The 57,671-nt window shown below is 48.4% G+C and carries 60 protein-coding genes and 1 other annotated feature (1 of these 61 cut by a window edge); of the genes, 47 read left to right on the forward strand and 13 right to left on the reverse strand.

Going from position 1 to position 57,671, the window contains the following annotated elements:
- Positions 1-45 precede the first annotated feature (45 nt).
- The 4 genes from dcm to ACFFLE_RS08770 all read left to right on the forward strand — a co-directional run bounded on the left by dcm (position 46) and on the right by ACFFLE_RS08770 (position 4,047).
- A complete protein-coding gene (dcm, locus tag ACFFLE_RS08755; protein WP_380570715.1) occupies positions 46-1,284 on the forward strand; it encodes a DNA (cytosine-5-)-methyltransferase in 1,239 nt (412 codons plus the stop codon).
- A 75-nt stretch (positions 1,285-1,359) separates the two neighbouring features.
- Positions 1,360-2,739 (forward strand): Sau3AI family type II restriction endonuclease, encoded by a 1,380-nt coding sequence (locus tag ACFFLE_RS08760; RefSeq protein ID WP_380570716.1) that lies wholly within the window; start codon positions 1,360-1,362, stop codon positions 2,737-2,739.
- A 117-nt stretch (positions 2,740-2,856) separates the two neighbouring features.
- Positions 2,857-3,279 carry a very short patch repair endonuclease gene (locus ACFFLE_RS08765; RefSeq protein WP_380570717.1) on the forward strand — a complete coding sequence of 141 codons (423 nt, stop codon included), beginning with the start codon at positions 2,857-2,859 and terminating at the stop codon, positions 3,277-3,279.
- A gap of 48 nt (positions 3,280-3,327) precedes the next feature.
- Positions 3,328-4,047 (forward strand): hypothetical protein, encoded by a 720-nt coding sequence (locus ACFFLE_RS08770; RefSeq protein WP_380570718.1) that lies wholly within the window; start codon positions 3,328-3,330, stop codon positions 4,045-4,047.
- A gap of 372 nt (positions 4,048-4,419) precedes the next feature.
- On the opposite strand, the gene ACFFLE_RS08775 is transcribed toward ACFFLE_RS08770, so the two are convergent.
- The 4 genes from ACFFLE_RS08775 to ACFFLE_RS08790 all read right to left on the reverse strand — a co-directional run bounded on the left by ACFFLE_RS08775 (position 4,420) and on the right by ACFFLE_RS08790 (position 8,732).
- Positions 4,420-5,547, reverse strand: coding sequence for a zinc-dependent alcohol dehydrogenase family protein (locus ACFFLE_RS08775; protein ID WP_380570719.1), 1,128 nt, complete (start codon positions 5,545-5,547; stop codon positions 4,420-4,422).
- Positions 5,548-5,570: 23 nt separating this feature from the next.
- On the reverse strand, positions 5,571-6,419 hold the full coding sequence (ahlS, locus tag ACFFLE_RS08780) for an AhlS family quorum-quenching N-acyl homoserine lactonase (RefSeq protein ID WP_380570720.1): 849 nt from the start codon (positions 6,417-6,419) through the stop codon (positions 5,571-5,573).
- Between the two features lie 151 nt (positions 6,420-6,570).
- A complete protein-coding gene (locus ACFFLE_RS08785; protein WP_380570721.1) occupies positions 6,571-7,386 on the reverse strand; it encodes a putative phosphoesterase in 816 nt (271 codons plus the stop codon).
- Between the two features lie 134 nt (positions 7,387-7,520).
- Positions 7,521-8,732: a NupC/NupG family nucleoside CNT transporter gene (locus ACFFLE_RS08790; protein WP_380570722.1), complete on the reverse strand. Its 1,212-nt coding sequence runs from the start codon at positions 8,730-8,732 to the stop codon at positions 7,521-7,523.
- 212 nt (positions 8,733-8,944) lie between these two features.
- On the opposite strand from ACFFLE_RS08790, the gene ACFFLE_RS08795 reads away from it, so the two are divergent.
- The 29 genes from ACFFLE_RS08795 (at position 8,945) to tuf (ending at position 39,335) form a co-directional block, all read left to right on the forward strand.
- Complete coding sequence (locus ACFFLE_RS08795; protein WP_380570723.1) at positions 8,945-9,412, forward strand: CtsR family transcriptional regulator; 468 nt, start codon at positions 8,945-8,947, stop codon at positions 9,410-9,412.
- Positions 9,413-9,416: 4 nt separating this feature from the next.
- The gene (locus tag ACFFLE_RS08800) at positions 9,417-9,935 is read left to right on the forward strand and encodes a UvrB/UvrC motif-containing protein (protein WP_380570724.1); all 519 of its coding nucleotides are present in this window, start codon (positions 9,417-9,419) and stop codon (positions 9,933-9,935) included.
- Positions 9,922-10,953, forward strand: coding sequence for a hypothetical protein (locus tag ACFFLE_RS08805; protein WP_380570725.1), 1,032 nt, complete (start codon positions 9,922-9,924; stop codon positions 10,951-10,953). Before ACFFLE_RS08800 ends, ACFFLE_RS08805 begins: the two co-directional genes overlap by 14 nt.
- Before the next feature lie 3 nt (positions 10,954-10,956).
- Positions 10,957-13,395 carry an ATP-dependent Clp protease ATP-binding subunit gene (locus tag ACFFLE_RS08810; RefSeq protein ID WP_380570726.1) on the forward strand — a complete coding sequence of 813 codons (2,439 nt, stop codon included), beginning with the start codon at positions 10,957-10,959 and terminating at the stop codon, positions 13,393-13,395.
- 148 nt (positions 13,396-13,543) lie between these two features.
- Positions 13,544-14,917 carry a DNA repair protein RadA gene (gene radA, locus ACFFLE_RS08815; protein WP_380570727.1) on the forward strand — a complete coding sequence of 458 codons (1,374 nt, stop codon included), beginning with the start codon at positions 13,544-13,546 and terminating at the stop codon, positions 14,915-14,917.
- Between the two features lie 18 nt (positions 14,918-14,935).
- On the forward strand, positions 14,936-15,991 hold the full coding sequence (locus ACFFLE_RS08820) for a PIN/TRAM domain-containing protein (RefSeq protein ID WP_380570728.1): 1,056 nt from the start codon (positions 14,936-14,938) through the stop codon (positions 15,989-15,991).
- Positions 15,988-16,668 carry a 2-C-methyl-D-erythritol 4-phosphate cytidylyltransferase gene (gene ispD / locus ACFFLE_RS08825; protein ID WP_380570729.1) on the forward strand — a complete coding sequence of 227 codons (681 nt, stop codon included), beginning with the start codon at positions 15,988-15,990 and terminating at the stop codon, positions 16,666-16,668. Before ACFFLE_RS08820 ends, ispD begins: the two co-directional genes overlap by 4 nt.
- Position 16,669: 1 nt before the next feature.
- On the forward strand, positions 16,670-17,161 hold the full coding sequence (gene ispF / locus ACFFLE_RS08830; protein WP_380570730.1) for a 2-C-methyl-D-erythritol 2,4-cyclodiphosphate synthase: 492 nt from the start codon (positions 16,670-16,672) through the stop codon (positions 17,159-17,161).
- The gene (gene gltX, locus ACFFLE_RS08835; RefSeq protein ID WP_380570731.1) at positions 17,154-18,605 is read left to right on the forward strand and encodes a glutamate--tRNA ligase; all 1,452 of its coding nucleotides are present in this window, start codon (positions 17,154-17,156) and stop codon (positions 18,603-18,605) included. Before ispF ends, gltX begins: the two co-directional genes overlap by 8 nt.
- 255 nt (positions 18,606-18,860) lie before the next feature.
- Positions 18,861-19,505, forward strand: a complete 645-nt coding sequence (gene cysE / locus ACFFLE_RS08840) for a serine O-acetyltransferase (protein WP_380570732.1) — start codon at positions 18,861-18,863, stop codon at positions 19,503-19,505.
- Positions 19,489-20,883: a cysteine--tRNA ligase gene (cysS, locus tag ACFFLE_RS08845; RefSeq protein ID WP_380570733.1), complete on the forward strand. Its 1,395-nt coding sequence runs from the start codon at positions 19,489-19,491 to the stop codon at positions 20,881-20,883. Before cysE ends, cysS begins: the two co-directional genes overlap by 17 nt.
- Positions 20,876-21,277 carry a Mini-ribonuclease 3 gene (locus ACFFLE_RS08850; RefSeq protein ID WP_380570734.1) on the forward strand — a complete coding sequence of 134 codons (402 nt, stop codon included), beginning with the start codon at positions 20,876-20,878 and terminating at the stop codon, positions 21,275-21,277. The genes cysS and ACFFLE_RS08850 overlap by 8 nt, the downstream gene beginning before the upstream one ends.
- Positions 21,270-22,007, forward strand: a complete 738-nt coding sequence (rlmB, locus tag ACFFLE_RS08855) for a 23S rRNA (guanosine(2251)-2'-O)-methyltransferase RlmB (protein ID WP_380570736.1) — start codon at positions 21,270-21,272, stop codon at positions 22,005-22,007. The genes ACFFLE_RS08850 and rlmB overlap by 8 nt, the downstream gene beginning before the upstream one ends.
- Position 22,008: 1 nt before the next feature.
- Positions 22,009-22,536, forward strand: a complete 528-nt coding sequence (locus ACFFLE_RS08860; RefSeq protein WP_344703566.1) for an NYN domain-containing protein — start codon at positions 22,009-22,011, stop codon at positions 22,534-22,536.
- 60 nt (positions 22,537-22,596) lie between these two features.
- On the forward strand, positions 22,597-23,229 hold the full coding sequence (locus tag ACFFLE_RS08865) for an RNA polymerase sigma factor (RefSeq protein WP_380570738.1): 633 nt from the start codon (positions 22,597-22,599) through the stop codon (positions 23,227-23,229).
- Positions 23,230-23,269: 40 nt separating this feature from the next.
- The gene (gene rpmG, locus ACFFLE_RS08870) at positions 23,270-23,404 is read left to right on the forward strand and encodes a 50S ribosomal protein L33 (RefSeq protein WP_380570739.1); all 135 of its coding nucleotides are present in this window, start codon (positions 23,270-23,272) and stop codon (positions 23,402-23,404) included.
- A gap of 18 nt (positions 23,405-23,422) precedes the next feature.
- On the forward strand, positions 23,423-23,599 hold the full coding sequence (gene secE / locus ACFFLE_RS08875; protein WP_344703559.1) for a preprotein translocase subunit SecE: 177 nt from the start codon (positions 23,423-23,425) through the stop codon (positions 23,597-23,599).
- 16 nt (positions 23,600-23,615) lie between these two features.
- The gene (gene nusG, locus ACFFLE_RS08880; protein WP_380570740.1) at positions 23,616-24,155 is read left to right on the forward strand and encodes a transcription termination/antitermination protein NusG; all 540 of its coding nucleotides are present in this window, start codon (positions 23,616-23,618) and stop codon (positions 24,153-24,155) included.
- Between the two features lie 140 nt (positions 24,156-24,295).
- Positions 24,296-24,721 (forward strand): 50S ribosomal protein L11, encoded by a 426-nt coding sequence (gene rplK, locus ACFFLE_RS08885; protein ID WP_380570742.1) that lies wholly within the window; start codon positions 24,296-24,298, stop codon positions 24,719-24,721.
- Positions 24,722-24,797: 76 nt separating this feature from the next.
- On the forward strand, positions 24,798-25,490 hold the full coding sequence (rplA, locus tag ACFFLE_RS08890) for a 50S ribosomal protein L1 (protein ID WP_380570744.1): 693 nt from the start codon (positions 24,798-24,800) through the stop codon (positions 25,488-25,490).
- Positions 25,491-25,541: 51 nt separating this feature from the next.
- Positions 25,542-25,688 (forward strand) — a sequence feature (ribosomal protein L10 leader region).
- Positions 25,689-25,718: 30 nt separating this feature from the next.
- Positions 25,719-26,219 carry a 50S ribosomal protein L10 gene (rplJ, locus tag ACFFLE_RS08895; protein ID WP_344703552.1) on the forward strand — a complete coding sequence of 167 codons (501 nt, stop codon included), beginning with the start codon at positions 25,719-25,721 and terminating at the stop codon, positions 26,217-26,219.
- Between the two features lie 27 nt (positions 26,220-26,246).
- Positions 26,247-26,615 carry a 50S ribosomal protein L7/L12 gene (rplL, locus tag ACFFLE_RS08900; RefSeq protein ID WP_344703585.1) on the forward strand — a complete coding sequence of 123 codons (369 nt, stop codon included), beginning with the start codon at positions 26,247-26,249 and terminating at the stop codon, positions 26,613-26,615.
- A gap of 96 nt (positions 26,616-26,711) precedes the next feature.
- Positions 26,712-27,317: a class I SAM-dependent methyltransferase gene (locus ACFFLE_RS08905; RefSeq protein WP_380570745.1), complete on the forward strand. Its 606-nt coding sequence runs from the start codon at positions 26,712-26,714 to the stop codon at positions 27,315-27,317.
- Positions 27,318-27,534: 217 nt separating this feature from the next.
- Complete coding sequence (gene rpoB, locus ACFFLE_RS08910) at positions 27,535-31,071, forward strand: DNA-directed RNA polymerase subunit beta (protein WP_380570746.1); 3,537 nt, start codon at positions 27,535-27,537, stop codon at positions 31,069-31,071.
- A gap of 37 nt (positions 31,072-31,108) precedes the next feature.
- The gene (gene rpoC / locus ACFFLE_RS08915; RefSeq protein WP_380570748.1) at positions 31,109-34,732 is read left to right on the forward strand and encodes a DNA-directed RNA polymerase subunit beta'; all 3,624 of its coding nucleotides are present in this window, start codon (positions 31,109-31,111) and stop codon (positions 34,730-34,732) included.
- A 222-nt stretch (positions 34,733-34,954) separates the two neighbouring features.
- Positions 34,955-35,374, forward strand: coding sequence for a 30S ribosomal protein S12 (gene rpsL, locus ACFFLE_RS08920; protein ID WP_344703545.1), 420 nt, complete (start codon positions 34,955-34,957; stop codon positions 35,372-35,374).
- 40 nt (positions 35,375-35,414) lie between these two features.
- A complete protein-coding gene (gene rpsG / locus ACFFLE_RS08925; protein WP_344703543.1) occupies positions 35,415-35,885 on the forward strand; it encodes a 30S ribosomal protein S7 in 471 nt (156 codons plus the stop codon).
- A gap of 57 nt (positions 35,886-35,942) precedes the next feature.
- Positions 35,943-38,024: an elongation factor G gene (gene fusA, locus ACFFLE_RS08930; protein WP_380570749.1), complete on the forward strand. Its 2,082-nt coding sequence runs from the start codon at positions 35,943-35,945 to the stop codon at positions 38,022-38,024.
- Between the two features lie 123 nt (positions 38,025-38,147).
- The gene (tuf, locus tag ACFFLE_RS08935) at positions 38,148-39,335 is read left to right on the forward strand and encodes an elongation factor Tu (RefSeq protein ID WP_380570751.1); all 1,188 of its coding nucleotides are present in this window, start codon (positions 38,148-38,150) and stop codon (positions 39,333-39,335) included.
- Between the two features lie 88 nt (positions 39,336-39,423).
- On the opposite strand, the gene ACFFLE_RS08940 is transcribed toward tuf, so the two are convergent.
- The 3 genes from ACFFLE_RS08940 to ACFFLE_RS08950 are packed head-to-tail and all read right to left on the reverse strand — an operon-like array spanning position 39,424 to position 42,943.
- Positions 39,424-40,593, reverse strand: a complete 1,170-nt coding sequence (locus ACFFLE_RS08940; protein ID WP_380570753.1) for an amidohydrolase — start codon at positions 40,591-40,593, stop codon at positions 39,424-39,426.
- Complete coding sequence (locus ACFFLE_RS08945; protein ID WP_380570755.1) at positions 40,590-41,780, reverse strand: M20 metallopeptidase family protein; 1,191 nt, start codon at positions 41,778-41,780, stop codon at positions 40,590-40,592. Before ACFFLE_RS08945 ends, ACFFLE_RS08940 begins: the two co-directional genes overlap by 4 nt.
- A complete protein-coding gene (locus ACFFLE_RS08950; protein ID WP_380570756.1) occupies positions 41,765-42,943 on the reverse strand; it encodes an amidohydrolase in 1,179 nt (392 codons plus the stop codon). The genes ACFFLE_RS08945 and ACFFLE_RS08950 overlap by 16 nt, the downstream gene beginning before the upstream one ends.
- A 134-nt stretch (positions 42,944-43,077) precedes the next feature.
- Between ACFFLE_RS08950 and ACFFLE_RS08955 the strand changes: the two genes are divergently transcribed.
- The 5 genes from ACFFLE_RS08955 to ACFFLE_RS08975 all read left to right on the forward strand — a co-directional run bounded on the left by ACFFLE_RS08955 (position 43,078) and on the right by ACFFLE_RS08975 (position 47,406).
- Positions 43,078-44,268, forward strand: a complete 1,191-nt coding sequence (locus tag ACFFLE_RS08955) for a glycine C-acetyltransferase (RefSeq protein ID WP_380570757.1) — start codon at positions 43,078-43,080, stop codon at positions 44,266-44,268.
- Between the two features lie 15 nt (positions 44,269-44,283).
- A complete protein-coding gene (locus ACFFLE_RS08960) occupies positions 44,284-45,225 on the forward strand; it encodes an L-threonine 3-dehydrogenase (protein WP_380570759.1) in 942 nt (313 codons plus the stop codon).
- Positions 45,226-45,270: 45 nt separating this feature from the next.
- Complete coding sequence (locus tag ACFFLE_RS08965; protein WP_380570760.1) at positions 45,271-45,975, forward strand: HAD family hydrolase; 705 nt, start codon at positions 45,271-45,273, stop codon at positions 45,973-45,975.
- Positions 45,976-45,980: 5 nt separating this feature from the next.
- Complete coding sequence (gene tadA, locus ACFFLE_RS08970; RefSeq protein ID WP_380570761.1) at positions 45,981-46,439, forward strand: tRNA adenosine(34) deaminase TadA; 459 nt, start codon at positions 45,981-45,983, stop codon at positions 46,437-46,439.
- A 61-nt stretch (positions 46,440-46,500) separates the two neighbouring features.
- Positions 46,501-47,406, forward strand: a complete 906-nt coding sequence (locus ACFFLE_RS08975) for an HAD family hydrolase (protein WP_380570762.1) — start codon at positions 46,501-46,503, stop codon at positions 47,404-47,406.
- Positions 47,407-47,486: 80 nt separating this feature from the next.
- Here ACFFLE_RS08975 and ACFFLE_RS08980 read toward each other — a convergent pair whose 3' ends face one another.
- The 5 genes from ACFFLE_RS08980 to thiD all read right to left on the reverse strand — a co-directional run bounded on the left by ACFFLE_RS08980 (position 47,487) and on the right by thiD (position 51,418).
- Positions 47,487-48,299 carry an MFS transporter gene (locus ACFFLE_RS08980; protein WP_380570764.1) on the reverse strand — a complete coding sequence of 271 codons (813 nt, stop codon included), beginning with the start codon at positions 48,297-48,299 and terminating at the stop codon, positions 47,487-47,489.
- Between the two features lie 310 nt (positions 48,300-48,609).
- Positions 48,610-49,488, reverse strand: a complete 879-nt coding sequence (folE2, locus tag ACFFLE_RS08985) for a GTP cyclohydrolase FolE2 (protein ID WP_380570765.1) — start codon at positions 49,486-49,488, stop codon at positions 48,610-48,612.
- Between the two features lie 11 nt (positions 49,489-49,499).
- A complete protein-coding gene (gene bshB2, locus ACFFLE_RS08990; RefSeq protein WP_380570766.1) occupies positions 49,500-50,168 on the reverse strand; it encodes a bacillithiol biosynthesis deacetylase BshB2 in 669 nt (222 codons plus the stop codon).
- Between the two features lie 11 nt (positions 50,169-50,179).
- The gene (locus ACFFLE_RS08995; protein WP_380570767.1) at positions 50,180-50,539 is read right to left on the reverse strand and encodes a DUF1806 family protein; all 360 of its coding nucleotides are present in this window, start codon (positions 50,537-50,539) and stop codon (positions 50,180-50,182) included.
- Positions 50,540-50,587: 48 nt separating this feature from the next.
- Positions 50,588-51,418, reverse strand: coding sequence for a bifunctional hydroxymethylpyrimidine kinase/phosphomethylpyrimidine kinase (gene thiD, locus ACFFLE_RS09000; protein WP_380570768.1), 831 nt, complete (start codon positions 51,416-51,418; stop codon positions 50,588-50,590).
- A gap of 117 nt (positions 51,419-51,535) precedes the next feature.
- On the opposite strand from thiD, the gene ACFFLE_RS09005 reads away from it, so the two are divergent.
- The 5 genes from ACFFLE_RS09005 to ACFFLE_RS09025 all read left to right on the forward strand — a co-directional run bounded on the left by ACFFLE_RS09005 (position 51,536) and on the right by ACFFLE_RS09025 (position 54,126).
- Entirely contained in the window at positions 51,536-52,186 is a 651-nt protein-coding gene (locus tag ACFFLE_RS09005) for a uracil-DNA glycosylase (RefSeq protein WP_380570769.1), read from the forward strand.
- Complete coding sequence (locus ACFFLE_RS09010; protein ID WP_380570770.1) at positions 52,186-52,497, forward strand: DUF5327 family protein; 312 nt, start codon at positions 52,186-52,188, stop codon at positions 52,495-52,497. Before ACFFLE_RS09005 ends, ACFFLE_RS09010 begins: the two co-directional genes overlap by 1 nt.
- Positions 52,498-52,522: 25 nt before the next feature.
- Positions 52,523-52,888 carry a DUF423 domain-containing protein gene (locus ACFFLE_RS09015; protein WP_344704256.1) on the forward strand — a complete coding sequence of 122 codons (366 nt, stop codon included), beginning with the start codon at positions 52,523-52,525 and terminating at the stop codon, positions 52,886-52,888.
- Between the two features lie 144 nt (positions 52,889-53,032).
- Complete coding sequence (locus ACFFLE_RS09020) at positions 53,033-53,326, forward strand: GntR family transcriptional regulator (protein WP_380570771.1); 294 nt, start codon at positions 53,033-53,035, stop codon at positions 53,324-53,326.
- Positions 53,327-53,436: 110 nt separating this feature from the next.
- Positions 53,437-54,126, forward strand: coding sequence for a hypothetical protein (locus ACFFLE_RS09025; protein ID WP_380570772.1), 690 nt, complete (start codon positions 53,437-53,439; stop codon positions 54,124-54,126).
- Between the two features lie 202 nt (positions 54,127-54,328).
- On the opposite strand, the gene hemQ is transcribed toward ACFFLE_RS09025, so the two are convergent.
- Positions 54,329-55,075 carry a hydrogen peroxide-dependent heme synthase gene (gene hemQ / locus ACFFLE_RS09030; protein WP_380570773.1) on the reverse strand — a complete coding sequence of 249 codons (747 nt, stop codon included), beginning with the start codon at positions 55,073-55,075 and terminating at the stop codon, positions 54,329-54,331.
- Between the two features lie 134 nt (positions 55,076-55,209).
- On the opposite strand from hemQ, the gene pta reads away from it, so the two are divergent.
- From pta to ACFFLE_RS09050, 4 genes are all read left to right on the forward strand, one after another.
- Positions 55,210-56,196 carry a phosphate acetyltransferase gene (gene pta, locus ACFFLE_RS09035; protein ID WP_380570774.1) on the forward strand — a complete coding sequence of 329 codons (987 nt, stop codon included), beginning with the start codon at positions 55,210-55,212 and terminating at the stop codon, positions 56,194-56,196.
- A complete protein-coding gene (locus ACFFLE_RS09040; protein WP_380570775.1) occupies positions 56,186-57,004 on the forward strand; it encodes a lipoate--protein ligase family protein in 819 nt (272 codons plus the stop codon). Before pta ends, ACFFLE_RS09040 begins: the two co-directional genes overlap by 11 nt.
- Positions 57,005-57,103: 99 nt before the next feature.
- Complete coding sequence (locus ACFFLE_RS09045; protein WP_380570776.1) at positions 57,104-57,313, forward strand: hypothetical protein; 210 nt, start codon at positions 57,104-57,106, stop codon at positions 57,311-57,313.
- Between the two features lie 88 nt (positions 57,314-57,401).
- Positions 57,402-57,671: the 5' portion of an HD domain-containing protein gene (locus tag ACFFLE_RS09050; protein ID WP_380570777.1), read on the forward strand. The gene runs 1,032 nt beyond the window's last position; 270 of the gene's 1,302 nt are visible here — the first part of the coding sequence; the start codon lies at positions 57,402-57,404; its stop codon lies beyond the right edge, outside the window.

The following is a 57,671-nucleotide window of genomic DNA, read 5'->3' on the forward strand; positions in this document are numbered from 1 at the left end:
CTATTATAATATCAGAATAAATCCATATAAAAGGTGGATAATCCATTGGAAAAACTAAAAGTAGTCGAACTGTTTGCTGGTGTAGGTGGTTTTCGGCTAGGACTAGAAAATACTGAATTGAATAGATTTGAAGTGACCTGGGCCAATCAGTGGGAACCGGGCAAGAAAGTGCAGCATGCCTTTGATTGCTATGCCTCCAGGTTTGAAACAGGTAAGCACGTAAATGAAGATATAGCTGAAGTGACTGACAGAGAAATGTCAGAAACAAATGCGGATTTGATTGTGGGAGGCTTCCCTTGCCAAGATTATTCCGTGGCGAGATCTTTGAACGGTGAATTGGGCATCTCAGGCAAAAAAGGTGTGCTTTTCTGGGAGATTACTCGTTTCATACAAAACACCATACCTAAGTATGTATTGTTGGAAAACGTTGATAGACTCCTCAAATCCCCCTCCAAGCAACGGGGAAGAGACTTTGCGGTTATGCTCTCAACCCTACATGAGTTGGGATATGATGTTGAATGGCGTGTAATCAATGCAGCAGAGTACGGTAATGCCCAGAGAAGAAGAAGGATATTCATATTCGCTTATCGTCGTAATATGACTTACGGTAAGGAGATGGCTAAATTAAATGGGGAAGATTTTCTTTATAACAAAGGGATGTTCGCTCGGGCATTTCCTGTAAAAGAGGAACCCTACAAGAACAGAGTGGCTGAAACCGAAATTTCAGGAGACATCGTAGATGTATCGGACAACTTCTCATTTGAATTCCACAATACAGGCATCATGAGGAACGGGGAAATCACAACTATCCACACGATACCTGTGGAAGAGCCTGCAACTCCTTTAAGAGAGATCATAGAAGAAAATTATGATGGGAAATATGTTGTAGATGGAGAAAAATTGGAGAAGTTCAAATATCTCCGTGGCCAGAAGAAAGAAGAGAGAACCGCTAAAAATGGGCATAAATACTTCTATACGGAAGGTGGAATGAGTGAAAGTGATTCACTTGATCTCCCAGGGAGGACAATGCTTACCAGTGAGGGGTCAATAAACAGAAGTACTCATCTGATTAAAATGGATGGGAAATACAGGACACTGACCCCTATAGAAGCAGAGAGGCTGAATGGGTTCCCGGATGGATGGACAGATACGATGCCGGAACGCACAAGATACTTCTGCATGGGTAATGCACTTGTTGTCCCCCTCATAACAAGGATGGGCAATGAAATAGAAAAGATAGATATTGAATACCCTGAAAACATAACACAATTGGAACTTCTGTAAGCCAAAGCATCCGCTTTGGCTATTTTTATTATTCTGATAAAGATATGGTAAAATCAGGATTAAAGGAGGGGTAATATGGCTTTCGAATATGAAACCATAGATGATCTTGTCAGCTATGCACGGGAAGCGGAAGGCGAATACCTTAAAGACATAGACAAGAAGGGGATGCTGGAGAATACAAATGTGAAGGGGAAAGTCGGTACAATCATAGAGGCAAGCTACTTTGGCTATGAGGTGAATTCCAAACCTGAGCCAGACTTTGCAGACGTTGGTGTGGAACTGAAAACCACTGGCCTGAAGAAGTTAAAGAATGGTCAGCTATCTGCCAAGGAACGGATGGTCCTTAACATCATAGATTATAGACATGAAGCAACAGTTGAATTCAATAAATCCAGCTTCTGGAAAAAGAATGCAAAGTTGTTGATATTCTTCTATACATACACACGAGATGAAGAAGGTAAGCCCGATTATCGAAACTTCCAGATAGTGAAGACGGTGCTACATGAGTTTTCTGAGACTGACCTGGAAATAATAAAGCAGGATTTCCAGAATATAAAACAAAAGATTTTAAACGGAGAAGCGCATAGGCTATCTGAAGGGGATACCAACATATTGGGTGCGTGCACCAAGGGGGCCACGGCAAAATCGGTCAGAAAACAACCCTTCTCCCCCATTCCTGCGAAACAGAGGGCCTACTCCCTCAAGCAGGGATATATGACAGCACTGGTAAGAAAATATATTAAGAATGCAAAATTGATTTCATTCACCAGCCCAGATGAATTAAAAGATCAGACATTTGAAGAATTGTTGCATGATAAATTTCGCCCTTATATCGGTAAAACAGCGGACGAAATAGCAGAAGAACTTGACTATCAATTGAGTGAAGCCAAGAATAAGCTTGCTCTGCTGACCAGCCGCATCCTGGGTATCCAAGGCACCGCCTTACATCAGATAGAAGAATTTTCTAAGCTCAACATTAAATTCAAGACGGTCAAAGCCACCAGTAGTGGCATAACTAAAGAAAGTATGTCATTCGGCAATGTGAATTATGAGGAGATACTTGAAGAAAATTGGGAAGAATCCAGTCTTAAAATGGAAATGGAGTCGACTAAATGGCTGCTTGTCGTCTACCAGGAAAATGAGCAGAACCTCCCAGTATTGAAAGGCATAAGACTCTGGCATGTACCAAAAGATTTGTTGGATGCTGAAATCAAGAAGTTCTATAACGAAGTGAAGCATATATTGAATGAAGGATTTGAAGAATGGCGTGTAGGTGGACAAACGAGGAATAATTTTCCTAAATCGGATTTCAATGGCATATGTCATCTGAGGACAAAAGGAACCAATAGGGAAAAGAGTATGGTGACCTTGCCTGATGGCCAATATATACCGGGACATGCCTTCTGGTTCAATAACAGGTTCGTAAGGAGCTTGGTCAAGGATTTGATTACTTGATAAAGATTGTAGATTACGAGATGTAGTGACTGGCCTCATTAAATGGTGTCGTTGATCTAAGAGATTAATGTATGACCATCCGCCAACAACAGTAAGAATCTCTGGAGGTGTGATTTCATGGCTGATAGGATGACTCCTGAGCAAAGAAGCAAGACGATGAGTGCCATAAAAGCAGTATCAAAACTGGAATCGATAGTCGCAAGCGAGTTATGGAAGAAAGGATATCGCTTTAGGCGAAACACGCGTGAAATGTTCGGAACCCCCGATATATCCATAAAAAAATACAAGATAGTAATTTTCATTGACTCCTGCTTTTGGCACCAATGTCCAATACATGGCAATATGCCCAAAAGCAACACAGAATTCTGGAGAAAAAAATTTAAGCGCAATAAAGAAAGGGATGAGGAAGTAAATCAATATTACAGAAATGGTGGATGGAACCTAAAAAGAGTGTGGGAACATGAAGTCAGAGAAGATTTGGATAAAACGGTTGAGGAAATAATTGCATTCATAGAAAATGCAAAAGAACGAAGCAGATGAATATATAGCTATTCATCATATTATCTGAATGAAGGGCGTGACGATGTTATGAAATCAAACTTCATAAATGATAGTAATAATGAGCAGATGGTCGCTAAGTGGTTGGATAAATATTTTTATCCCAAGATGGCCAGGCTTGAAACTGGGCGCTTTAGTTTCATATCTAGGAGAGCCGACGAATTCGAAAGAAAAGAAGAGGAGATACAAAAGAAAGGTATCGATATAGTCTATAAAACCCAAAATGAAAAATTGTTCTGTGTAGACGAGAAAGCACAACTGGACTATTTGAATAAAAAACTGCCGACATTCGCCTTTGAAATAAAATTCAAAAGGAGGAACAACAATTTTTCAGAAGGGTGGTTTATAAGGGAAGATTTAAAGACAACCCATTATCTGTTGGTATATCCAAATAGTTCTGTGATAAAAGATGCCCGACAGTTGGGAAATTTTGAGGATATTACCAATGTTGAATTGTTATTAATAGAAAAAGATAGGCTTTGGAACAAATTGAACTCCTATAAGGTGACAAAAGAAAGTTTAGTGAATGAAAGTGATCAACTGATCAATCAAGAAGAGGTGGGAAAGAAAACACTACAAACTTCCACATCAAAGAACATCTATTTATATAGGACATCTCCTTCCCACAAAGTAGAAGAGCCGATTAATATAGTTATAAAAAGGAAGATATTGGACGAGGTTGCTGATGCAATATGGTTGGTCGATAAGACTGAAATCAAAGAAAGAAAAAAACCCAAATACTATTATTGATATTTATTTTATCAGGATACAAACTGAATTACGAAATTCTAATCTGTCTTATGTATTGATTTAAAATAGTAAAATGACATAATATAGTGGGACTTTATACATAAAAGGCGAGCATGAATCGAAGTGAAAGTGAATTCCAGCTTACTAAACAAGGCTTTTTTGACGGACTCTACTTACGTAGTAACAATCTTCAATTCAATAAAGTAGATTATCATTCGTTAATCAAGCGGATTTATTAATACTAAATAGCAAGTACCTCACCTTCAATGTAATCGATAGCTGACCATTAAAAAATGGCTAGATACCACAGATGAAATTAAAAACTGTGATATCTAGGCGATAGTAGCGTAATTAGAATCTCTATTCTTTTTATTACTCCATTTTAATGACAAGTCTTGCATCTTCACCTTTTTCCAGACGGTCGAATCCTTCATTGATATCTTCCAATGGCAAGGTATCTGACAGTAGATCATCGACTGGGAGTCTTCCCTGCTGATAGAGTTCCATAAATCTCGGAATGTCGCGAAGTGGAACACAGCTGCCTACATAGGAACCTTTTATGGTTCTTTCTTCTGCCGTCAGAGTGACTTGCGGGAATGAGAGGTTATGCTTAGGGTCGGGCAGGCCGGTTGTGACTGTCATGCCGCCGCGTTTGGTTATTTTATAGGCGACTTCCATCGCCGGCACGGCGCCGGCTGTTTCGAATGCATAGTCGACTCCTCCTGAGGTGCTGGTTTTGATATCCTCCACAACATTTTCATCAGAAGAGTCGAATACATGGGTGGCGCCTAATTTTTTGGCGAAATCAAACTTGTTTGGATTGATGTCCAAGACAATGATTTTGCCGGCACCGGCCAGTTTTGCCCCCATGACAGCATTGAGTCCAATGCCTCCAAGTCCGATTACGGCGACCGTGCTTCCCGGTTTTATCTGGGCCGTGTTTATGACTGCGCCAATACCGGTGATTACGGCACACCCGAAAATGGCCACTTCTTCTAAAGGTACCTTCGGATCGACTTTTACAACAGAGTTTGCTGATACAACCGCATGAGTGGCAAAGCCTGAAACACCCAGGTGATGATTCACTTCTCCATCATCGTTGTGGAGTCTTCTGCCCCCATCAAGCATTTCTCCCTTTTCGTTGGAAGCTGCTCCATTTTCGCAAAGGGCAGGCCTCCCTTCCTTACAAGGGAGGCAATAGCCACAGCTTGGTACAAAGGTGCAAACGACATGGTCTCCGACTTCAAGATCTGTTACATCTTCTCCGACCTGCATGATTTCCCCGGCCGCTTCATGGCCCAGTGCCATTGGAGTCGGTCTCGGGCGGCTTCCGTTTATCACGGATAAGTCTGAATGGCATAGACCGACTGCTCCTATTTTAATGAGGATTTCATTTTTTGTAGGTTCATCCAACTCCAGAGTTTCAATTTTTAACGGCTTGCTTTCGGCGTACGGTTTAGACAACCCCATCTCATGCAGAACTGCTGCTTTTATCTTCATGTAATCCTCCTTTAAAAGATTGCTTATTCGTAGTATCCTTCGGTGGATTTTCTGAACCCTTCGAATTGATCACCATCGTGACCGAACCATATCTGAGCGTCTTTCTCTTTTGCCATACGTTTGATCCTCTCAACAGAGCGCGCCCATCCGATGGAATCATATAGGATGCCGGGCGGCTTGATTGGAGATTCCATGCTTTCTTTTGTATAGATGGCATCAGATGCGAGGATAAGCGTACCGAGTTCGCCTGTTTCGACTTCCAAACCGATCATGCCCCAGGCGTGGCCGCTGCCGAAATTCAAGACTTTGACGCCTTTGACGATTTCGAGGTTATCTTCATAAGACTTTATGGTCTTCCATGTCAGGTCATTCTTGATCCAGGCATCGATATCTGCCCAGATATAAGCTCCCTCCTTCTGATTTCTCGCATATGTCTGCATCGTACCGTTCAATTCATCGTCATGTACGATCACTACAGCGTTCGTAAAATATTCTAGGCAACCGGCGTGGTCGAGGTGGAGGTGGGAGGCGACTACATAATCGACTTCTTTAGGGTCTACATTGATCTGCTCGAGCCTGTTTGGGAGATAGCATTCTTCGCTTGCTGAGTAGGGGAAGGCTTTCTGGGTCTGCTCTATCCATCTGCCATCTTTCCCCATGGCGTTCGGGTTACAGGCGGTATCGAAAAGGATTTTTGCTTCGGGATGGTCGATGAAGACAGTGTAGATGGGGAATTCAATCATCTCGTTCGGAGCGTTGGGATTATCGAGCGTGGCTTGATTGGAGTTGGCGATCATCAGATTCTTATCCATCTTTAAGGTTCCATTGTCCAAAACGTACAGTTTGAGTCTGTCTTGATTTACATTTGCCATACATATCACCCCAGTTTCATATAGTACTCCAATTATATTTGTAAACGTTTTCAAATACAACTATTAGTGATTGGAAAACAAAAAGCATCATCCATCTATGTAGATGGATGATGCTTTTCTGCTTATTCGTCATCACGGGCTTTAATCCACCCTACACCTCAATCACCGTCAAAGCATCGGCAACTTCCGTGGCCAAATCGTCCGTCCGCCATTCACGCTGGTAGCCGAGGCATGGGCAGATGTAGTGGATGCCGCCGTCTGTGATCTGGTGGCGGAAGTGGACGTGCCCCATGATGCTGTAGCGTATGGGGAATTCTTTGTAGAGTGGGTCGAAGTCGGATGTGCCGATGAATGCGTTGAAGAAGTCGAATAGGCGGTGGGGTGTAGGGACTACAAACCGTGGATGGGTGACGACGTGCGTCATCAGGATGATGTTGCGGTTGCCGACGCGCTCGAGGTCCTGTTTTGCGGATTGTGCAAATGCTTTTGATACCGCTGGGTCGTCCATCGACCAGTTGGCGCGGATTTTATCCTGCCAGGTGCCGCCGGAGAATTTCCCCGTCGCGATCTTTTCCCGGGAAAACCGTGGATCTGCGTAGGAATAATCATACCAGCCGCTGTTGCCGACGATGGCCCACTGGTCATCTATAATCAGCGGGGCATCTATCATGCTTGTCGGTTCTTCTTTATAGAGCTGATGGATTTCAGGGGTGGATATATGGCCTGCTTCGGGTTGCCAATAATCATGGTTGCCGGGGACGAAGCGGATATCGATTCCTGTCTTGTCCATAAGCGTATAGACGAACTCAAGGGTGATGCGGTAATCGCTGGCGATATCGCCTGCTATGAGCAACAGTTCTATTTGCTGCTTGTGGATTTCCCATGTCAGTACATGTTCAAAATCCTGGATTGTATAGCGGGTCTGCCTACGATCGATATGCAGATCTGCAATGACGCCTATTCTCATATTAATCGCTCCATCAAATTTTTATCTCATAGGCAGTATCAGGTAATTCATCAAGCAAAGTCAACTGAAGGTATCTATAAAAATGAAAAAAACAGGCCATATGGCCTGTTTTTTGTATGCATATAAATTGTCATTTAAGCGAATATGCCGACTACCGCAGCTGTCAGCACACTGACGAGTGACGCCCCGTAGACGAGCTTCAGGCCGAAGGTGGCGACTTTATTGCCGCTTCCGTCATGCAGTCCCTTAACAGAACCTGCAATGATGCCGATACTTGAGAAGTTGGCGAATGATACAAGGAAGACTGAGATCATCGCCTGGGATTTTCTGCTGAAATCGTCTGCAATCGCAGTGTAGTCGAGCATTGCCACGAACTCGTTGGTAATGAGCTTCGTCGCCATCAGGCTACCTGCCTGCTGCGCTTCAGCCCAAGGGATTCCGATGAGGAATGCGAGTGGCATGAAGATGTAGCCGAGTACGTCCTGGAAGGTGATTTCCATGCCCGGGATGAGCAGGAAGACCTGGTTCAGAATCGCAATCAATGCGATATAACCGATCAGCATGGCCGCAACTGTCATGGCAACTTTGGCACCATCCATGATGTAGTCGCCGAGGATCTGGAAGAATGACTTGCCGGCGTCTGGATTGTCATCGACATCGGCCTCGTCTTCAGCGTCGGTTACGTCGTATGGATTAAGGATGTGCACAATCACGTAAGTACCGAACAGGTTAAGGACGATCGCCGTCACGACATACTGTGGATCGAGCATGGTCATGTAGGCGCCGACGATGGATAGTGACACTGAACTCATCGCCTGTGCCGAAAGCGTATAGAGACGGTGTTTCGGCAGGTGCGGCAATTGGTTCTTCAATGAAATGAACACTTCTGATTGTCCAAGGAGCATGGATGCAGCTCCGTTATAGGACTCAAGATACCCCATTCCGGTTATTTTCGTAAGCAGTATACCGAGTCCGCGGATGATGAGCGGCAGAATCTTCGTATACTGCAGGATGCCGATCAGGGCGGAGATGACGATGATCGGAAGGAGGACGTTGAAGAAGAATACGTCAGCGACGCCGCCGTCTTCACCTACCGTCAGATCCCCCATGACGAAGCCGACACCTTCAGCCGCGAATCCGAGTAGGGCGTTGAACCCGTTGGCCAGACCTTCTATGAGGAACTGGCCTGCGCCAGTGGAAAGGAGGACGAATGCAAAAATCAGCTGGACGCCAAGCAGGATGATGATGTTCTTCCATTTTTTGAACGCAAGCTTGCGGTTGCTGCTGACGAGCCAAGCCAGGAAGAATGTAAACAGGATACCGATTATTCCCATTAGAATATTCAATACTTTCACCTCGTAGAGTTATTTTTTAAGCCATTATATTACCGTAGTCTGAATGAATGACTGTATGCGTCTGGAACGATGGATATGTATCCTGGTTAATTATAATGCAAACGTTTACAGAAATAAAGGGCGAATCCATGGAACTTTCCATTTGCTATATTGATTCACAGCCTATATAATCAAAGTCAAAGAAGGTCAAAAGAGGTGATGAAATGCGTAACATGTCAGATATAATTGAACAGTACCTCAAAAAGCTGATAGAGGAGTCCGGCACTGAGGTCGTCGAAATAAAACGTGCGCACATCGCAGAAAAGTTCGATTGTGTGCCTTCGCAGCTGAACTACGTAATAAAGACGCGCTTTACCAACGAGCACGGTTACACGGTTGAGAGTAAAAGGGGTGGCGGCGGGTATATAAGGATCACTAAAGTCGAGACGCATTCCAAAGCGGAATACCTTGCCCATCTGAAGCAGCTGGTCGGGAATCAGCTGTCGCAGCAGAATGCCAAACATATCATCCAGTCGTTGTATGAAAACGAAGTGGTGACGCAAAAAGAGGCGAAGATCATAAGTGCAGTAATGGACCGTGAGACATTGATGCTCGAGCTGCCGTACCGGGATCGTCTGCGTGCGAAGATACTCAAGAGGGTGATGGATGTCATCCTATACAGTGAGGAGTGATGGAATGAAGTGTGAGTCATGCAACGAAAGGGAAGCAAGCATCCATATATCGAAAGGCGATGGACTGGAGAAGAGCGAGCGGTTCCTGTGCGAACAATGTGCCAATGCATCATTCGAGAATGATTTCAGCTATCCGGATGACACCTTCAACATCCAGAAACTGCTCCAATCGCTGTCCCAACAGCCTGCGTTGCATCAGCAGCAGAAAAAACCGCTGCAGTGTGGCACTTGCGGTTCCACGTTGAACAGCATCGTGCAGGCCGGGAAGTTCGGCTGCCCCGATTGCTACCGCACATTCGAGGCGCGCCTGCCGGATATCGTGGCCCGTGTGCAGGCCAATCAGACTGAGCATGTCGGCAAGATGCCGGAGAAGTCGAAGGAATACTTGAAGACGAAGCGCAAGATGGAGCAGCTGAAGGCCAAGCTCCAGACGCTCATCGACACCCAGGAATTCGAAGAAGCGGCCGTCGTCAGGGATGAGATACGCGCTTTGGAAAGGTTGGGTGAAGATGATGGAATATAAAAACATCAGCCCATGGATGCATGACGTCAAAGAGCAGCCGGTTGAAATGTCGACCCGCATCCGTCTGGCGCGCAACATCGATCATATCCCCTACCCCCATATGATGCAGAACAGTAGTGGGATCGAGCAGATCGTGGAGCGCCTGGACGGGGTGCTTGAGGGGTACGACCAGAAGGATATGGCGGACCTCAAGTTTGAGGATAAGGCGCTGCTGGTCGAAAAGCATCTGGTGAGCCCCCTGTTCACCAAGCAGGGAGTGAAGAACTACACCAATGAAGACGAGTCGATCTCCGTCATGGTGAATGAAGAAGACCATCTGCGCATCCAGGCGATGGGGTCAGGCCAACACATGATGGACATCTACCGGAAGGCCAACGATATAGATGACAGGATCGAACATGAGCTGGACTATGCCTTTGATGAACGGTACGGCTACCTGACAGCCTGTCCGACGAATGTCGGCACAGGCCTCCGGGCTTCTGTGATGCTGCATCTCCCGGCGCTCACTTCAAGCAAACGCATCCAGCGCATGGCTGGAAATTTGAGTCGTTTCGGTTTCGTATTAAGGGGAATATATGGAGAAGGTTCGGTGCCGCTCGGCCATATCTATCAGCTGTCAAACCAGTTGACGCTCGGGCAGACGGAGGATGAGATCATCACCACTCTGGACGAACTGAAGCAGAGGATCATCGAAGAGGAGATTGAGATGCGCTCATGGCTTGAAGATGAACATCTCCTGGACGTAAAAGATGCGGTCCACCGCTCGCTCGGCCTTTTGGGACATGCCTATAAGCTGTCTTTGAACGAAGCGGCGAAATGCTTGAGCGACATCAAGTTCGGAATCGACCTCGATCTGATCGAACTCCCACATTTTCATTTCCAGAAATGGATTCAACTCATCCAGCCGGCATTCATCAAAATGCGTCTGAATGATAAAGAAGGCACATACACATCACTTGAGCAGGCTGTTGAAGAAGAGCGTGCAACGATGATGAGATATTTAATAGGAGGGGAATAAAGTATGCTATTTGGACGACTGACAGAACGTGCGCAGAAAGTATTAGCGTACGCACAGGAAGAAGCGATCAACCTCAAACATTCGAACATCGGGACAGAACATCTTCTGCTCGGTCTTGCGAAGGAAAATGAAGGCATTGCGGCAAAAGTGCTCGTCTCCTTCAACATCACAGAAGAAAAGGTCAAAGAAGAAGTATTCAACCTGATCAACGAAGGGACGGAACCATCGTCTTCCATCCATTACACGCCGAGGGCCAAAAAGGTGATCGAGCTATCCATGGATGAAGCGCGGAAACTCCACCATAATTTCGTCGGCACGGAACACCTCCTGCTCGGCCTGATAAGGGAGAGCGAAGGTGTGGCAGCACGCGTGCTGGCCAATCTTGACTTGAACATCACAAAAGCACGGGCGGCCGTCATCAAGATGCTCGGCAATCCGGATGCGTTCCAGCAGAAGGACAATCTGAAGAAAGACCACAATACACCAACGCTCGATTCCCTGGCGCGTGATCTGACACAGATTGCACGTGATGAGATGCTCGATCCGGTGATCGGACGCTCCAAAGAGATCACCCGTGTCATCGAGGTGCTGAGCAGAAGGACGAAGAACAACCCTGTCCTCATCGGTGAAGCGGGTGTCGGTAAGACGGCCATCGCTGAAGGAATGGCGCAGGCCATCGTCAAAAATGAAGTGCCTGAGACGCTGAAGGATAAGCGTGTCATGTCATTGGATATGGGCACGGTCGTTGCGGGTACGAAATACCGCGGTGAATTCGAAGAGCGCATGAAGAAAATGATGGATGAAATCCATAAGGCCGGGAACGTCGTGCTGTTCATCGATGAACTCCATACGTTGATCGGTGCGGGCGGCGCAGAAGGTGCCATCGATGCATCCAATATCCTGAAGCCGGCATTGGCACGCGGTGAGCTGCAGTGCATCGGTGCCACGACGCTTGAAGAGTACCGTAAGCATATCGAAAAAGATGCGGCACTGGAACGTCGTTTCCAACCTGTCCAGGTGGATGAACCGAGTGTTGAAGATGCGATCCTCATCCTTAAAGGACTCAGGGACCGCTACGAAGCGCACCACAGGATCACGATTACAGATGAGGCGCTTGAAGCGGCGGCTATCATGAGTAACCGTTATGTACAGGACAGGTATCTGCCGGATAAGGCGATCGACCTGATCGATGAGGCATCCTCTAAAGTGAGGCTCAGAAGCTACACTTCCCCTCCAGATCTGAAAGATCTTGAAAGCAAGCTCGAAGCCGTCAAGAAAGAGAAGGATTCCGCGGTGCAGAGCCAGGAATTTGAAGCGGCGGCAAGTTATCGGGACAAGCAGAGCAAACTTGAAGCAGAACTCAAAAAGCGTGAGGATGACTGGAAGAAGGAACAGGGCCAGGCTTCTCAATCTGTCGAAAAGGGCGACATCGAGCTGGTCATCAGCGGTATCACCGGCATACCGCTGGCTAAGATCGCAGAAGAGGAGTCGGAGCGCCTGCTGAACTTGGAGAGTATCCTTCACGACCGTGTAATCGGTCAGGAAGATGCAGTGGCCTCCATCTCGAAAGCGGTCAGACGGGCCCGTGCAGGTCTGAAGAATCCTAAGCGTCCGATCGGAAGCTTCATCTTCCTCGGTCCAACGGGTGTCGGTAAGACTGAACTTGCCCGTGCGCTCAGTGAATCGATGTTTGGCGAGGAAGAAGCCATGATCCGCGTCGATATGAGTGAGTACATGGAGAAGCACTCCGTCTCCCGTCTGGTCGGTTCGCCTCCTGGCTACGTCGGCTATGATGATGGTGGACAGCTGACAGAAAAAGTGAGGAGAAAACCTTATTCCCTTGTCTTGTTTGATGAGATCGAAAAGGCGCACCCTGACGTATTCAATATGCTCCTCCAAGTGTTGGATGATGGACGATTGACCGATTCGAACGGCCGCACCGTCGATTTCCGCAACACGATCATCGTCATGACATCAAACGTCGGTGCCCAGGAACTCAAGGACAACAAGTTCGTAGGATTTGGCACGACAGACGATAGCCAGGACTACGATACGATCAGAAGCACGATGATGAAAGAACTGAAAAACACATTCCGTCCGGAATTCATCAACCGTGTGGATGACATCATCGTCTTCCACAGCCTCGAGAAGAAGCACCTCAAGCAGATCGTCTCGCTTATGATCGATCAGCTGAGAGACCGTCTCGGTGGCCAGGATATCCATCTTGAAGTGACGGATTCGGCCAAGGAGAAAATCGCTGACGAAGGCTATGATCCGGAATACGGTGCAAGGCCGCTTGCACGGTCGATACAGCGCCATATTGAAGACCGGCTCAGTGAGTCCCTCCTATCCGGGGAAGAGCTTGAAGGCAAGGTCGTCACAATCGACTATAAAAACGACGAATTCGACGTGAAAACTAAAGACGCAGTGGCAGCAGAATAGATGCATAAAGGCCGGGCGGGCCCACCGCCCGGCCTTTTTCTTCATACTTCCACGCTTAATGGCAGTTCTGATGGCTACTACTTTAAAATTACATGTAATAGTTATACACTATATAATAATAAAATCGAACTACAGGAGAGGCTTATATATGGCGAAAGCGAAAAATGTTTTTGAATGCATGGCCTGCGGACATGAATCGCCGAAGTGGATGGGCAGATGCCCGAATTGCGGTGCCTGGAACCAGATGGAGGAAAAGATCGTCCATAAGGAAACAAAGGGTAGGGGAACTTTCGGCAAGGTGGAAACCGACACCAGACAACGCAGCCAGAAACTCGAACGGGTCAAGAAAAGCCACACCCCGAGGACGAAGACGCAAAGCCCCGAGTTCGACCGGGTGCTCGGCGGGGGGATAGTGAACGGCTCATTGATCCTGATCGGTGGGGACCCGGGGATCGGCAAATCGACCATCCTGCTACAGACGGCCCTGGCTCTATCCGAGAATCACGAAGTGCTGTATGTTTCAGGCGAGGAATCGACGGAACAGATCAAACTCCGGGCAGACCGACTGCTGGAAGCGAGCGACAACCTCAATGTCTACAGCGAAACCAACCTCTACTACATCCATGACGAAATAAAGCGGCTGGATCCCGATTTCCTCATCATCGATTCGATCCAGACCATCTTCAACCCAGACGTGACGAGCGCCCCGGGCAGTGTGGCGCAAGTCAGGGAGTGTACCCAGAGCCTCATGAATATCGCCAAAAGCGGCAATATCGCAACCTTCATCGTCGGACATGTGACGAAAGATGGACAGATTGCGGGACCTAGGCTACTTGAACATATGGTGGATACGGTCCTCTACTTTGAAGGGGATCAGCATCATACCTACAGGATGCTGCGTGCCGTCAAAAACCGCTTCGGGTCGACGAATGAGATGGGCATGTTCGAGATGAAGAACGAAGGGCTCAAAGAAGTGCTCAACCCTTCTGAAATATTCCTTGAAGAGCGTTCCAAGAATGTACCAGGTTCGGCGATCGTGGCTACCATGGAAGGCACACGGGCACTGCTGGTTGAGGTCCAGGCACTCGTGACGCCGACCCATTTCCACAACCCGAGGCGCATGGCGACCGGCGTCGACCATAACCGTCTTTCACTCCTTATGGCGGTACTCGAAAAAAGCGAAGGGCTGCTTATGCAGCAGCATGATGCCTACATCAAAGTGGCCGGCGGCGTCCGTCTCGACGAGCCTGCAGTCGACCTCAGCATCGTCGTCAGCATTGCTTCAAGCTTCAAAGGTGCTTCGATAAGAGGGGACGACTGCTTCATCGGAGAAGTCGGATTGACTGGCGAAGTCAGACGGGTCACCAAGATCGATCAGCGCCTGCAGGAGGCTGCCAAACTCGGCTTTAACCGCGCGGTCATTCCAGCTTCGAATATGAGCGGCCTGAATGTACCGGATGATATAGAAGTCGTGAGTGTGCGTAATCTGAAGGATGCCCTGAAGATGGCGATATCCAAATAAAACAGGAGGTGAATGGTTATGTTGAGGTATCTGCTTTATGTATTGTATGTATTGATTGGAATTTCCCTGGGCGTCTGGCTGATGCCCCTGATATTTGAAATTCTGCCTTGGGACATCCCGCTCATATTGGATAATGTGCTCGTCTTCGGGCTTTCGGGTCTGCTTCTTTTTCTCGTCTTCTTCTCATGGACCCTGCCGAAAGTCGAAAGCCTTATAAGACGAAGCGAGGGCCTCATCCTGAACCGGAGTCTTGCGGAGATTGTGTCCGCCACATTGGGGACGCTTATCGGACTGTTGCTTGCTGTTTTGATATCCTTATTGATAAATGCCATGGACATTCCTATAGTCCGCGATATCGTCCCGTTTGTAGTGGCTGTAATCCTCGGATACCTCGGGTTCCAGATCGGGCTCAAGAAATTCGGTGAGGTGCTTGATTTCCTGCCGGGCAATTTCTCCAAAGCTAAAGAAAAAGAATATAAGAACTCCAAAAAATTCCTTGATACGAGTGCGATCATAGATGGTAGAATAGTGGATGTAGCAAAAACCGGGTTCATAGAAGGTGTGCTTGTCATCCCGCAGTTCGTGCTTGATGAGCTTCAATTGATCGCTGACGCAACCGACCCGATCAAGCGTGACAAGGGACAGCGGGGCTTGGATATGTTGAATGCCCTGCAAAAGCAGAATGCCGCTGATGTTGAAATCAGGGATGTCGAGTACGACAAGCTTGATGTCGACCATCAGCTGATTGAAATCGCAAAAGCTGAAAAAGGTGCCATCATAACAACGGACTACAACCTTAATAAGGTGTGCCAACTCCATCAGATAAAAGTGCTCAATGTCAATGAGCTGTCAGATGCCATCAAAATGGCCGTCATCCAGGGTGATCGGTTCAGCCTGCTTGTATCAAAGACGGGTAAGGAAGAAAACCAGGGCGTCGGGTATCTGGAGGACGGCACAATGGTGGTCGTCGAAGATGGCAAGGCAGATATCAACAAAACCATCACCGTGGAAGTCGTCAGTGTGCTCCAGACCAATTCAGGACGTATCGTGTTTGCAAAGAGAGTGAGGAAATGATGAAATATACAGTAATCATCCCGGCTGCCGGCATGGGAAGCAGGATGAACACGGATTACAACAAGATCTTCATCCCCCTCGGTGAAGTGCCGGTCATACGCATGACCGTGGAAAAATTTGAAGCGGATCCCGACTGCAATGCCATCTATCTGGCCGGCCGCAAGGATGAAATCGGCACCCTTCATGAAATCTTAGCGGGGTGCACAAAAGTCAGGGGCATAATCGAGGGCGGGAAAGAGCGGCAGCACAGCATATACAATGTGCTGGGCGCGATTGAACCGGCAGACTACGTATTCGTCCATGACGGCGCCCGGCCATTTGTCTCAGAAGAGACGCTTACCCATCTGAAGGAAGCGGTGCCGGTCCATAAGGCGGTGATCTGCGGAGTGAGACCGAAAGATACACTGAAGCGCATAGATGGAAGTACCGTCGAGGCGACCATCGACCGTGACCAGGTGGTTGCGGTCCATACCCCTCAGGCATTCGATTACGAACTGTTGATGTCTGCCTACCGGAATGCGTTGGAAAATGAATTGTCGGTCACTGATGATTCCATGATGGTGGAGGCGTTGGGAGTAAGTGTCCACGTCACCCCATCGACATATGATAATATTAAGATAACGACTAGGGAAGATCTGAAAGTGGCACAATCCATCATGAATAAGGGGGAGGGATGACATGTTTAGGATTGGACATGGCTTTGATGTGCATGCATTTGAAGAAGGCCGCCCGCTGATCGTCGGCGGCATTGATATCCCGCATGATCGTGGGCTGAAAGGCCATTCTGATGCAGATGTACTGCTCCACACCGTTGCGGATGCAATACTCGGGGCGCTCGCACTCGGCGATATCGGCAAATTTTTCCCGGATACGGATGAGGAATTCAAGGATATGGACTCAAAAGTGCTGCTTGGCGAAGTGGTGGAAATGATGCACGAAAAAGGATACATCATAGGGAATATCGACGCTGTCATAATGGCGGAAGAACCGAAATTCAGACCCCATATCGATGCTATGCGCGATGTTACCGCGTCTCTTCTTTTGACGTCGGTGGATAACGTCAACATCAAGGCGACGACGACCGAGAAACTCGGATTCACAGGCAGGGGCGAGGGCATCGCTTCTGAGGCTGTAGTATTAATAGAAAAACGGAGGAATGACCATGAGTAAAGTAAGAGTAAGATATGCACCGAGCCCAACGGGATACCTGCATATCGGAAACGCACGATCTGCACTGTTCAACTATCTGTTTGCCCGCCATTACGACGGTGATTTCATCATCCGCATCGAAGATACCGATACGTCGAGGAATATAGTAGGTGGCGAGGAGTCTCAGCTGCATTACCTCAAGTGGCTTGGACTCGAGTGGGATGAGAGCGTCGACCGTGATGGCGGCTACGGCCCATATCGCCAATCGGAACGGCAGCACATCTATCAGCCGATCATCGACCAGCTGCTTAAAGAAAATAAAGCGTACCGTTGCTACATGACTTCAGAGGAGCTTGAGGCAGAACGGGAAGCGCAGATCGCCCGCAGTGAAATGCCACGCTACGGCGGCCAACATGCCAACCTCACACCCGAAGAGGAACAAGCCTTCATCGATGAAGGCAGGGAGCCGAGCATCCGCTTCCGTGTGCCTGCCGACAAGGCATATAAATTCGATGATATCGTCAAAGGTGAAGTGTCCTTCGATTCAAATGGCATCGGCGACTGGGTCATTGTGAAGAAAAATGGCGTACCGACCTATAACTTCGCAGTTGCGGTCGATGATCATATGATGGAAATCTCGCATGTGCTCAGGGGAGATGACCATATCTCCAACACACCGAAGCAACAGATGATCTATGAGGCGATGGGCTGGGAAGAACCGAAATTTGGCCATATGACGCTCATAGTCAATGAAGAGAAAAAGAAATTGTCCAAAAGGGACGGTTCCATCATCCAGTTCATCGAACAATATAAAGAACTTGGCTATCTGCCGGAAGCGCTCTTCAACTTCATCGCCCTGCTCGGATGGACGCCTGAAGGGGAAGAGGAAATATTCTCCAAAGAAGCGTTCATCGAATTGTTCGATGAAACGCGCCTGTCGAAGTCACCTGCTTTCTTCGACAAGCAGAAACTGACTTGGATCAACAACCAGTACATGAAAGAGAAAGACACGGAGACCGTTTTTGATATGGCCTTGCCACATCTTGTGAAGGAAGGGTTACTTGAAGAGAATGCATCTGAAGAGTCGCTGGCCTGGGCCCGCAAACTTGTTGCCCTGTATCAGGAGCAGATGAGTTTTGCAGGAGAGATTACAACGCTGTCGGAACAGTTCTTCAAAGAAGAGATCGAGTTTGACGAGGCAGCGAACGAAGTGATTTCACAGGAGCATATACCTGAGCTGATGGCGGCACTCCACGCCCGTTTCAGTGAGCTTGAAACATTCACTCCTGAAGCGATCAAAGCCGCAATAAAAGATGTCCAGAAATCCACGGGCTATAAAGGCAAGAAGTTTTTCATGCCGATCCGTGTCGCCGTGACCGGCCAGACGCGTGGACCGGAACTGCCGGACGCCATTGCGCTCATCGGTAAGGAAAAGACTCTTACCAGAATTCAGAAGCTGACATAAAATAAGCAAACTTGTTGCACCCTGTGAATCAATACCTTATGATTATTACAACAGAGACCCCGAGTATGGTCATTGAGCGGAAATAAGAGATTATCCGGCTGCTGAAAGGATAACCGCCTATCGATCAGAATTGCCCTCTGTAATGTTGATATGAATATTCAAGTGGCAGTTGAAGCTGCAAACAGAGTGGAACCGTGCATGATGCGCCTCTGTCCATATATGGACAGAGGCCATTTTAATATAGGAGGATGACATATGTTCGGCAGAATGAAAGAAGACATCGATATGGTCATGGAGTTGGATCCGGCAGCAAAGAGCAGATTGGAAGTCTTCTTATCTTATTCAGGTTTACACGCGGTATGGAGCCATCTGTTGGCCCACCGTCTTTATAGAAAGAACGCCACCAGTCTGGCTCGGATCATTTCCCAGATCAGCCGGTTCTTTACAGGCATCGAAATACATCCGGGCGCGGAGATCGGGCGGCGTCTGTTCATCGATCACGGCAGCGGTACGGTGATCGGGGAGACGTGCCGCATCGGCAATGATGTAACGATCTACCAGGGGGTCACGCTCGGCGGCACCGGCAAGGAAGAGAAGAAGCGGCATCCGGACATTGGTGATTTCGTGCTGATCGCCACCGGGGCGAAGGTGCTCGGCAACATCCGCATCGGGGAATGTTCAAAAGTCGGAGCAAATTCGGTAGTGCTGAAAGACATCCCGCCACACTCGACAGTGGTCGGCATTCCGGGCCAGGTCGTCAAACAGAAGGGGGAGAGGGTAAGGCGGGGACAAGTCTTTGAACACAGCAGCCTCCCAGACCCGCTCCAGGAGAAGATATGTGCACTGGAGGAAGAAATAAAAGAATTCAGGAGAGATATTGAAAATGGTAAAGATATTTAATTCGCTCACAAGGCAAAAAGAGACGTTCGAACCGCTCAAAGCAGGCAAGGTCAAGATGTATGTATGCGGCCCGACTGTGTATAACTATATCCATATCGGCAACGCCCGCCCCGCCATCGCATTCGACACCGTCCGCCGCTATCTGGAATACAAAGGGTATGAAGTCAATTACGTCTCCAATTTCACAGATGTTGATGACAAGCTGATCAAGGCGTCCAATGAGCTGAAAGAAGAAGTGCCTGTCATCGCGGAGCGTTTCATAGAAGCGTTCTTTGAGGACACAGGTGCTTTGAACGTCAAGAAAGCCACAGCGCACCCTAGAGTCATGGATCATATGGAGGACATCATAGAATTCATCAAAGTGCTGGTTGATAAAGGGCATGCCTATGAATCGGAGGGGGATGTCTACTTCCATACACGCTCGTTCGAAGATTACGGCAAGCTGTCCCATCAGTCGGTTGATGACCTGAAAGTCGGAGCGCGCATCGACGCGGGTGAAAAGAAAGAAGACCCGCTTGACTTCGTGCTGTGGAAGCAGGCGAAGCCGAATGAAATAAAGTGGGATTCGCCGTGGGGCGAGGGCCGGCCGGGTTGGCATATCGAGTGCAGCGTCATGGCAAGGCGCCATCTGGGTGATACAATCGACATCCATGCAGGCGGCCAAGACCTGACGTTCCCCCACCACGAAAATGAGATTGCCCAAAGTGAATGCATGACCGATGAGACGTTTGCAAACTATTGGATGCATAATGGCTACATCAATATCGACAACGAAAAGATGTCGAAATCCCTCGGCAACTTCATACTGGTCCACGACATCCTGAAAGAAATCGATCCGGATGTGCTGCGCTTCTTCATGATCAGCGTGCATTACCGCAACCCGATAAACTATAACAGGGAACTGGTGCAGGCTGCGGAGAACGGGCTCAGACGCATCCAGTCAAGCTATGCGAAGGCTAAAGAACGTCTGGACAGTGCAGTGGGCAATGAAGGGGACGAAGCGGTGCATGGCATCATAGAACAGAACCTCGAAGTATTCGAAGCGCACATGGATGACGACTTCAATACCGCCAACGCAATCAGCGCCTGGCACGATCTGACATCCGAATTGAATAAATACATGCGCCGCCAGACGACCTGCAAAGAGACGCTCATGCGCTTCATCGAGGCGTTCGACAGCTACAGCGAAGTGCTTGGTGTTGGCTTGGAAGAAGAACAAATATTGCTTGATGAAGACATTGAAGCACTAATAGCAGAACGCAACGAGGCGCGTCAAAGCCGTGACTTCAAACGCGCCGATGAAATCAGGGATGACTTGAAGGCGCAAGGCATCATCCTGGAAGACACCAAGGAAGGTGTGAGGTTCAGGCGTGGATGATCGCAAGCTTGAAACGATGCAACCCTTGTCGCTTGCTTTTGTGGGTGACGCCGTCTATTCCGTCTATGTGAGGAGCCACCTTTTGGCTGCCAGTCCATACTTGAAGCCGGATGCGCTCCATCAGGCGGCCAACCGGATGGTGAATGCCTCCGCGCAGGCACGGGCGCTGGATCATCTCCGGAAGAATGAGTTGACGGAAGCGGAGTGGGACATTGCCAGAAAGGCGCGCAATAAATCAAGTGCCACAAGGGCCAAGAACGCAACCATAAAAGATTACCGCAATGCTTCCGGGCTCGAGGCACTGATCGGGCATCTCCATCTTTCCGGCAATACTAGCCGGATCGATGCGCTTATGGCCATCATATTGGAAATCGGGAGGGACAAAGATGACTAATGGAGTGATTGCAGGACGTCACGCAGTACGGGAAGCCCTGCAGGGAGAAACGGAGATCAATAAGGTTTTCATCCAGGATTCCGTCAATAAAGGACAAATCAAGGATATACTGGATGCCGCTAAGAGAAAGAAGATAGTCGTGCAGACAGTACCGAAGATGAAGCTCGACGGTATGACTGATGAACGGCATCAAGGTGTTGTGGCGATGGGCAGCCCGCACGAATATATGGCGCTTGAGACGCTGCTGGAAAAGGTGGCGGGCAAACGTTCAAACGTGATTATCCTGGATGGTCTGGAGGATCCGCATAACCTCGGGTCGATACTCAGGACATGTGATGCGACCGGTTTTGACGGCGTGATCATACCAAATCGCCGTTCCGTCCAACTTACAGATACCGTCGCAAGGACATCCACCGGGGCAATTGAACATGTGCCGGTCGTAAGGGTGACGAACATCAACCAGACCATCGATACTTTGAAGGACCAGGGGTTCTGGGTCGTCGGCAGTGAAGGCGGAGGCAACATGGATTACAGGGAAATGTCGGCAGATATGAATACCGCCTTGGTGGTCGGGAGCGAAGGCAAGGGGATCAGCAGAAAGACTCTGGAAAAATGCGATTTCATCGTCCAGATCCCTATGACCGGTCATATCACCAGCCTTAATGCATCGGTCTCAGCAGCCTTGCTGATGTATGAAGTGTTCCGTAAACAAGACGCTGGGCGTGAATGACATGAGACGTAAAAAAAGACGCATCCTGATCGTCGATGGCTACAACCTCCTCGGGGCCGACCCGGAACTGCACAAAGAGTCGCTGCAGTCGCTCCAGCTGCCGAGGGAGAAGATATTGGCCGCTCTCGCGGAGTACCAGTCGGTGGTCAATCAGGAAATCATCTGTGTGTTCGATGCCTATGAAGTGCGCTCGAAGGAGAGTGTGCGCGATTTTCATGGCGTCACCGTGGTCTATACAAAAGAGAAGGAGACGGCGGATGAGTACATCGAGCGGTTTGTACACGACCACTACCATCCCCACCTATCGGAGATCAGTGTCGTAACGAGCGACCTGACTGAACAGAATGCGATATTCGCCCTCGGCGCCTACCGGATCTCATCCCGTGAGATGTGGCTGAACTTGGCGGAAGCTGAAAAGAATATCAGTGAAAAAATAGATGCGATTAACGAAAAAATGCCCAGACAGAAACTGGATATCCGGCAGGATGTTCAAGCGAAACTCGAGAAATGGCGGCGCGGACGTTTTTAGCATATTGAATATATTGATGATTCCTCTTATCCTTGAGTAAAGTTCTGGGGGGGATTGGTCATGTATCATATCACTGCATATCAATTTTATATTCGTGAGCGTGGGACGGCCGATGACATGGATCAGCTCGCCTGCCGTGTGGATGCGGGTGACGCTGCCGCTTTTGATATAATGGATGAAAGGATCAGGCCATATGTCAGGCGGCTGACCTATCGCTATACCGAACACTTTCAAGACCGCGAGGATATGGAGCAGGAGATGATGGAAGTTGCGCTCAAACTATGCAGCCGCTATGACCATACCCGCGGCAGATATATGCATTACCTCTACCGGACGCTCCGCTTCGAAATGATGAGCAGGTCGAGTGCGCGCGGACTCAGGCGCTGCCGGGAACGGGCATCCATCGAAAAGATGTATGACGAATCAAAGAGCGGCGAGCGGGAAGCGGATCCGATCAACATGATGGTTAAGGAAGAGCAGCTCCAATATCTGCTGCATAAAAAAGGCATCTGTTCACCTCTGGAGCAGAAAGTCCTGCAACACCTCGACATGGGGCACAGCATCGAAGATGTGTGTCTGGCCTTTGAACTGGACAGGAAGGCGGTGCTCAATACACTGCATCGCATCAGGCGAAAAAAAGAGCTTCTAAGCCATGAGGGGTGGGAAGGAGGGCCATTTGACAACACGGCATGAAATCGGTATAGTGAATTAGAATTGAAATGAGGAAGCTATGATGAAAGTGGCACTAACATGCACTGGATGCGGGTCGCGCAATTATAGGACGACTACCGAGCACAAGGAAAGACTATCCATCAGGAAGTACTGCAAAACGTGCAACCGGCATCAGACTCATAAAAGTTCCATCTGATACAGGAGGAAACAACCGATGGCAAATGATAAGAATTTCCTGCAGAATGTTGTCAGCGAGATGAAGAAGGTAAGCTGGCCGACCGGTCAGGAAACGGTCCGCTATACAGCGGTCGTCATGTTCACAGTGATATTCTTTCTGGCGTTTTTCTACGCGCTGGACCTGGGTATCTCCGCACTCATAGACTTAATGTAACCAAAGGAGAGATACTATGTCTGGAGAAAAGAACTGGTATGCAGTACATACTTATTCCGGATATGAAAATAAAGTGAAGAAGAACCTTGAAGCCCGGCTCGAATCGATGAACATGCAGGATCAGATCTTCCGCGTCATCATCCCTGAAGAGGAAGAGACGACCGTCAAGGACGGCAAGCGCAAAACGGCAATGAAGAAGACGTTCCCGGGATATGTGCTCGTCGAACTCATCATGACTGATGAATCCTGGTACATCGTCCGGAATACTCCAGGGGTTACGGGCTTCGTCGGTTCCCAAGGGGCGGGCAGCAAGCCGAATCCGCTTCTGCCGGAAGAAGTGAAGTTCATCCTGAAACAGATGGGCATGGCTGAACGCACCGTCGATTTCGAAGTTGAAGTCGGCGAGTCCATCAATATAGTCGATGGGCCGTTCAAAAATCAGATGGGCGAAATCCGCTCCATCGATGAAGAGCACTATAAGCTGACTGTACTGGTCGAGATGTTCGGGCGTGAAACCCCGGTCGAAGTGGAATTTGACCAGATCGAGAAATTGTAATAACTCACTTGCTTTTTTAATGGAATAGTGGTATATTATCATGGTCGAAATTTTTTCGGCCATCTTTTTTTATAGATGCGAGTGGGAGGGTGAAAACTGACATCCTGTGACCACATCACGATAACGAGGAGGTGCACATCGTGGCTAAAAAAGTAATCAACATTGTAAAATTGCAGATTCCTGCAGGTAAAGCGAATCCAGCACCACCGGTAGGTCCGGCATTGGGTCAGGCTGGTGTGAACATCATGGGATTCTGTAAGGAATTCAACGCACGTACACAAGAACAGGCGGGTCTCATCATTCCGGTTGAAATTTCCGTATTTGAAGACCGCTCATTCACATTCATCACAAAAACACCACCAGCAGCAGTTCTTCTCAAGAAAGCTGCAAACGTTGAAAAAGGTTCTGGAGAGCCAAACAAAAACAAGGTGGCCAGCGTAACTGAAGCGCAAGTGCGTGAAATCGCTGAAACTAAAATGGAAGATCTTAATGCAGCAGACGTCGAAGCGGCTATGCGTATGGTCGAAGGTACAGCCAGAAGCATGGGCTTCTCTATAGAAAAATAATTTGACTGAACATGAAAACAGAGTATTAATACAAACGTGGGAGGATTACCCGCTATAACCACAAGGAGGAATAGAAATGGCTAAGAGAAGTAAGAAGTATCAGGCAGCTCTTGAAAAGTTTGACCAAAACGCATCTTACAGCATTGAAGAAGCAGTCAAACTAGCTAAAGAGACAAGCACTGTCAACTTCGATGCCTCTGTTGAAGTAGCATTCCGCCTGGGTATTGATACGCGTAAGAATGACCAGCAGATCCGTGGAGCAATCGTCTTGCCGCACGGTACTGGTAAATCACAGCGTGTATTGGTATTCGCTAAAGGTGAGAAGGCTAAGGAAGCAGAAGCAGCAGGTGCAGATTTTGTAGGAGAGGACTACATCCAGAAGATCAATGAAGGATGGTTCGACTTCGACGTAATCGTTGCAACACCTGACATGATGGGCGAAGTAGGTAAACTCGGCCGTGTGCTTGGACCTAAAGGTCTCATGCCGAACCCTAAGACGGGTACTGTAACGATGGATGTTACGAAGGCAGTCGAAGAAATCAAGGCAGGTAAAGTGGAATACCGTGCAGAAAAATCCGGTATCGTGCATGCAGCGATCGGCAAAGTATCCTTCGATGAAGATAAGCTTGTCGAGAACTTCAAAGCAGTCCATGACGCGCTTGCAAAAGCGAAGCCAGCATCTTCAAAAGGTGTATACTTCAAGACCACTGCAGTTTCTTCTACGATGGGTCCTGGCATCAAAGTGGATCCTAGCATAATCAGGGCCTAGAACGACCCTAAAGTATATATTGACAACTGCATCTGTATTATGTATAGTTGCAGTTGTATTTTAATACTACCTAAGACAGTAGGAGCCGTCGTGCTTAAAAGTCCATCCTACCGAGGCAAATGATTAAGACTTGAATGATATTCAATATAAATTCAAGCACTTTTTGCCGAGGGTAAAAGGTGCTTTTTTTATTGCACCGGATACACAAACAAATATGGAGGTGTAACTATGTCAACAGTGATTGAAGCTAAACAGCAACACATCGATGTCATCACAGAACAATTTAAGAACTCTGTATCTACTGTACTTGTAGACTACCGTGGCCTGACTGTTTCTGAAATGACTGAGCTTCGCAAACAGCTCCGTGAAGCGAATATCGAATTCAAAGTCTACAAGAATACGATGACACGCCGCGCGGCAGAAAAAGCTGAGCTTACTGAAATCAATGAATTCCTGACGGGACCAAACGCTATCGCATTCTCAAACGAAGATGTGATTGCACCTGCGAAGATCTTGAACAACTTCGCCAAAGATCATGAAGCATTGGAAATCAAAGCAGGCATCATCGAAGGTCAATTCACACCGGTTGAAGATGTCAAAGCAATTGCAACGCTTCCAGACAAAGATGGACTCGTATCCATGCTGCTTTCCGTACTGCAAGCTCCAGTACGCAACTTCGCCTATGCAGTTAAAGCTGTCGGTGAAGAGAAGGAAAACGAAGAAGCTTAATAAACTATACCAATAAATGGAGGAATTATAATGTCCCAAGAACAAATCATTGAAGAAATCAAAGGTATGTCCGTACTTGAACTGAATGACCTTGTCAAAGCAATAGAAGAAGAGTTCGGCGTTACAGCTGCAGCTCCAGTGGCAGCAGCAGGCGCTGGTGCAGGCGAAGCGGCAGCAGAAGAGCAGACTGAGTTCGACGTTGAACTTACAGACGCTGGATCTTCTAAGATCAAAGTCATCAAAGTTGTTCGTGAAGCGACAGGCCTTGGCCTCAAAGATGCTAAAGCAGTCGTTGACGGCGCACCTAAAGTCGTCAAAGAAGGCGCTTCTAAAGAAGACGCTGAAGAACTTAAAGCACAACTCGAAGAAGTTGGCGCAAGCGTAGAACTTAAATAATCTTATTCAGATATGTAGGGAGGCTCATTTTAAACGATTGTTTAAATGAGTCTCTTTATTTACATAATGACGGCGCATAAATATAGGAGTGGTGTGATGAGCCATTATTTCACCGGACATGATTCGGAACATAATTATAAAGAAATAGAGTACGCATACCAAGGTAAGCGCTACACATTCAAAACGGACCGTGGTGTCTTCTCCAAGGATCGCATCGATTATGGCAGCGCAGTACTTATTGATGCAGTCATAAAAGATAGGAGCGCTGATGCAGGAGGAGACTTCATTGATATGGGGGCAGGTTATGGTCCGATTGGCATCGTCATTGGAGATGTCCTTGACGCAACCCCACTGATGATTGAAGTGAACCCGGACGGACTTCTGCTCTCCAAGGAGAATGCTTCCCGCAATAGAGTTGCGGCCGAAGTGAAGGATCGCAGTGAATACGACGCCCATGCCGAAGCCTTTAAGCCAGACTTCTACGTGACGAATCCTCCGTTCAGGGCAGGGAAAGACGTGGTGCTCGACATCATAGAAGATGCCGCCGGACGTCTTGAAGATGGTGCATTCTATATGGTCGTCCAGAAAAAGCAGGGGATGCCTTCATATCGCAAAGCCATCCAAGAAAGTTTCGGCAATGTTGAGACGCTTGCGAAAGATAAAGGATACTACGTCCTGAAGGGCGTCACAGGCCAATTTTAAATTTGACTTGACTTTTTTTCTGTGATATAGTTATAGAATGTAAAAATATAATGTCAATCAGTATGCATTTTTTCAGTGCGGATTGAATGGAGCGTATAAATATAGTTGATTAATAGAAAATGGGGTTGGTTTCGATTCCGTTTTCTTTTTGTCTTATTAACTGTTTAACTGCTTCGGTGAATGTTTTACGTAATTTTTATTAGGGGTGAATCTGTCGATGAGTGAACTGATTCAATATGGAAGACACGCTACACGCAGAAGTTATGCACGAATCGAAGAAAAAATGGATCTGCCGAACCTGATCGAAATCCAGACAAAATCCTACGAATGGTTCCTGGAGAAAGGCCTTATAGAGATGTTCAAGGACATTTCTCCAGTTGAAGACTTCACAGGTAATATGTCACTGGAGTTCGTCGACTATAAACTCGGCGAACCTAAATATGATGAGGATGAGGCAAAGAACCATGATGCAACCTATTCTGCGCCTTTGCGTGTGAAAGTCCGTCTGATCATAAAAGAGACGGGTGAGGTTAAAGAACAGGAAGTGTTCATGGGTGATTTTCCTCTGATGACTGATACCGGCACTTTCGTCATCAATGGGGCGGAACGCGTCATAGTATCACAACTTGTCAGAAGTCCATCTGTCTATTATTCCGAAAAAATCGATAAGAACGGCAAAAGAGGGTTTGGCGCGACAGTGATCCCGAACCGCGGCGCTTGGCTTGAATATGAAATAGACGCCAAGGACATCGTATACGTGAGGATCGACCGTACACGTAAACTGCCTATGACTATACTTCTTAGAGCACTCGGATTCTCTACCGACCAGGAAATCATCAATATTCTTGGAGATAATGAATACGTCAGGAATACGCTTGAGAAGGATACTACCGAAACGGTAGATCAGGCACTCCTAGAAATCTACGAACGACTTCGCCCAGGCGAACCACCGACTGTCGAGAACGCGAGGAATCTTCTATATTCCCGCTTCTTCGATCCAAAACGTTATGACCTTGCGAGTGTAGGGCGTTATAAGATGAACAAAAAACTCCATCTGAAAGACCGTCTGTTCAACCAGGTGTTGGCTGAGCCGATCGTCGACCGGGAAACAGGAGAAATTGTAGCAGAAACAGGCACTACAATCGACAGACGTACATTGGACGGCATCATGGATGTCCTTGAATCCAATGCGAACCTGGAAACATATCATCTAGAGAATGGACTGCTCGATGAGCCGATTGAAATCCAATCCATAAAAGTTGAAGCGCCGAACATGGAAGAGGGTACCACAACCATCATAGGAAACGCATTCCCTGATGTTGAAGTGAAGTCAATCACACCTTCTGACATCATTGCTTCCATGAGCTATTTCTTCAACCTGCTTCATGGAGTGGGACACACTGACGATATAGACCACCTCGGTAACCGTCGTCTCCGCTCTGTAGGGGAACTGCTCCAAAACCAATTCAGGATTGGTGTTTCCCGTATGGAACGTGTAGTGAGGGAGCGCATGTCGATTCAGGACACTGAATCCATCACACCACAGCAACTGATCAACATCCGTCCGGTAATCGCCTCCATCAAGGAGTTTTTCGGAAGTTCACAGCTGTCGCAATTCATGGACCAGACGAATCCACTTGCTGAATTGACGCACAAGAGACGTCTATCTGCGCTTGGACCCGGCGGTCTGACGCGTGAGCGTGCAGGAATGGAAGTACGTGACGTACACTACTCCCACTACGGACGCATGTGTCCAATCGAAACGCCAGAAGGACCGAACATCGGTCTGATCAACTCCCTGTCCAGCTATGCGCGGGTCAATGAGTTCGGCTTCATCGAAACTCCATATAGAAGAGTCGACCCAGAGACGAACAAGGTCACAAGTGAGACACACTACCTGACAGCTGACGAGGAAGACAGCTACGTCGTCGCCCAGGCGAACGCGCTCCTTGAAGAAGATGGTTCATTCACCAACGAAGAAATCGTCTGCCGCTTCCGTGGTAACAACACGAAGATGGCGAGAGAACGCATGGACTACATGGACGTATCCCCGAAACAAGTTGTTTCTGCGGCGACGGCATGTATCCCATTCCTGGAAAACGATGACTCGAACCGTGCTTTGATGGGTGCGAACATGCAACGTCAGGCTGTACCACTCCTGATTCCGCAGTCCCCACATATCGGTACGGGCATGGAGCACGTGGCTGCACGCGACTCTGGTGCTGCAATCGTCGCACGCTACAAAGGCCGTGTAGAACGTGTAGAAGCAAAAGAAATCCACGTGCGTCGGATTGAAGATCAGAATGGAAAAGAAGTTGAGACGGACAAAGATGTATATAAATTGTCCAAATTCATCCGTTCGAACTCCGGAACATGCTATAACCAGAGGCCGATTGTCGCTAAAGACGATATCGTCGCCAAAGGTGAAATCCTTGCTGACGGGCCGTCAATGGATAATGGCGAGATGGCACTGGGCCAAAACCTGGTGGTCGGCTTCATGACTTGGGACGGCTACAACTATGAGGATGCCGTCATCATGAGTGAACGCATGGTCAAGGATGACGTCTATACTTCCATCCACATAGAGGAGTATGAATCAGAATCGAGGGATACGAAACTCGGACCTGAAGAAATCACAAGGGACATTCCGAACGTTTCCGATAATGCGCTGAAGAAACTGGATGACCGCGGCATCGTACACATCGGTGCTGAAGTCAAGGATGGCGATATCCTCGTCGGTAAGGTCACGCCTAAAGGTGTAACCGAACTGACAGCGGAAGAGCGTCTACTCCATGCGATATTCGGTGAGAAAGCACGTGAAGTGCGTGATACTTCACTCCGTGTACCGCACGGTGCAGGCGGCATTGTGTTGGATGTCAAAGTCTTCAACCGTGAAGATGGTGACGAACTCTCTCCAGGGGTCAATCAGCTCGTGCGCGTCTACATCGTGCAAAAGCGTAAGATCAGCGTAGGTGACAAAATGTGTGGACGACACGGTAACAAAGGTGTCATCTCCAGAATCCTGCCTGAGGAGGACATGCCTTACATGCCGGACGGCACACCAATCGACCTTATGCTCAACCCACTTGGGGTACCATCGCGTATGAATATCGGACAAGTGCTTGAACTCCACCTCGGTATGGCTTCCCGTGCCATGGGTGTGAAGATGGCATCCCCAGTATTCGACGGTGCGAATGAGGAAGATGTATGGGAGACGATGTCAGAAGCAGGACTTGCCCATGACGGTAAGACCGTCCTCTACGACGGCAGGACGGGAGAACCGTTTGAGAGCCGCATCTCCGTTGGTGTCATGTACATGCTCAAGCTTGCCCACATGGTCGACGACAAACTCCATGCGAGAAGTACTGGACCATATTCACTTGTTACACAGCAGCCACTCGGCGGTAAAGCCCAGTTCGGTGGCCAGCGTTTCGGGGAAATGGAAGTATGGGCACTGGAAGCATATGGTGCCGCCTATACCCTCCAGGAAATCCTGACGGTCAAATCCGATGATACCGTCGGTCGCGTGAAGACCTACGAAGCGATCGTAAAAGGTGAAAATGTCCCTAAACCCGGCGTGCCTGAATCATTCCGTGTGCTGATGAAGGAGTTGCAGAGCCTCGGTCTCGATGTCAATCTGCTTGATGAGAATGATGAAGAAATCGAGATGCGTGATACAGAAGAGGACGAAGCGCCTAATCAGATGAATTTGAGTGCGGAGCCAAAAGCAGCGACTGAAGATGTCACTGAATGATGATTGAGCTTGATAAAACTTTAGGGAGGAAAGCTCATTGATAGATGTAAATAGATTTGAATATATGAAAATAGGTCTGGCTTCATCCGAAAAGATCCGTTCATGGTCTTTCGGTGAAGTGAAAAAACCTGAAACGATCAACTATAGAACGCTTAAGCCTGAACGAGACGGCCTTTTCTGTGAAAAGATATTCGGCCCGACGAAAGATTGGGAATGTAGCTGCGGTAAATATAAGCGTGTAAGGTACAAAGGCATGGTCTGCGACCGCTGTGGTGTGGAAGTGACACGTGCCAAGGTCAGACGTGAGAGGATGGGGCACATTGAACTTGCTGCCCCTGTCTCCCACATCTGGTATTTCAAAGGCATCCCCTCCAGGATGGGGCTGCTGCTTGATATGTCCCCACGCTCCCTGGAAGAAGTCATCTACTTCGCGTCCTACGCAGTCATCAAGCCAGGATCTACCGGCCTTGAACCTAAGCAGCTGCTGACTGAGCGCGAGTACAGGGAATATTATGATAAGCACGGCAATACATTTACAGCCAAGATGGGTGCTGAAGCCATCAGGGAACTGCTGATGGATGTCAACCTCGAAGATGAGCTCGCCCAACTCAGAAAAGAGCTGGAAACAGCAACAGGCCAAAGGTTGACCCGTGCAATCAAACGTCTTGAAGTCGTTGAATCATTCAGGAGCTCAGGAAACGATCCTGCGTGGATGATCCTTGACGTACTGCCGATCATCCCACCGGAAATCCGTCCGATGGTCCAACTTGATGGCGGGCGTTTCGCCACAAGTGACTTGAACGACCTCTACCGTCGGGTCATCAACCGTAATAACCGCCTCAAGCGTCTCCTTGACTTGGGAGCGCCTGGCATCATCGTCCAGAACGAAAAACGTATGCTCCAGGAAGCTGTTGATGCATTGATCGATAACGGCCGCCGCGGTCGTCCGGTGACTGGTCCGGGGAACCGTCCGCTCAAATCCCTCTCCCACATGCTGAAAGGGAAACAGGGACGTTTCCGTCAGAACCTGCTCGGTAAACGTGTCGACTACTCTGGACGTTCAGTCATCGTAGTTGGTCCAAGCCTGAAGATGTACCAGTGTGGACTGCCGAGGGAGATGGCTCTCGAACTGTTCAAGCCGTTCGTCATGAAAGAGCTTGTTGAACGTGAAATGGCGACCAACATCAAGAATGCCAAAGGTAAGATAGAGCGCATGGAAAATGAAGTGTGGGATGTCCTTGAAGATGTCATCAAGGAGCACCCGATACTGCTGAACCGTGCACCGACACTTCACCGCCTAGGTATCCAGGCGTTCGAGGCGACGCTCGTCGAAGGACGTGCGATCAGGTTGCATCCATTGGTTACGACTGCCTATAACGCAGACTTTGATGGTGACCAGATGGCAGTGCATGTACCGCTATCGAAAGAAGCTCAGGCCGAGGCCCGCACATTGATGCTGGCTGCCCAAAACATCTTGAACCCTAAGGATGGCAAGCCGGTTGTAACGCCTTCACAGGATATGGTGCTCGGCAACTACTACCTTACACTTGAGAGGGAGAACACAAAACGCGAAGGCCACATCTTCAAGGATGCGGATGAAGTTGTAATGGCTTATCAGAACGGCTATGTACAACTCCACAGCCGCATCGGCGTGCATACCGACAGCTTCGCGGCAGAGAAGGTTTCCAGGGAGAACCAGGGCAAGATACTCATGACGACGACAGGAAAAGTCATCTTCAATGAAATCATGCCACCTTCCTTCCCGTACATCAATGAGCCGACAAGGGAAAACCTTGAAGTGAAAACTCCGGACCGTTATTTCGTCGCTGCATCGGAACTTGGTGAGGGTGGATTGGCGGAGCGTTTCAAAGAGGTGCCACTAGTCGATCCGTTCAACAAGAAATTCCTTGGACAGATCATAGCGGAAGTGTTCAACGCTTTCCATATCACTGAAACTTCCGTCATGCTCGACCTTATGAAGGATCTCGGCTTCAAGTATTCATCCAAAGCCGGAATCACTGTAGGTGTGTCTGATATCGTCGTACTTCCTGAGAAGCAGGAAATCATCGATGAGACAGAAGAGAAGGTTGAAAAGGTCCAGAAGCAGTTTGCACGTGGACTGATCACAGAAGAAGAACGCTACGGCACGGTCATAGAACTGTGGACGCGTGCAAAGGATGATATCCAAGCACGGCTGATGCAGTCACTTGATCGCCTGAATCCGATATTCATGATGAGTGATTCAGGTGCCAGGGGTAACGCATCCAACTTTACTCAACTGGCCGGAATGCGTGGTCTGATGGCCAACCCGTCAGGGCAGATCATAGAACTTCCGATCAAGTCCAGCTTCCGTGAAGGACTGACGGTCCTTGAGTACTTCATCTCCACGCACGGTGCACGTAAAGGTCTGGCCGATACTGCACTTAAGACGGCGGACTCAGGGTACCTTACAAGACGTCTGGTCGATGTTGCGCAAGATGTCATTGTCCGCGACGACGACTGTGGAACTGATAAAGGGCTGCTCGTTTCAGCGCTTACAGAAGGTTCAGAATTGATTGAGCCACTCATCGACCGTCTCGAAGGGCGTTATGCCAAAGAGACAGTCAAGGATCCTGAAACGAAGGAAATCCTGGTCCACTCAAATGAACTGATCACAAATGAGATAGCGAAAGCGATTGTGAACAGTGGCGTCGAAGAAATGTACATCCGCTCAGCCTTCACATGTAATACACGCCACGGCGTGTGTGAACGTTGCTATGGTAAGAACCTTGCAACCGGCGAAAAAGTAGAAGTGGGTGAAGCAGTTGGTACTATCGCTGCACAATCCATCGGTGAGCCGGGTACACAGCTTACAATGCGTACATTCCACACGGGTGGGGTCGCAGGAAGCGACATCACTCAAGGTCTGCCGCGTATACAGGAGCTCTTCGAAGCACGTAATCCAAAAGGTCAGGCGATGATTTCAGAAATCCGCGGAGCGGTGACTGATATTGAAATCGTCAAAGATCGCCAGCAGGAGATCAAGATCAAAGGTGAGCAGGAAACGAAGACGTATACTGCCCCAGCGACAGCACGTCTGCTTGTAGAAATCGGCGATAAGGTCGAACCGGGTGAGATACTGACTGAAGGTTCGATCGAGCCGAAGGAACTCCTCGCGGTCGCAGGCCTGAACCGCACGCAGGAATACCTGCTTAAGGAAGTTCAGAAGGTATACCGCATGCAAGGTGTTGAAATAGATGATAAGCACGTTGAGGTCATGGTCAGACAGATGCTGAGGAAGGTCCGTATCATCGATGCCGGTGATACTAAGCTCCTCCCTGGCGCACTGGTCGACATCCATGCCTTTACGGATGCCAACCGTGATATCTTCAAGAAGCGCAAACGTCCGGCAACCGCAAAACCGGTACTGCTCGGTATCACCAAGGCGTCACTTGAAACAGAAAGCTTCCTTTCTGCAGCAAGCTTCCAAGAAACGACAAGAGTGCTGACAGATGCTGCAATCAAAGGTAAACGTGATGAACTTCTCGGTCTCAAAGAGAACGTCATCATCGGTAAACTCATACCGGCAGGTACGGGAATGCCGAGATACCGCGATGTGGAAATCGATGTCGAACATCCTGAGTCTGCAGAGCAGAAGGAAGAAATTCTTATTGAAGAATAAAAACAGGATACCCGCTCTTTTGAGCGGGTACTGTTTTAAAATAGTGTGTTGACATCCCTATTCAGAGATGCTACTATAATTAAGGTTACTCCATATTGAATCTTTACGATTGTTATGGGGAGATAAAATGTAAAATGTAAGAATTATTTCTTACACATTTTTTTATACCTTTAAAATGAGCCACCTGGATGTGTGGGATTAATTGAAGAGAGGAGGAAAACCATGCCAACGATTAACCAGCTTGTGAGAAAACCTCGTCAAAGCAAATCACAAAGCACAGACTCACCAGCATTGAACAAGGGCTACAACAGTCTTAAGAAACGTATGACGGACGAAAATGCACCACAAAAAAGAGGTGTATGTACGCGTGTCGGTACGATGACTCCTAAGAAACCGAACTCCGCCCTCCGTAAATATGCACGTGTGAGACTTTCAAACACTATTGAAGTGAACGCATATATACCTGGAATCGGACACAATCTCCAAGAGCACAGTGTTGTACTCATCCGTGGAGGACGTGTAAAGGACCTTCCTGGTGTACGCTACCACGTTGTACGCGGTGCGCTTGATACTTCAGGTGTCAACGACCGTAAACAGAGCCGTTCACTATACGGTACTAAACGCGCCAAGAAGAAAAAATAAAAATATAAAATGATATAAAATTTTTGAAAGGAGGATGACTATGCCACGTAAAGGACCAGTCCCAAAAAGAGATGTATTGCCGGATCCGATCCACAATTCCAAGCTTGTGACTAAGCTCATCAACAAAATGATGGTAGACGGAAAACGCGGTACTTCCCAAAGAATTCTTTACTCAGCTTTCGATCTTGTACAGGAACGTTCCGGCAGAGATGCAGGGGAAGTTTTTGATGAAGCGATCGAAAACATCATGCCAGTACTTGAAGTCAAAGCACGTCGTGTAGGTGGTTCAAACTACCAAGTACCTGTTGAGGTGCGCCCAGAACGCCGTACGACTCTCGGCCTCCGCTGGCTCGTAAACTACTCGCGTCTGCGCGGGGAGAAGACTATGGAAGAGCGCCTGGCAAACGAAATTCTTGATGCTGCCAACAATACTGGTGGTGCTGTCAAGAAACGTGAAGACGTTCATAAGATGGCTGAAGCAAACAGAGCTTTCGCACACTACCGCTGGTAATAAGAAGGTTGTGCAACAGCCTATCTATTCCATTCCCGGAAGGAGAAAAAGATATCAATGGCAAGAGAATTCTCTTTAGAAAAAACGCGTAATATCGGTATCATGGCCCACATCGATGCCGGTAAGACAACAACGACTGAACGTATCCTCTATTATACCGGCCGTATCCATAAAATCGGTGAAACGCATGAAGGTGCGTCACAGATGGACTGGATGGAGCAGGAGCAGGAGCGTGGAATCACGATCACTTCCGCTGCGACGACAGCACAATGGGACGGCCACCGTGTCAACATCATCGATACACCAGGCCACGTAGACTTCACAGTAGAAGTTGAACGTTCTTTGCGTGTACTTGATGGCGCGGTGACGGTACTTGATGCCCAGTCTGGCGTTGAGCCGCAGACGGAAACTGTCTGGAGGCAGGCGACAACTTATGGTGTGCCGCGTATCGTCTTCATCAACAAGATGGATAAAGTCGGTGCAGACTTTGAGTACTCAGTAAGTACAATCAAGGATCGCCTTCAAGCAAATGCGCATCCAATCCAATTCCCAATCGGTTCTGAAGATAACTTCACAGGGATCATAGATTTGGTTGAGATGAAGGCATTTAACTACAACAATGACCTTGGTACTGATGTTCAGGAAATTGAAATTCCAGCTGAGTACAAAGAAAAGGCAGAAGAGCTTAGGGAAGGCCTCATTGAAGGACTTGCCGACGTAAATGAAGACATCATGGAGAAATACCTTGGCGGAGAAGATATTTCTGTTGAAGAATTGAAAGCTGCAATCCGTCAGGCAACTTGTGATGTTGAGTTCTATCCTGTACTTTGCGGTACTGCGTTCAAGAACAAAGGGGTTCAACTCCTTCTTAATGCTGCAATCGACTATCTTCCGTCCCCACTTGATGTGAAACCGATCGTTGGTCACAGAAAAGATGATGAAGATGAAGAGGTTATTGCTAAGCCGGATGACTCTGAGTCATTTGCAGCACTTGCCTTTAAGGTCATGACTGATCCATTCGTCGGTAAATTGACTTTCTTCCGTGTCTATTCAGGTACCCTCAGCGCAGGCTCCTATGTTCAGAACACGGCGAAAGACAAACGCGAACGTGTTGGTCGTCTCCTTCAGATGCACGCCAACTCCCGTCAAGAAATTTCCACTGTCTATGCAGGCGACATCGCTGCTGCGATCGGCTTGAAAGATACTGGAACAGGGGATACGCTCTGTGACGAGAAGAACCAGGTCATCCTTGAATCAATGGACTTCCCAGAGCCGGTTATCCACCTCTCTGTGGAACCTAAATCCAAAGCTGACCAAGACAAAATGTCCAGCGCACTCGTCAAACTTCAGGAAGAAGACCCTACCTTCACGGCACACACCGATAACGAAACGGGTCAGGTCATCATCGGCGGTATGGGTGAACTCCACCTTGATATCCTCGTAGACCGTATGAAGCGTGAATTCAGAGTGGATTGTAACGTAGGTGCGCCAATGGTGTCCTACCGCGAGACGTTCAAGAAGCAGGCAGCTGTTCAAGGTAAGTTCGCGCGTCAATCCGGTGGACGTGGCCAGTTTGGTGATGTTCACATCGAATTCACACCTAACGAAGTAGGCGGCGGATTCGAGTTTGAAAACGCGATCGTCGGTGGTGTGGTTCCACGTGAATATATTCCATCCGTCGAAGCAGGACTCAGGGACTCCATGGAGAACGGTGTGCTTGCAGGCTACCCTATGGTAGACGTCAAAGCAAAACTCTTCGATGGTTCCTACCACGATGTCGACTCCTCAGAAATGGCCTTTAAGGTTGCTGCATCATTGGCACTCAGGGAAGCTGCCAAAGTATGTGACCCGGTCATTCTCGAACCAGTCATGAAGGTTGAGATCGTAATGCCTGAGGAGTATATGGGTGATATCATGGGTGATGTCACAAGCCGTCGCGGACGTGTTGAAGGTATGGCTGCGCGTGGTAATGCGCAAGTCGTCAATGCTTTCGTGCCACTTTCTGAAATGTTCGGTTATGCAACGAATCTGCGTTCCAACACGCAGGGACGCGGCACATATACAATGGTATTCGATCACTACGAAGAAGTTCCAAAATCAATTTCTGAAGAAATCATCAAGAAAAACAAAGGTGAATAATCAGCTCGCTTGATTTTTGGATCATAATCATTTATAAGTGGTTTAGAAACACCTCGGGCGGGCACGTCCCGTTTCCGAGTTTCAATATAAATATAAACAATTCTTTTAAGGAGAGGTATACAAATGGCAAAAGAAAAATTCGACCGTTCCAAGACGCATGCCAATATAGGTACAATTGGTCACGTTGACCACGGTAAAACTACACTCACAGCCGCTATCGCAACAGTTCTCGCTAAAAGAGGATCAGGCGAAGCGCAGAGCTATGCTCAGATCGATAACGCACCGGAAGAAAAAGAGCGTGGAATCACGATCAACACTTCCCACATCGAGTATGAAACTGAAACACGCCACTATGCGCACGTTGACTGCCCAGGTCACGCTGACTACGTCAAAAACATGATCACTGGTGCAGCTCAAATGGACGGCGGTATCCTCGTCGTTTCTGCAGCAGATGGCCCAATGCCACAAACTCGTGAGCACATCCTGCTTTCACGTAACGTTGGTGTACCAGCACTTGTTGTATTCCTCAACAAAGTAGACATGGTAGACGACGAAGAGCTTCTTGAACTCGTAGAAATGGAAGTGCGTGAGCTTCTTTCTGAATACGACTTCCCAGGCGATGACATCCCTGTAATCGCAGGTTCTGCTCTTAAAGCGCTTGAAGGTGTAGAAGAATACGAAGACAAAATCTTGGAACTCATGAATGCAGTCGACGAATTCATCCCGACTCCAGAACGTGACTCCGACAAGCCATTCATGATGCCTGTAGAGGACGTATTCTCCATCACAGGACGCGGAACAGTTGCGACTGGCCGTGTAGAACGTGGAAGCGTTAAAGTTGGTGCAGAAGTTGAAATCATCGGTATCAATGAAGAGTCCACTAAAACAACTGTTACAGGTGTTGAAATGTTCCGTAAGCTTCTTGACTATGCAGAAGCTGGCGACAACATCGGTGCGCTCCTCCGTGGTGTAGCACGTGAAGACATCCAGCGTGGACAAGTACTTGCTGCTCCTGGATCCATCACACCACACACTAACTTCAAAGCTGAAGTTTATGTACTTTCAAAAGAAGAAGGTGGACGTCACACTCCATTCTTCAACAACTACCGCCCACAGTTCTACTTCCGTACTACGGACGTAACTGGTGTGGTAGAACTTCCTGAAGGTACAGAAATGGTTATGCCTGGCGATAACGTTGAAATGAACGTTGAACTCATTTCTCCAATCGCGATCGAAGACGGTACACGTTTCTCCATCCGTGAAGGTGGACGTACTGTTGGATCAGGTGTTGTAACTGAAATCATCAAATAATATATTTGAAGATATTAGAAGCCAGGGTTTTTCCCCTTGGCTTCTTTCATATATGAAAAAGCCATCTCGAAAGAGATGGCTTTTTTTATTATTCACCAAATTTAAGAACGATGCTGCAGAGGGATTCCACCCCGGCCTTCAGGCCATCCTCATCGATGTCGAACAATGGATGGTGATGAGGATGATTGATTCCTTTTTCCGGATTACGGACGCCAGTATAGAAATAGCAGCCAGGCACCTTCTCAAGGTAATATGCAAAATCCTCACCACCCATGGAAGGAGGGTTTTCTTCAATGATTTTTACATATGCTGCATCTTCGAGGGAATGGCGGGCATGGTCAAGTTGCGAGTTATTGTTGAGCAGCGCAGGGTAGCCATGCTGATAGTCGAGATTGCATGTGACCTCGAAACTTGATTCGCTGCCTTTTATGATGCCATCCATCCGTCTCAGTACATCATCTTTTACACTTTGCTCGAATGTACGTATCGTGCCCCGCAACTCCACTGCATTAGGGATGACATTGAAAGAAGACCCCCCGTTGAACATGCTGGTCGTCACAACAGCTGACTTTAAAGAATCGACGGTGCGTGAAACGATGGATTGGAGCTGCTGGACCAGTGATGCCCCTGCAACGACGGGATCGATCGCTTCATGGGGTTCCGCCCCATGCCCCCCACGTCCTGCTACAGTGATCGTAAAGGCATCTGCTGCGGCATATGCGAAATCTTTTGTGTAGGATAGCGTACCTGTTGGATAGAGGGAAGAGACATGTGTCCCGAATATATAATCGACACCATCAAGTGCCCCGTCCTCGATCATCGCCTGTGCACCCCCGGGCAGCATCTCCTCTGCATGCTGGAAGATAAAGACGACATTGACCTTCAGGTCATCTTTACGTGCCGCGAGTATACGCGCCGTCGTGATGAGCATTGCAGTATGTGCATCGTGGCCGCATGCATGCATGACCCCCGGCACGGTGGACCTGTAGGGCACATCCTTTTCATCCTGGATCGGCAAGGCATCAAAATCAGCGCGCAAAGCGACAGTCCTGAAGTCATCATTAATATTCAATCGGGCAACAAGACCATTACCGCCCACATCCCGGCGGATATCTAGGCCAAGATCGCTGATCTGATTATAGATATACCCTTTTGTTTCTGCTTCTTTAAAGGAGAGTTCCGGATGCATATGCATATGCCGGCGTATATGGACCATTTCCTCGTGCAGCCTCTCTATATCCTGCTGGAGCTTCATCATATGACCGCCTCCTTAGCGAAGTAGTTGAAGACGGATTTCACCATGACAGAGACAGCATTCGTCAAGCCCTTCTCATCGATGTCGAACTGGCCGTGATGATGCGGGTAGTCGGCTTTGAAATTAGTGTTGCGGGTACCGGTATAGTAGAAGGTGCCAGGCACCCTCTGCAGATAGTAGGAAAAATCTTCCCCGCCGAGATCCGGTTCCAATTCCTGTACTTCCTTTACTGTAGAGATGCCAGTCGCCGCCTGGAGCACGAGATCTGTCTTGTCGGTATCATTGACCACTGGAGGATACCCTTTCATATAATTGAGGTCGTAGGTTATTCCTGTTGTGGTCACAAGGCCTTCAAGGCACTTTTTAAGTTCGTTGATCATCACCGCCTGTGTCTCGTGGTTGAAAGTCCGGATAGTGCCTCCGACTTCAACCGTATCGGGAATGATATTATGCTGATGTCCGGCATTGAACATTGTGATGGATAGGACGACAGGCTCCATCGGCTTGGATTTTCTCGTGACGATGTACTGCAGCTGATTGCAGAAGGTAATGGCTGCAGCGACAGGGTCGATTGCAACATGCGGTTTTGAGGCATGGCCGCCGCGCCCGTGTATCCTAATGGTGAAGTCGTCCGGCATACCGGTTGCTGTACCGTATTTGTAGCCGATTGTGCCGACATCGAGGCCACTGCTCACATGTTGTCCAAATATGGCGTCCACTCCATGCAGACAGTCATCCGCAATCATCTGTATGGCACCTCCGGGATCAACTTCTTCAGCGTGCTGGAAGATAAAGACCACATTGCCGCGCAGCTGTGCTTTATTTTCAGAAAGGATGCGGGCTACGGTGAGCAGTACTGCGGTATGGGCATCATGGCCGCAGGCATGCATCACCCCGGGTACGGTCGAACGGTATGGCACGTCCTTCTGGTCCTGGATCGGTAGGGCATCAAAATCAGCGCGCAATGCGACTGTCGGCCGCTCCGGGTCGATTATCAGGCGACCGACAACACCTCTGCCGCCGACGCCTTCTTTTGTCTCTATGCCGAGCTCCCTTAAGTATTCTGCGATATATGCGGGAGTCTGGACTTCATGGAAGGACAGCTCCGGGTACATATGGAAATGGCGTCTCAATCTGACCATTTCATCGTAGTGATCTTCCGCCAACTGTTCTATCACTCTTGTTTCCATTCAATCACCTGCTCAATCTCGAGAATTTTCATGAACATCGATAATCCACTGGTCATCGCTTCTTCATCCAAGTCGAACATGGGATGGTGGTGGACATAATCACTCTGCTTGGCTGCATTGCCCGATCCCGTGAAGAAGAAGGCGCCCGGAACCTCATTGATATAGTAGGAAAAATCCTCGCCTATCATCATCGGCTTGGCAGTCTCAAATTCAAGCCCCATGGCAGCTGCGGCTTCTTCGATGATATCTGCTTCCCTGTTGTGGTTAACGACTGCAGGATAGCCGATATTATACTCAAGTTCAGCGGTCGCCCCACGTTTCCTTGCTGTGTGGTCAACTTCTTTTTGGAAGATATCCTGGATGCGCTCCTTGATGGACTGCTCGAAAGTCCTTACCGTACCGATGAGCTCAGCCGTGTCCGGGATGACGTTAAAGGCATCGCCGGCGTGTATTTTACCGACGGTGACGACTGCATTGTCCAAGGGTGATATCTGCCGTGATACAGCAGTCTGCAGACTGGTGATCAGCTCTGCTGCGATGACTACGGGATCGACTGCTTGGCTTGGGTGTGCTGCATGACCCCCCCGACCCTTTATCTTTATTTTGAACATATCCGGACTGGATATGATGGGGCCTGGTCTCGTCTTGATTGTATGGGTCGGATACTGGCTCCAGTAATGTTGGCCGTAGACCCTATCTATGCCGTCCAGGGCACCATCCCCGACCATCGCAACTGCGCCACCTGGCTGTATCTCCTCAGCGAATTGGAAGATGAAGGATACGCTGCCTTTAATGGCGTGCCTATTTTCATAGAGGAGGTCGAGCAGTGCAAGCAATGTACTCGTATGGGCATCATGTCCGCACGCATGCATGACACCGTCCACTGTAGACCTATAGGGCACATCTTTTTCGTCATGTATGGGGAGGGCATCGAAATCAGCACGGATGGCAATATGTGGATCTCCGCCATTGCCGAGTGTAGCGAGGATGCCGCCTTCCCCCACCCCTTCACGTACTTTTAGATCCGGATACTTCTGCAGACGTTCCAATATGTATCTGTAGGTCTGTTCTTCATGGAATGAAACTTCCGGATGCATATGCAGATAGCGTCGTGTGTCGATCATTCCGGGTAATGCCGCTTGTGCCATGTCCCGAATCTTCATAATTTCAACCTCCTTGATCATGTCATATAATATTATCAAATTTTCTAACTTTTTGAAACTTAATAAAAACATCGTTTCAATTCTAAGACAGCTTTTAATTATGATATGATATGGGAAAGAGGAGGAGATTGTAAATGTCTAAAATTTTGGATGAGTACCTTGCATCAAATCTGCAGGAATTGAAAGATAACGGACTCTATAATGAAATCGATGTGGTTGAAGGGGCCAATGGACCGGAAATCACGATTGGCGGCAAGAAGTTGATCAATCTATCTTCCAACAACTATCTCGGCCTTGCGACGGACGAGATGCTAAAGAAGGTTGCGAAAGAAGCGATCGATACCCATGGTGTAGGCGCAGGCGCCGTACGTACGATCAACGGTACCCTGGATCTGCATGTGGACCTGGAAGAGACTTTGGCTAAATTCAAAGGCACTGAAGCGGCAGTTGCATTCCAATCCGGCTTCAACTGTAACATGGCAGCAATCCAGGCGGTCATGGGCAAAGAGGATGCGATTTTGTCTGATGAATTGAACCACGCTTCAATCATCGACGGGTGCCGCCTTTCCCGCGCAAAAATCATCCGTGTGAACCACTCCGATATGGATGATCTCCGCAAAAAAGCCAAAGAAGCTGTAGAATCCGGCCAATACGGGAAAGTCATGTACATTACGGATGGTGTATTCTCGATGGATGGCGACGTAGCATTGTTGCCGGAAATCGTGGAAATCGCCAAAGAATTCGACCTCATCACGTATGTGGACGATGCACACGGTTCAGGTGTCATGGGCAAAGGTGCAGGAACTGTCAAGCACTTCGGCCTTGAGAAGGAAATCGACATCCAGATGGGTACACTGTCAAAAGCAATCGGTGTAGTCGGCGGCTATGTTGCAGGCAGCCAGAATCTGATCGACTACCTTAAAGTGGCAGCCCGCCCATTCCTATTCTCCACATCACTGACGCCTGGTGATACGCGTGCGATAACTGAGGCAGTCCACAAGCTGATGGATTCTACAGAGCTACACGATAAACTCTGGGAGAACGGTGATTACCTGAAAGAAGGCCTTAAGAATCTTGGCTTTGATATCGGTAATTCCGCAACACCGATCACACCTTGCATAATCGGTGATGAAAAGACGACACAGGAGTTCTCGAAACGCCTCATGGAAGAAGGCGTATACGCCAAATCGATCGTCTTCCCGACTGTGCCTAAAGGTACAGGGCGTGTAAGGAACATGCCGACGGCAGCACACACTAAAGAAATGTTGGATGATGCGCTTGCTGCATATGAAAAAGTAGGTAAAGAACTGAACGTAATCTCATAATTAAGGAGCACGGCGATGGAACGGATCATTATTACCGGTGCGCTCGGGCAGATCGGCACTGAGCTGACTTTAAAACTAAGAGAGAAATACGGGGACGAAAATGTTCTGCCGACGGACATCAAAGAACCTGAGAGTGACGAATTGAAAGGTAAGCCTTTTGAAATCCTGGATGTCAGGGATAAAACGCGGATGGATGAAATCGTAGAGGACTTCAAACCCGATACGATTATGCATATGGCCGCGCTACTCAGCGCGACTTGCGAAAAGAATCCGCAATTTGCTTGGGACATCAATATGGGAGGACTTGTAAACGCCCTTGAGACCGCAAGGGAGCGGGATCTTAAATTCTTCACCCCAAGTTCCATCGGTGCTTTTGGACCATCGACTCCGAAGGAGAACACCCCGCAGGTCACCATCCAGAGGCCGACCACAATGTATGGTGTGAATAAAGTATCGGGTGAACTGCTGTGTGACTACTATCATGAGAAATTCGGTGTGGATACACGGGGCGTGAGGTTCCCGGGACTCATCTCCCATGTGAAGGAGCCCGGCGGCGGTACAACCGATTACGCCGTTGAAATCTTCTTTGAAGCCATCCGGAATGGACAATATACATCGTTTATAGATAAAAATACGAATATGGACATGATGTACATGGATGATGCCATCGAGGCGATCATCAAGCTGATGGAAGCGGATGCTTCGAATCTGGAACACCGCAATGCCTTCAATGTCACAGCGATGAGCATCAATCCTGAGATGGTGGCGAATGAAATCAAAAAGCATATACCTGACTTCAAACTGTTCTATGATGTAGATCCTGTACGTCAGGGAATCGCAGAGAGCTGGCCGAACGCCATCGATGCGACGGAAGCTGAACGGCAGTGGGGATTTGCACCACAATACGACCTTGAAAAAATGACTGTAACAATGTTGGAAGCAATACGAAATAAATGATAAGAAGGCATATTGCCTTCTTATTTTTCTGATTGGGGCAGTTTAATGACGCGTATAATTTTGTTTGATAAAGATGGCACACTGATGGATTACCATAAAATTTGGACGCCTTACGCCAAAACCACAATCGAAGCCTTTGCAGAGGAATTCGACCGTCATGACATCAAGGATGAACTCGCCCATCGCCTAGGACTGATCAATGGGCGCATCGCCCCGAACTCCATACTGGCAAGCGGAACGGGCCAGAATATACAAGATTGCTTTGAACGCTATCAGAGTGGCGCCGGTGAATGGATGAAGACCTTCTACGAAGAGAATCTCGATCTCCTGCGCAATAATATGGAATTGATCGAAGGAGCCGCCCCTGTGCTCAGTCGTCTTGCAGAAAATGGTCATGTAAATATCATCGTGACCAGCGACAGTCGCTTGAGCACAAAGTATTTCATCGAAAAATTTTCATTGGAATCGGTCATCCATCACATTATAGCGGGAGACGATTCGCCCTATCATAAACCAGACCTGCGCATACTTGACCCGCTTATAAAAAAGTATGGCTACACCATTGATGAGATGGTGATGGTGGGGGATAACCGGGTGGATACGATGCTTGGGTATGAAGCAGGCCTCCGGACGATCGGCGTGCTGTCAGGCACTTCGCGTAGAGAGGACCTGGAAGGTGCCGATCTGGTGTTGGATAGTGTAGCGGATATCATTGAAGATGGGCGTTTCATCCTGGAGAATAGGTGGTGAGGGTCATGCACGAGGCATTTATGGCGTCGGCAGTGGAAGAAGCGGAAAAGGCAAGGGAGATCGGTGAAGTTCCGATCGGGGCAGTGATCGTCCGTGACGGCCGTGTCATCGCACGGGGGCACAATCTCAGGGAAACCTCACAGAACCCATTGACCCATGCAGAGATGATCGCCATTGAGCAGGCGAGTGCAGTAGTGGGATCATGGCGGCTTGAAGCCTGTACACTCTATGTCACTTTGGAACCTTGCGCCATGTGTTCAGGTGCGATTGTAATGAGCCGCATCCCCCATGTAGTGTACGGGGCGAGAGATCCTAAAGGTGGCACAGTAGACAGTCTGATGCGCCTTTTGGATGAACCGCGTTTCAATCACCGTGCAGAAGTGACCTCCGGTGTATTGGAGGATACATGCAGTGGCTTATTGACTTCGTTTTTTAAAAACCTCAGGAAAAAACATAAAAAGTAGAATGTTGAATGAATTTTCTGATAAAATGAATTTAAAATGATAAGGGAGTTTTAGAGCGCTTATGGTCAAATTAATCGCATTGGATATGGATGGGACATTGTTGAATCCCCACCATGACATCAGCCGCCGGAATATGGAGGCGATCAATGAAGCGATGAAACGGGGAATACAGGTTGTCGTGGCGACTGGGCGTGCCTTCTATGAAGCACATGGCATCATACGCCAGCTCAATACGCCGCTGCCTTATATATGTCTGAACGGAGCAGAGGTGCGCAACGAGTCCCATGAAATATTGGCAACGAATGCGCTGAATGCCGAACTGGTCCATAAGGTGGCGGACGTGTTCCGCTCAGAGGATATTTTCTATCAGATCTATACCGATCGTGCCATCTATACGGCAGATGTGGAACGTGATATCCAGATTTTCATGGAACTTGCCGGGGAAGAAAATAATCCTGCCAGCGAGAAAAGGATCAGAGGATTCATGGAAGAACGCCTGAAAAGCGGCACCTTGGTGGAGACTGACGACTATAGGACGATATTCGAGAATGAGGAAGAGAACATCTTGAAACTGCTCGCCTCTTCACCAAGCAAACCAAAACTTTTCCGGGCGAGAAATGAACTCTACGATATCGGTAATCTGGCGGTATCCTCTTCATCTGAAGGCAATATAGAACTGACCCATGAAAATGCACAAAAAGGCATTGCACTCACCGATATCGCCAACATCATGAATATTGATATGAAGGATGTCATGGCAGTCGGGGACAACCTCAATGACATCTCCATGCTGAAACGGGTTGGTACGGCAGTGGCAATGGGGAACGCAGCTTCCGAGGTGAAGGCCATCGCAGACAAGGTGACGGAAAGCAATACCGAAGACGGTGTCGCCATAGCCATTGAAGAGGCGCTTGACCTACTTGAAGAAAAGCAGGAAGCCCAGGCTGGGGACTTATCCGAATCATAGAGTCTGATGCTTTGCTCCGGCTCAGCACCGATATCAGAAATGCCCGATTTCTCATAAGGAATCGGGCATTTTATTAAATCTTATACGCTCTGGGGAGTGGGTTCTGAATGACTTTCATCTGATTCCCCGTCCATCTCCTCCACCTCCTGCTTGGCAGTCGCGTACATACTTTTCGATTTGGTGATGAGGTCTTCGTTGAAGAAGATGCGCACTACCGCAAGCATCAGAATTGCACTGATGATGTTGATGACCCAATAGAGCTCGAAATCATAGAGGAAACCATAAAAGATGGCACCGACCGGCATGATGCTCATGGAACAGAGGTTCATGGTCGAAAACACCCGTCCCTTGAGGTGTTGGGGGGTGACGAGCTGGACGAATAGACTGATCGGTATATTGATGAACTGTAGTGCCATGGCGACGCTGAGGCCGATGCCTCCGATGATCAGCACAAGCGACACGATGTCTCCGCCAAGATATAGGGGCAGCAGGTAGACGACGACCAGGGCGGCAAATGCAGACAGTCCCCTCTTCATGAGCAGAAATGGATTATCAAGTTGCTTGATTCTGGCAACCGCCACGCCACCTGCAAGTACGCCAAGTCCTCCGATGGCATTGACGATACCGACAGTTTCCGGCTGGAGAGACAGTTCATGGATAATCATCTTTTCAGGGAAGATCGTAATGACTCCAGCCATGAAGTTTATCAGAGCGGCGATGAGCAGGAGGGATTTGAATACTTTATTTTTGGCTATGAAGATGAATCCTTGGCTGATGTCACGCTTGAACCTGCTCCCTGTGCCCTCCTCAAGGTTATTTTCCGCTTCGGTGTAGTAGAGCTTGAAGTCGAGAAGAAAATCGAGAAAAGCGTTCCGCAGGGTTGAGGGCACCATCGAAGATATAAAGGATTCCCACTTCACAAAAGAATTCTACATGATCCGCGATATCATTTTTGGAGATGGCCGGGGCAGGACGCTGAAGTGGGAGTAGAGACCGGTCTGCCTTTCATAGGAATCATTGAAAATGGAAGGCATAGGCGCATTTGATTTCTACTCTGATGCTACATATAAATGGATGTCCACCATCCATTGCCTCAGATGTCACGATTTTTCTGGTAAGGGAATACCATATAAAAAAGGACATGGCAGCTTAACGCTGTCATGTCCTTTTGTGCGTCCCATCGCTTCTATATGAGGGGGGCGTTTATTTTTGGTATGACATCCTGCTGAAGGCGTCATGCTGGTGGATGCTTTCTTCATTGCGGCATTCAAGTTCGAAGCCTTTGACCCAGTCAAGCTCCACCAGATCATAGGCGATCAGGCGGATGAGGTCCTCTACAAAGCGTGGGTTTTCATAGGCACGTTCTGTGACCATCTTTTCGTCCGTACGCTTCAGTATCGGATAGAGCTGGGAGGATGCGTTGATCTCAAGCAGCTGATACAGCTGCTCCTTATGATCTTCCGGCAATTCGGCTTCTGGATCGATGTCGAGCAGCACTTTTACGTAGCCGCGCTGATTATGCGCACTGTATTCACTGATTTCCTTTGAGCAAGGGCACAGTGTAGTGACCATTGCCGTCATGCCCAGTTTTTTCTGCTGTACGCCATCACCGTCGATCTTCAAGGCGTATTCAACATCAGCATGCGCCATGCCGCTCAGACGGGTGCCGGGGCTCGGTTTAGGGAAATACCATTTACCTGTTCCGGTAATTTCCGCTTCTTCCTGATGCATGCGCGTACGCAGTGTTTTCAATACATTTCCGAGAGTGGTGAAGTCGAGTGACACACCGCGATCATTCTCCGTCTCCAGCGATTCAAGTATGCGGCTCATGTTGATGCCCTTTTCATCGCGTCTCAGACTTGTAGCCAATTCGAAGGTGCCGACCGATTGGTAGTCACCGATGACGACTGGATAGCTCAAATTATTTATGCCGACCGAGTCGACCTCAAACAGAAAATCCTTCTTTGAACTTTGGAGATCGGCCATGCATTCCTTCTCTGTAGGCTTTTTTCCTTCTATGGGATCGACGGATCCGAAATGCTTGAAACGGCCTTCTCTCGTAGTGAGATCCAATTGTTCCATGTCTCTTCTCCTTAATCTATATCATAACTGTAGAACACTTCATTCTTCATCCACATCTGGCGGGCTGCTTCACTTTCCGCAGTATTTCCGGCGAGTGTCTTCAGAAGTGGACCGGTCTGGGATTCATGGGCGGCCATGATTTTCTCCTTGCGGTCTTCGTAACCTGAAATATCGACCGAAATATCGGGCTCCCCGAGATCTTTGTATGTGTCGTTGCTGAATGCGACGAGTTGGAGCGCCGGACGTTCTGCAGGCGCCATCTCCTTTACTGCTGCAACGACTGCTTCAGCCGTTGCTTCGTGGTCGGGGTGGACGGAGTAGCCCGGATAGAATGTGATGATCCTTGACGGGTTCAATTCATCAATCATATCTTTGACGACGCCCTTCAAGTGACCTGGCGCTTCGAATTCCAACGTCTTGTCGCGGTAGCCCAACAGGCGCAGATCATCCAGGCCAATCAGTCGCGCGCTTTCCTGCACTTCTTTTTTTCTGATTTCATGCAGTGATTCGCGTGTTGCAAATGGCGGATAGCCGAGGTTGCGTCCCATATCGCCGAATGTCAGGCAGGCGTATGTGACGGGCACGCCCATATCCACGTAGCGGCTCATCGTCCCGCTGACGCCGAATGCTTCATCGTCGGGGTGGGGGAAGATGACGAGTACTTGTCTTTCCTTTTCCATGTCCGTGCCTCCTATTTCAAGAATTCCTGGGTTGAGATTTCCAATGCACTGGCGAGTTTTCCATCGTAGTTGAAACCATGCATGATAAATTCATTGTTGTCATTCACTTCGTAATGAGTCAGGCCAAGGACGTATATCCAGCCCTCATTGTCGAGCTTGAGGCCTACGCGGTATTCACCATTTTCGCCGCCGCGTATGCCACCCTGGACGTATGTCACCTGGACGTTGCGGAGGAACATGCCAGCATTGAAGACTTTCTCGTCGAAGTGGCTGGCGTACATGCCTCCGGTAATTTCGACATGTACAAACACTTTCTTGTTCTGATAGCTGTCCAGCAGCTGCTGGACCTTATCCTGATTGATTTTTTCCATATCTGTGAAACGCTCCTTAAATTAAAGCCTTGGGAAAGCATTTCCCCTCTATATTTGTTCGTCTGTAACATCAATTTTTTCGACGGTATTGAGTGCACCGTGGCGTACGACACCGACATGTTCATTCATCTTCCAGCCGTTTTTGATCGCTGCAGTGACGAATGCCTTTGCATTCTTGATCGCTTCCAGAGGATCCTGGCCGTTCGCAAGATTTGCAGTGATGGCCGCGGCGAAAGTACATCCAGCGCCATGGTTGTAGGAAGCATCTATCTTGTCGCTTGAGAGCAGGTGGTATTCATTGCCATCATAATAGACATCCACTGCTTTGTCGCCATCGATTTCGGAACCACCTTTGATGATGACATGATCGGCACCTTTGGAATGGATGACTTCAGCACATGCTTTGGCCTCATCCAAAGTTTTTGGTGTCTTCCTCCCTGCCAGCTGCCCGGCTTCGAAAAGGTTCGGTGTGACGACTGTTGCATGTGGAAGAAGGTGTTCAATCATGGCATCCACAAGTCCTGGATTGAGGACTTCGTCATCCCCTTTACATACCATGACCGGGTCGACGACGAAGTGGTCGGCCTGGCTGTCGAGAAAGGCTTTCTTACTGCGTTCTATCACTTCTTCAGAAGGCAGCATGCCTGTCTTGATTGCATCCGGGGAAATGGATAGTGCCGTTTCAAGCTGGTCATCCACGACTTCCAGCGGAATCGGATTGACGCCGTGGGACCATGTTTCGGGATCCATTGTGACAATGGTCGTCAATGCAGTCATGCCGTATGTTTCATGCTCCTGGAAAGCTTTCAGGTCAGCCGCAATTCCTGCGCCGCCGCTTGTATCTGAACCCGCAATAGTGAGCGTCTTTTTAAGTGCCATGATTTAAATTCCTCCAATGTGTCATTAATAATGGTATTTTACTATATAAGGGAGTGTATTTCTAGAGAGATGCTTGTATAGATGATATAATTAAAATTTAGACAGAGGTGAAGAGAGATGGAATGGAAAGATGTATTTGAAATGATTAAGCAGGAGAATGATTTCTCCTCACTTGAAGAGACACTTGAAGAAAAATATCGCACGGGCCCCGTATTCCCGCCCCGTGAAGAAATATATACAGCTTTCGAACTGACGCCATTCGAAGCGGTGAAGGTCGTCATCATCGGCCAGGACCCCTACCATGGTGAAGGCCAATCCCATGGTCTTGCGTTTTCGGTCAATGAAGGCGTCAAAGTGCCGCCCTCCCTGCGCAACATGTATAAGGAGCTGGAGTCCGACCTCGGTATCAAGCGGACCAAGGGCAATCTGAAGGATTGGGCAGAAGAAGGTGTGCTGCTGCTGAACACCGTGCTTACGGTTGATGCCCATCAGGCACATTCGCACAGAGGTCTTGGATGGGAGAAGTTTACCGACGGCGTTATACAGAAAGTTTCGGGGAATCTCGAAGATGTCGTCTTCATACTGTGGGGCAAGCCAGCTCAACAGAAAGAAAAATTGATCGATACGACCAAACATCATGTCATCAAATCGACGCACCCAAGCCCACTCTCTGCATATAGGGGCTTCTTCGGCACACGGCCGTTCAGCCGGACCAATGATTACCTGACATCCCGCGGCCGGGAACCTGTGGACTGGAGTGAACGGTAATGAGGCGTGAAATCATCGCAGAACTCAAGCAGGAGCTGAACCTTATGGAAACAGCAGGCGGGCAGCATGAGTTCGACAAACACGTATATGCCATGGAACGACTCCTCAGTCTTCTGAAGACCGGAGAGGATGCGGGTGATGCACATCCTGAAGCGAATCATACGGTCCCGGGCTCGATGTCCGAAACAGACCGCAGGATGCTGGAACAGATGGGCGGCAGCGTGCCCCACTCAACCCGGCAGGAGACAAAAGGCCGGCAGCTTGAGACAGAAGACGGCTCAGGCAATGGAGAATCACTGTTTGACTTTTAGACTTAATACGTAAGGAGTAGGCAAAATGAAACTTTTCATCATAATGGGTGCGATAAATGCATTCATTTCAGTGGCGTGCGGTGCCTTCGGGGCCCATGGACTCGAGGGTAAGATAAGCGAACATTACATGGATGTATGGGAAAAGGCTGTGTCCTACCAGATGTACCATGCCCTTGGCCTGATTGCCGTTGGAATTCTGGTCCAACTGACTGGCGCCCCATTCCTCGGGACAGCAGGATGGCTGATGCTGCTTGGCATCATCTTCTTCAGCGGTTCCCTCTATATTCTGGCAGTCAGCGGTATATCGATCCTCGGTGCCATCACCCCCATCGGCGGTGTATTGTTCCTGGCAGGATGGGTATTCCTGATTGTCGGTATGATCAAAATATAAAAGACAACATGACCTCCGTGTAAACGGAGGTTTTATCGTATGGGGATAAAATGCGTCAAAGCATTAGTCCATCAGTTCCAGTTTAACATTTGATATACAGGTTATATACTTATATATATGACCATATGTCGAGGGGAGATGCGCATGAACAGTGTTTTGAATGACCACCAACCCATATTCCATCAGATCGGAAAATGGATTGGCGACCAGATCATCGATGGCATATTCGAGCCACATGACAGGATTCCTTCAACTAATGAAATTGTCCACCTCTATAAAGTGAATCATCTGACCGTGGCGAAAGGCGTGAATGAATTGGTGGAGGAAGGTCTGCTCTATAAAAAGCGGGGCGAAGGAAAAAGTGATCCGCCTCACAGACGCTATGAATGTACTTTCAACGCACACCAACGAATCGATCCGCTCGGCGGTGGTGCTTGAACCTCTAGATGAAGCAGACCGTAAGGCTGCAAGGCAACAGCATCTCTACATTGCGCCATTGAAGGTGCAGGAACTCTTCACCATATTGACTGCGACCAAGGAGGGATAAAATGGACAAGATGAAACTGGCGACGGCCGATTTCTCGAAGGAGATGGCGAAGTGGGCCGTGTGGTATATGGTTGTTATGGTTGCCCTTTATATATTGCTGATGCTTTTTATAGATGACTCCGGAATCAACGGCATGTCATTCTTCTTTATGGCATCTGGGGCCAACCGCATATTCATGTTGGTGGTAGGCATTCTCACAGTATTCGTGTTTCTGGAGCGTGCAATCCAGCTTGGATTGACACGGATGACGTTTATGCGGGCGGTGTTATGGACAGGTGTCATCTTCACCGTAACCCTTGCATCAGTGGCTGGCATCATATCTTTGATTCTAGGCGTGATGCCATGGTTCGGTACACAAACCACCGCATCAGGTATGGGTGGTCCTGTCTCCATGGTGCTTGGCCATCTGCTGGCCGCCTATCTGTTCTACCTGGCAGGATTCATCATCAGCATCGGATTCTACCGTGGGTGGTTCGGTGGACTCATCGCCATTGTACTTGGTGTCGGCATCGCTGTAGCGATAGAATCATTATGGACATTCCGGACCGAAGGGGTGTTGTTCGAGCTGAACATGATCAGTGGCGCATCAGGCAACATCTTCCTTACCCTTGTGTTCAGCGGACTGCTCATATTGTTTACAATCGCCTTAATCCAATCACTCATGCGCTCGTTGCCTATAAAAATCAAGTGAAAAAACAGCCTCCCAAGATTTTGGGAGGCTGTTTTTTATGGAAAGAATCATATCATTTCGTTTTTTTACGGTTCTTGAACTTTTTGATTATAAATGGCAGTGCCAAAGGGATCAGCCTACGCAGTAGACGGGCCATGCTCATTCCTCCCAACTTGATGGATGTGTTTAATAATATATAGCCATCAATATGATGTTTTAAACTTTATCTGAAGAATGACAGCAAGGAATCCGCTGGCAGGTGCACACCGACATAGAAGTCTCCGAAGTCGCCATATCTCGCTGAAACCTCATCGAACCTCATCTCATAGATCAATTTCTTGAACTGGAGCATCTCGTCAGAGAAGAGCGTGACGCCCCACTCGTATTCATCGAGTCCGACAGAGCCTGTGATGAACTGCTTCACCTTGCCGGCATATCCACGTCCGATCATGCCGTGGGAACGCATGAGCTCACGACGTTTTTCCATATCGAGCATATACCAGTTATCCTCACCCTGGCGACGTTTATCCATTGGGTAGAAACAGATGTAGCGTGATTTTGGAACTTCCGGGTAAAGGCGTTTTTTGACATACTCATTCTGATACGGATCTTCATCCGATTCCTTTGCCAAATAGTTGCTCAGTTCGATGATCGACACATAGGAATAGGCAGGGATGAGGAAATCGCTGATCTGCAGTTTGTTGAATTCCAATTCCAGTGCATTCAGTTCGTCGATTGTCGGCCTCAGCATCCATAGAATCAAATCTGCCTTCTGTCCAGTTATATTGTAGAAGGCATAGCTGCCTTCCTTCTTATCATGAACTTCCTCCTGACGCTTGAGGAAATCTTGGAGCTCCGTGACGAGCGTCTCCATCTCATCTTTTTCCAGTAGGCGGAGGGAAGGCCAGTCGACACTGTAGAGCAAGTGGAGGCTATACCAACCGTCAAGTGTTTGTGCAGCTTCGTTCATTAGTGTATCTCTCCTTTTTTGATATCTCTCCTCATTTTACTCCATAAGAAAACGTTTTAAAAGCATGCAAGGATGAAATGATGTGACAAAAAGAGTATAATATTGCGTATGTAAAGGTAATCAAGGAGGATATTATGAGTAAATTTCTAAAAGACCTCAAGTCGAACCTGGAAGGCAAGAATGTCAAAATCGTCTTTCCTGAAGGGAGCGACAAAAGAATTCTTACTGCAGCAGTCGAGTTGGCGGATACGACTTATGTCCAACCGATTGTGCTCGGTGCCAAAAAAGAGCTGGATGCATTGGCAGAACAGGAAAACCTGGATTTGGGCAAGGTTGAGACCATCGATCCTACAGATTACGGAGAAAAAGATGCCTTGACCGATGCATTCGTCGAGCGTCGTCAAGGAAAAGTGACGGCAGAACAGGCTGATGAGATCCTCAACGATGTCAATTATTTCGGTACGATGCTCGTCTACACGGGACGTGCTGAAGGATTGGTATCCGGAGCGATTCATTCGACACCGGATACGGTCCGTCCTGCATTGCAGATCATCAAGACAAAACCAAGTGTCTCCCGTACAAGTGGTGTATTCTTCATGATCCGTGAAGATGAACTCTATGTCATGGGTGACTGTGCAATCAATCCCGAACTCAATGCTGAGGAATTGTCGGAAGTGGCTGTGGAAACGGCTAAAACCGCAAGGGATTTCAAGATGGAGCCCCGCGTCGCCCTGCTCAGCTTCTCAACAAGAGGCTCTGCCAAAACCGAGGAAACAGAGAAGGTGAAACTGGCTACACAATATGCCCAGGAAAAACTTCCTGAGGTGCCGATTGATGGAGAACTCCAATTTGACGCGGCATTTGTTCCAGGTGTGGCAGAGAAGAAGGCACCAGACTCTCCGCTAGAAGGCCGCGCGAATGTCTTCATCTTCCCTTCGCTTGAAGCGGGTAACATCGGCTATAAGATTGCGCAGCGTCTCGGCGGATTTGAAGCATATGGCCCCATACTGCAAGGATTGAACCAGCCGGTCAATGACCTGTCGCGCGGATGTTCCAAGGATGAAGTCTATAACTTGGCGCTGTTTACAGCGACCCAAGCCTTGAATCAGCATGACGATTGATGGATTGAAGGCGGACTGGCAATTTGTGCCCGTAGATGCAACCCCCCATCCGTTCATGTCATTTGCCATGGATGATGTACTTCAGGAAATGGTATCGCAGGATGGCATACCTAAGGTCAGGGCATGGGTCCATGATCCTTTCGTCATACTCGGGCTGCACGATGCCCGTCTGCCCCATCTTCAGGATGGGCTCAACTATCTGGAGGAGGCTGGATTCCAATATATCGTACGCAATAGCGGGGGTCTCGGCGTCGTCCTTGATTCCGGCATCTTGAACATCTCACTGATCCTGCCGAAATCGACATTGCCCCAGATAGATGATGGATATGATCTTATGCTGGACCTGGTCAGGAGAACCTTCTCCGAAGCAGAAGTGGAAACGGGCGAAATCGTCCACAGCTACTGCCCTGGCAGCTATGATCTGAGTATCGGGGGGAGGAAGTTCGCAGGCATCTCGCAGCGCCGCATCAGGGATGGTGTCGCCGTGCAGATCTACCTCTCGATTGCGGGCAGCGGCAGTCGGCGTGCGGAAGTGATGCGCCGGTTCTATGCATTGGGCATAAAGGGCGAAGGAACGAAGTTCACCTATCCGGATGTCCACCCAGAAGATATGGCCTCCCTCAATGAACTTCTCGGCACTGAGATGTCGGTTGATGAGGTGCTTGAGGCCATGATCGACATACTGAAGGAGCATGGTGCAGTCACGCCGCTGCCAGAGATGGATGAAGCGCAGAAAGCCCGCTATACCCATCATCTCGAGCGGATGAAAACACGCAATAAAGATATCCACGTCCTGGAACAGAAATGATTGAAGGCAGGCTGGTTGGCCGGCGCCTTCTTTTTTATGCGGAAATAAGGTTTAATCGACCGCGGCAAGTGGAACAGTACCATAAAAGGAGTGGATGATGTGACTGCAGATGAAAACAAAAGAATGACGACAAGGGAAGAAGAAGAGAAGCTTAAAAAAGAGAAGAATAAATCCGGCAATGAAGTGACGGAAGAAGTGCCGGCGGATAACCCGCCCCAGCAAGACAGCAAGAAGGAAGCAGAAAGGGAGAAGGATGTCCAACAGCAAAAGGATAAGAAGAACCCGCTGGAGAACACCGACGCCCCTTAAGGAAACCCATCGTTGGGCTGCCGTATTTCGGTAGCTCATCTTTTTATGGTAAAGTATCATTAAAGGCAGTTGAAGGGAGGGTGGCGGGATGTCACAGGACGAATATGGAAAAAAGCAGCTTGTAGAAGAAAAAGTCTTCAAAGACCCGGTGCATCGATATATTCATGTTCGTGACCAGGTGATATGGGATCTGATCAAAACCAAGGAGTTCCAAAGGTTGAGGCGGATCAAGCAGCTGGGGACACTGTACCTGGCATTCCATTCAGCCGAGCATTCACGGTTCAATCACTCACTCGGCGTCTATGAAATAGTCAGGCGTATGGTAACCAACTTCCAGGAGTTTGAAGAGTGGAATAAC

It is taken from the genome of Salinicoccus siamensis (assembly GCF_042429615.1).
Classification (GTDB): domain Bacteria; phylum Bacillota; class Bacilli; order Staphylococcales; family Salinicoccaceae; genus Salinicoccus; species Salinicoccus siamensis.

Bases quoted from the DNA above. Each gene is read 5' to 3' on its own strand.
- ACFFLE_RS08760 (WP_380570716.1), top strand. From the start codon at position 1,360: ATGGCTTTCGAATATGAAACCATAGATGATCTTGTCAGCTATGCACGG.
- ACFFLE_RS08765 (WP_380570717.1), top strand. From the start codon at position 2,857: ATGGCTGATAGGATGACTCCTGAGCAAAGAAGCAAGACGATGAGTGCC.
- ACFFLE_RS08770 (WP_380570718.1), top strand. From the start codon at position 3,328: ATGAAATCAAACTTCATAAATGATAGTAATAATGAGCAGATGGTCGCT.
- ACFFLE_RS08775 (WP_380570719.1), bottom strand. From the start codon at position 5,547: ATGAAGATAAAAGCAGCAGTTCTGCATGAGATGGGGTTGTCTAAACCG.
- ahlS (WP_380570720.1), bottom strand. From the start codon at position 6,419: ATGGCAAATGTAAATCAAGACAGACTCAAACTGTACGTTTTGGACAAT.
- ACFFLE_RS08785 (WP_380570721.1), bottom strand. From the start codon at position 7,386: ATGAGAATAGGCGTCATTGCAGATCTGCATATCGATCGTAGGCAGACC.
- ACFFLE_RS08795 (WP_380570723.1), top strand. From the start codon at position 8,945: ATGCGTAACATGTCAGATATAATTGAACAGTACCTCAAAAAGCTGATA.
- ACFFLE_RS08800 (WP_380570724.1), top strand. From the start codon at position 9,417: ATGAAGTGTGAGTCATGCAACGAAAGGGAAGCAAGCATCCATATATCG.
- ACFFLE_RS08805 (WP_380570725.1), top strand. From the start codon at position 9,922: ATGATGGAATATAAAAACATCAGCCCATGGATGCATGACGTCAAAGAG.
- ACFFLE_RS08810 (WP_380570726.1), top strand. From the start codon at position 10,957: ATGCTATTTGGACGACTGACAGAACGTGCGCAGAAAGTATTAGCGTAC.
- radA (WP_380570727.1), top strand. From the start codon at position 13,544: ATGGCGAAAGCGAAAAATGTTTTTGAATGCATGGCCTGCGGACATGAA.
- ACFFLE_RS08820 (WP_380570728.1), top strand. From the start codon at position 14,936: ATGTTGAGGTATCTGCTTTATGTATTGTATGTATTGATTGGAATTTCC.
- ispD (WP_380570729.1), top strand. From the start codon at position 15,988: ATGATGAAATATACAGTAATCATCCCGGCTGCCGGCATGGGAAGCAGG.
- ispF (WP_380570730.1), top strand. From the start codon at position 16,670: ATGTTTAGGATTGGACATGGCTTTGATGTGCATGCATTTGAAGAAGGC.
- gltX (WP_380570731.1), top strand. From the start codon at position 17,154: ATGAGTAAAGTAAGAGTAAGATATGCACCGAGCCCAACGGGATACCTG.
- cysE (WP_380570732.1), top strand. From the start codon at position 18,861: ATGTTCGGCAGAATGAAAGAAGACATCGATATGGTCATGGAGTTGGAT.
- cysS (WP_380570733.1), top strand. From the start codon at position 19,489: ATGGTAAAGATATTTAATTCGCTCACAAGGCAAAAAGAGACGTTCGAA.
- rlmB (WP_380570736.1), top strand. From the start codon at position 21,270: ATGACTAATGGAGTGATTGCAGGACGTCACGCAGTACGGGAAGCCCTG.
- ACFFLE_RS08860 (WP_344703566.1), top strand. From the start codon at position 22,009: ATGAGACGTAAAAAAAGACGCATCCTGATCGTCGATGGCTACAACCTC.
- ACFFLE_RS08865 (WP_380570738.1), top strand. From the start codon at position 22,597: ATGTATCATATCACTGCATATCAATTTTATATTCGTGAGCGTGGGACG.
- rpmG (WP_380570739.1), top strand. From the start codon at position 23,270: ATGAAAGTGGCACTAACATGCACTGGATGCGGGTCGCGCAATTATAGG.
- secE (WP_344703559.1), top strand. From the start codon at position 23,423: ATGGCAAATGATAAGAATTTCCTGCAGAATGTTGTCAGCGAGATGAAG.
- nusG (WP_380570740.1), top strand. From the start codon at position 23,616: ATGTCTGGAGAAAAGAACTGGTATGCAGTACATACTTATTCCGGATAT.
- rplA (WP_380570744.1), top strand. From the start codon at position 24,798: ATGGCTAAGAGAAGTAAGAAGTATCAGGCAGCTCTTGAAAAGTTTGAC.
- rplJ (WP_344703552.1), top strand. From the start codon at position 25,719: ATGTCAACAGTGATTGAAGCTAAACAGCAACACATCGATGTCATCACA.
- ACFFLE_RS08905 (WP_380570745.1), top strand. From the start codon at position 26,712: ATGAGCCATTATTTCACCGGACATGATTCGGAACATAATTATAAAGAA.
- rpoB (WP_380570746.1), top strand. From the start codon at position 27,535: ATGAGTGAACTGATTCAATATGGAAGACACGCTACACGCAGAAGTTAT.
- rpsL (WP_344703545.1), top strand. From the start codon at position 34,955: ATGCCAACGATTAACCAGCTTGTGAGAAAACCTCGTCAAAGCAAATCA.
- rpsG (WP_344703543.1), top strand. From the start codon at position 35,415: ATGCCACGTAAAGGACCAGTCCCAAAAAGAGATGTATTGCCGGATCCG.
- fusA (WP_380570749.1), top strand. From the start codon at position 35,943: ATGGCAAGAGAATTCTCTTTAGAAAAAACGCGTAATATCGGTATCATG.
- tuf (WP_380570751.1), top strand. From the start codon at position 38,148: ATGGCAAAAGAAAAATTCGACCGTTCCAAGACGCATGCCAATATAGGT.
- ACFFLE_RS08940 (WP_380570753.1), bottom strand. From the start codon at position 40,593: ATGATGAAGCTCCAGCAGGATATAGAGAGGCTGCACGAGGAAATGGTC.
- ACFFLE_RS08945 (WP_380570755.1), bottom strand. From the start codon at position 41,780: ATGGAAACAAGAGTGATAGAACAGTTGGCGGAAGATCACTACGATGAA.
- ACFFLE_RS08950 (WP_380570756.1), bottom strand. From the start codon at position 42,943: ATGAAGATTCGGGACATGGCACAAGCGGCATTACCCGGAATGATCGAC.
- ACFFLE_RS08955 (WP_380570757.1), top strand. From the start codon at position 43,078: ATGTCTAAAATTTTGGATGAGTACCTTGCATCAAATCTGCAGGAATTG.
- ACFFLE_RS08960 (WP_380570759.1), top strand. From the start codon at position 44,284: ATGGAACGGATCATTATTACCGGTGCGCTCGGGCAGATCGGCACTGAG.
- ACFFLE_RS08965 (WP_380570760.1), top strand. From the start codon at position 45,271: ATGACGCGTATAATTTTGTTTGATAAAGATGGCACACTGATGGATTAC.
- tadA (WP_380570761.1), top strand. From the start codon at position 45,981: ATGCACGAGGCATTTATGGCGTCGGCAGTGGAAGAAGCGGAAAAGGCA.
- ACFFLE_RS08975 (WP_380570762.1), top strand. From the start codon at position 46,501: ATGGTCAAATTAATCGCATTGGATATGGATGGGACATTGTTGAATCCC.
- ACFFLE_RS08980 (WP_380570764.1), bottom strand. From the start codon at position 48,299: ATGGTGCCCTCAACCCTGCGGAACGCTTTTCTCGATTTTCTTCTCGAC.
- folE2 (WP_380570765.1), bottom strand. From the start codon at position 49,488: ATGGAACAATTGGATCTCACTACGAGAGAAGGCCGTTTCAAGCATTTC.
- bshB2 (WP_380570766.1), bottom strand. From the start codon at position 50,168: ATGGAAAAGGAAAGACAAGTACTCGTCATCTTCCCCCACCCCGACGAT.
- ACFFLE_RS08995 (WP_380570767.1), bottom strand. From the start codon at position 50,539: ATGGAAAAAATCAATCAGGATAAGGTCCAGCAGCTGCTGGACAGCTAT.
- thiD (WP_380570768.1), bottom strand. From the start codon at position 51,418: ATGGCACTTAAAAAGACGCTCACTATTGCGGGTTCAGATACAAGCGGC.
- ACFFLE_RS09005 (WP_380570769.1), top strand. From the start codon at position 51,536: ATGGAATGGAAAGATGTATTTGAAATGATTAAGCAGGAGAATGATTTC.
- ACFFLE_RS09010 (WP_380570770.1), top strand. From the start codon at position 52,186: ATGAGGCGTGAAATCATCGCAGAACTCAAGCAGGAGCTGAACCTTATG.
- ACFFLE_RS09015 (WP_344704256.1), top strand. From the start codon at position 52,523: ATGAAACTTTTCATCATAATGGGTGCGATAAATGCATTCATTTCAGTG.
- ACFFLE_RS09020 (WP_380570771.1), top strand. From the start codon at position 53,033: ATGAACAGTGTTTTGAATGACCACCAACCCATATTCCATCAGATCGGA.
- ACFFLE_RS09025 (WP_380570772.1), top strand. From the start codon at position 53,437: ATGGACAAGATGAAACTGGCGACGGCCGATTTCTCGAAGGAGATGGCG.
- hemQ (WP_380570773.1), bottom strand. From the start codon at position 55,075: ATGAACGAAGCTGCACAAACACTTGACGGTTGGTATAGCCTCCACTTG.
- pta (WP_380570774.1), top strand. From the start codon at position 55,210: ATGAGTAAATTTCTAAAAGACCTCAAGTCGAACCTGGAAGGCAAGAAT.
- ACFFLE_RS09040 (WP_380570775.1), top strand. From the start codon at position 56,186: ATGACGATTGATGGATTGAAGGCGGACTGGCAATTTGTGCCCGTAGAT.